Source organism: Nonomuraea sp. NPDC049750 (genome assembly GCF_040659625.1).
In the GTDB taxonomy this organism is placed as follows: domain Bacteria; phylum Actinomycetota; class Actinomycetes; order Streptosporangiales; family Streptosporangiaceae; genus Nonomuraea.
On record NZ_JBFANB010000006.1, the window covers coordinates 340,372 to 397,500 of the forward strand.

Genomic DNA, 57,129 nt, shown 5'->3' on the forward strand with positions numbered 1-57,129 from the left:
CCGCCTCGCCGGACGACTACCGCGTCATCGCGCGCAGGTTCGCCGCCCGCTATGACCGCGGGGCCTACTTCACCCCCGGCTGGGAGGGCCACGCGCCGGTGTCGCCGTACATGGACGAGCAGTTCGCCCCGTACGTGATCCGCGACGTCTATGGCAGCGTCGTCGTCCCGGAGACCCTCGGCATGGTGGAGCGGGACCCGGTCATGGAGGACGAGGGGACCCCAGAGGCGATCGTGGAACACGCCCAGGCGCAGCTCGTGGTACGCGACAACGTCGCGGGGTTCTTCTACCACCCCTTCCTCGGCGCCGACCGACTGGAGGACATCGTCGGCCGGCTCAAGTCGATGGGATACCGCTTCGTGGCGCCCTGTCAGCTATGAGAGTGGCCCCCTTCAGCTAAGAGGGGCCCCCTGTCAGCTAGGAGAGAGGAAAGGCAAGCACCATGACTGAGCTCCTCGCGCGGGCCGTGGACGTCGGGGCGACGGCGTTCGGCGTGGCCCGCCTCGCCCTGGCGGTCGCCGGACTGCTGTTCGCGCTGTACGTCGTCGTCCTCGGCACGCTCGTGCTGGCCGCCCACAGGAGGCGCCGATGATCACCGTGCTGGTCCTGTGCGCGCTGTCGGCCGTGCTGCTGGGGTTCACCTACACGCTGGGGATGTACCTGGAATCGGCGGGCATCGCCGAGCACCCCGCCGGCGACGACGGCGACTTCTCCGTCGTCTTCCTGGTGCCCTGCCTGAACGAGGAGCGGGTCATCGCCGCCACCCTGAGCGCCCTGCACGGCGGCCAGGTCCTGGTCGTGGACGACGGCTCCGACGACGGGACGGCCGAAGTCGTCCGGCGGGTCGCCGGCCCGCTGGTCCGCCTGCTCAGGCGCGAGCCGCCGGACGCCCGCCAGGGCAAGGGCCGGGCGCTCAACCACGCCCTTCGCCACTTTCCGGAGGAACTGCTGGACGACGCCGACCGTGTCCTCGTCTGCCTGATGGACGCCGACGGCAGGCTCGACCCGCGGGCCCTGGACACGGCGCTGCCGTACTTCGCCGACCCCCGGGTCGGCGCCGTCCAGATGGGGGTGCGGATCGGCAACCGGACGCAGAGCCTCCTGACGCGGATGCAGGACATGGAGTTCGTCGTCTACACCTGGATGTTCCAGCGCACCCGCACCCGCATCGGCTCTGCGGGGCTCGGCGGCAACGGCCAGATCATGCGACTGAGCGCCCTCCTGGACCTGGGTGACGACCCGTGGTCGCCCAGCCTGACCGAAGACCTGGACCTGGGCGTGCGGATGGTGCTGTCCGGCTGGCGTACCGCCTGCGTCCCGGACGCGACCGTGAGCCAGCAGGGGCTCGTCAGCGTGCGCGCCCTGGCGCGGCAGCGCTCACGCTGGTTCCAGGGGCACCTTCAGGCGCTGCGGCTCGTGCCGTCGGTGGTCGGGCAGGCGTCCGGCCGGATGGCGACCGACCTGCTGAACGTGCTGCTCAGCCCGTTGCTGATCTTCGTGGGCGCCTTCATGACGATCTCGCTGGTCGCGTCCCTGGTGGGGGTGGCGTTCTCGCCGGTGGCGCGCGAGCAGCTCATCCAGCCGGTGCCGATCGCGTCGTGGTACGCGCTGACGTTCGGCGCGGCCTTCCTGCTGGGGCCGCTCTACGCGCGCATCAGCGGTGACATGGGGCGGTTGCGCGGGCTCTGCTACGGTCACCTGTTCATCGTCTACAACCTGGTCTGGCTCGTGGCGGCCTGCCGGGGGCTGTGGCGGGCGGCGCGCGGCCGGCGGGTCTGGATGAAGACCGAACGGCTGGCCGATCCGTCACCGGGACCCGCGTGAGAGCGCCCGCAGGCCCGGCGCTGGCCGCCGTCGCGCTGCTCGCCCTCCCGGTGGCGCCCGCCGCGCCCGCCCCGTGCGTCCCGTGGCCGGAGGGGACCGTCCGGGCGGGGCTGTTCCTGGCCTACGACGGGTACGGCAGGGCGTGCACGTACCAGGCCGGCGACCGGTGGGTGTGGCGGCTGTCACCGCGGCCCGCGCGAGCCCCGGCCGAGACGCACGCCGCGCTGGCCCTGACCACCGGCCGCTACACGGACGTCCGGATCCGCGTACGGGCCAGGACCCTGCACCAGCTACGGCGCCCCACGCCCAACGCCTGGGAGGTCGCCTGGGTCGTGTGGCACTACACGGACGACGACCACTTCTACTACCTCGTGCCCAAACCCAACGGCTGGGAGCTCGGCAAGGTCACCCCCGGCTACCCGGGCAACCAGCGTTACCTCGCCACGGGCGCCCGGTCCTACGCGCTCGGCGTGTGGCACACGATCGAGATCCACCAGGTGGGCGCCACGATCACGGCCAAGGTGGACGGCCGTCACCTGGTCCGCTTCCACGACCGTGAACGGCCCTATCGGGGCGGCCACGCCGGCCTCTACAACGAGGACGCCACGACCTGCTTCACCGACCTGCGCGTCGCATCTGCGGCACGGCGGTTTCGCGGCGGCTCGCTGCGGTAAGTGAGGCCTTGAACGGGGGAGGGATCGCCGGGTCACGGTCGTGCGACCGCGCCGCCACCGCGCTCGCCGGCGATCGGTGGCTGACTCGAGGTGATGGCGTGGTGGAACGGCCGGGGGCACTGGTCATCGAGGACACCGCAGAGATGCGCAGGCTGTTGTGCGAGGTCCTGCGGATGGCCGGTTTCGAGGTGTCGGAGGCGGCCACCGGGGCCGAGGGGCTGGACCTGGTCGCGCAGAGGCGGCCCGACCTGGTGACGCTCGACCTCATGCTGCCGGACATGGACGGCATCGAGGTGTGCCGGCGGCTGCGGGGGATGACGAGCGCGTACGTGATCATGGTGTCGGGCCGTACGGAGGAGGCCGACCGGCTCATCGGCCTGGAGGTGGGCGCCGACGACTACATGACCAAGCCGTTCTCGCCGCGGGAGCTGGCGGCGCGCGTCGCGGCGATGTTCCGGCGGCCCCGCCGCGAGCCGGAGAGCGCCTTCCCCGAACGGGCGGGGGTCCACGAGTTCGGCGACCTGGTCGTGGACGAGGAGAGCCGCGAGGTGCACCTGGCGGGCCGGCCCGTGCCGCTGACCCGCATCGAGTTCGACCTGCTGGCGCTGTTCGCCTCCAACCCGAGGCGGGTATGGCCTCGCGAGACGTTGACCCGGGCGATCTGGCACACCGACTGGCCGGGCAACGCCCACGTGATAGACGTCCACATCGCCAACCTGCGGCGCAAACTCGGTGACGACGCCCGGTCCGGCCACTGGGTGCGCACGGTGCACGGTGTGGGCTACAGGTTCGGAGACGGAGGGGACATGCGCGATGGTCCCGATTCACGTTCTGCTGTGCGGGAGCGGTGACGACACGGCGCCGCGCGACGCGCTCCGGCTGCTGCGCGAGGCCGGTCCGGACGCTCGCTGCCAGTGAGCGGGCGTTGGGCGCCGACCACCCCTTTGACGAGGTTGTGCGGGACAACCTGTCGACGGTCGGTGACCGTCCTGAGGTGTGACCGCTTCTACGCTAGTGATCTTTGATCGGATCCTGTGCCCTTCGGCGTACGACCGGGCACGCAACTCTCATCGAAGCGGTGTCGCCTGGTCGAAGGCCGCCGTGCGCGCGATCCTGCTCAACCCCCGCTACACGGGGATGCAGGTGTGGAACCGCCAGCACAAGGACGAGGTCCTCATCGACATCAACGATGTTGCGCTCGGCCACACCACGAAGCTCCGATGGAACGATCAGGAGAGCTGGATCTGGTCGGAGAACGCAACGCATGAGGCGCTCGTAAGCGATGAGGTCTATGCACAGGCTCAGGCCCTGCTGGTGGCATCTAGAACCGCCGCAGAAGGGCGCAAGCCTCGCCGGACACCACGTCCCTACATCTTCAGAGGCCTGCTCTTCTGCGGCATCCGTTCCGCTTTACGAGCAGGCTCAGGGCCGGTGGGCGCGGACGATGAGGTCGGCGGCTTCGGCGGCGATGGCGTGCCGTCGTGCGGGGGGCAGGGGCAGCATCCCGTACGCCGTCTCGACCCGCGCGTCAGTGATCACCAGGTGCAGGAACTGGCGAGCCGCCCTGGCCGGGTCCGGCACCCGCAGCCTGCCGTCACCGTCGCAGGCGCGCAGGTAGTCCACGACCTCGCTGTCCAGCGACGAGGAACTCGCCCGCCAGGTGCGCTGGAGCTCCGGATGGTGACCCACCTCCGCGATGGTCAGCCGGTGCAGCGCCGCCACCCGTGGCGACAGCGCGATGTCGAGCGTCCGCTCCCCGAGCACGGTCAGGTCAGCGCCTGGATCACCGGTGAAGGCGACGGCGGCCTGCGCCGACGCGTCGCGGCCCGTGGGGTTGTCGCTCGCGGACGCGCCACGGCGGGTGGGGCTGCCTCCCGTAGCACTGCCCGGTGCGCCTCCCACCACTGCCCTGGCTTCCTGGACGGCGGCGAGGAAGAGCTGTTGCTTGTCGCCGAAGTGGCCGTAGACGGTCTGTTTGCCCACCCCCGCCGCCGCGGCGATCGCGTCGACGCTCGCGCGGGCGTAGCCCAGGTCGGTGAAGACCTGGATGGCGGCGCCGAGGATGGCCCGGCGCTTGGCCGGTGAGCGTCGCGGGCCGTGGTCGGCCATGGCTTGTCCCCACTTTCTCCGAATGGGTATTAGTCTACGAGACTAGACGGTCTAGTCTAGTTTGGAGGGCGTATGGACGCCGATGTTGTGGTGGTCGGAGCCGGACCTGTGGGTTTGCTGCTCGCCGCCGAGTTACGGCTGGCCGGGGTCACGCCGCTGGTGCTGGACCGGCTCGCCCGGCCGACGAGCGAGCCGAAGGCGCGCGGGATCGGGCCGCTGGCCGCGGAGGCGCTGCGTCGCCGCGGGCTGGGGGACGACCTGGCGAAGTTCCAGGAGCAGGGTCTTGCCGACAAGGCGCGCGACCACGGAAGTGAGAAGGGGCACTTCGCCCAGATCCACAAGATCGACCCCGACCTCCAGGAGGAACCCGGGCGGACCGGCGCGCTGATCTGGCAGCCGGACCTGGAACGGATCCTGGCCGAGCACCTGGCCTCGCTCGGCGTCGCGGTCCGGCGCGAACACGAGGTGACGGCCCTGGCCCAGGACGATTCCGGCGTCACCTTGACCGTACGGACGCCGGAGGGGGAGCGGCGGGTCCGCGCGGCGTACGTGGCGGGCTGCGACGGCGGCCGATCGACGGTACGGAAGCTGGCCGGGTTCGACTTCCCCGGCACCGCCCCCACGAGTGTCGTACGACGCCTGATCGGCGACATTTCGGGCATGGAGCGGCTGCCCGCGCCGGGCTGGCAGCCGACAGGGATGTTCATGAGCGCGCCCGGCATGGTGGCGACGGTCGAGCACGACGGCTTCCCCGAGGACCGCGAGGCGCCGCTGACCGGGGAGGAGATGCGCGACAGCCTGCTCAGGGTGACGGGCGTGGAGGTCGAGGTGACAGCGGTCCGCGACACGCTGCGCTTCACCGACGTCGCCCGTCAGGCGGCCACCTACCTGCTCGGCCGCGTCCTGCTCGCGGGCGACGCCGCCCACGTCCACTCTCCCAACGGCGGCCAAGGGCTGAACCTGGGGCTGATGGACGCGGTCAACCTGGGCTGGAAGCTGGCCGCCACGGTCGCCGGGCACGCGCCGGACGGCCTGCTCGACACCTACACCGCCGAACGCCACCCCGTAGGCGCCGCCGTCCTGCACAACACCCGCGCCCAGTCGGCGCTGCTGAGACCCGGCGCGCACGCGGCGGCCATGCGCGACATCGTGTCGGACCTGCTCGACCTGCCGGAGGTCAACCGCTACTTCGGGCGGCTGCTGAACGGGCTCGGCACCCGCTACGACCTCCCGTATCCGGCAACCCACCCCCTGGCCGGCCGCCCCTGCCCCGACCTGCGGCTCACGCTGCCTTCCTGCGACACCCGGACCCTCGCCGAGCTTGCCACGTCGGGTCGGCCGCTGCTCGTCCACGCGCCGTCGCAGCCCGAGATCGCGCAGGCGGCGGCACCCTGGCGAGGCGTACTGGATATCGTCGAGGCGACCGTCGAGGACCGTGACGGCCTGTCGGCCGCCTTCGTCCGCCCCGACGGCACGGTCGCCTGGGCATCCGGCCCTGGCCCGGCCGACATCACCACCCTGACGGCGGCCTTCCACGCTTGGCTGCCGCCCGCCTGACGCTTCAAGAGGCGTGACGTCCTCCGCTCGGCGGTCGGCATGGTCGACCGCCGAGCAACCAGAATTTCTTGACAACAACTTTTTTCGGTGTCATCGTCTCACCATGTACGAAGTGGCGGTGATCGAAGACCCCGCGGCGGCCGAGGCGTCGCTCGACCCGATGCGGTCGAAGCTGCTGGCCGAGCTGGTCGAGCCCGGCTCGGCCACGTCGCTGGCGGCCAGGGTCGGCCTGGCCAGGCAGAAGGTCAACTACCATCTGCGCACGCTGGAGCGGCACGGGCTGGTCGAGCTGGTGGAGGAGCGCAAGAAGGGCAACGTCACCGAGCGGGTGATGCAGGCCACGGCCGCCTCCTTCGTGATCTCCCCGGTCGCGCTGGCCGCGGTGCAGCCCGATCCCGAGAAGGCGCCCGATCGGCTGTCGGCCCGCTGGCTGCTCGCCGTCGCCGCTCAACTCGTCCGCGACGTCGGGACGCTGATCACCGGCGCCACCGAGGCCCGCAAGCGGGTGGCGACGTTCGCGATCGACGGCGAGGTACGGTTCGCCTCGGCGGCCGACCGCGCGGCCTTCGCCGAGGAACTGGCCGACGCCGTGACCGCGCTGGTGAGCAAATACCACGACGAGACGGCCGAGAGCGGTCGCGACCACCGGTTGGTCGTCGCCGTGCACCCGTCGCTGAAGGAGCGGTGAAGTGGGACATTCCTTCGAGCTTCCCCAGGAGGCCGAGGTCGGGGCGACCCCCGAGGAGGTGTGGGCGGCCATCGCGACCGGCCCCGGCATCGACTCGTGGTTCATGGGCCGCAACGAGGTGGCCGACGGCGTGGTGCGCACCGCCTTCGGCCAGTACATGCCCGAATCCACCGTGACCGCCGAGGAGCCGCCCGCCCGGTTCGCGCACACCAGCGCGACGGCGGAGGACGGCCGGGTCGTCGCCTACGAGTTCCTCGTCGAAGGCCGTGACCAGGGCAGCACCACGTTGCGCATGGTGACCAGCGGCTTCCTGCCGGGCGACGACTGGGAGGCCGAGTTCGAGGCCATGTCCAGGGGGCTGGAGATGTTCTTCGCCACCCTGGTCGCCTACCTGACGCACTTCCGCGGCCGGACCGCCACGCCCGTCACCGAATTCGGGCCGCCCGTCGCCGACTGGCCGCGCGCCTGGGAGATCCTGTACGACGCGCTCGGCCTCCGGGCCATGCCAAGCCGGGCGACACCGTACGGTTCGCGCCCCCCGGGCTTGCCCCGATCGAAGGCGTCGTCTACTACGCCAACGCCCAGACGCTCGGTGTACGGACCCCGGACGCGCTCTACCGGTTCCTGCAGGGGTTCGGCGGCTCGATGGTCGCCGCGCACCACCTTTTCGCCGGCCCCGGCGACCAGGGTCCGGCCTGGCACGCCTGGCTCGATCATCTTTTCGCCGAGTGAAAGCCTGAACAAGGTCACGGCCCACGTATGGGACCTGCCGCCGGGCGCCGCATTGACCCTGCGCCCGGCGAGCGGAGTTCAGTCCATCTACTGCGCTCGCGTGGCGCTCAGTCCAGTGCGGCCACGTGCTCGCCCAGCGCGGCCGCCAGGCTCCGCTCGCAGGTGGCGGCGTCGTCGGCGGCCCAGCACGCGTAGCCGTCGGGCCGCAGCAGCAGGGCCGCCGCGCCCAGGTCGTCCGCGCACTTGGCCCGTACGAGATCGACCCGCGCGGGCAGCCGGAACTCGGCGGGGACGATCCCGGCCAGGTCGAGCAGGACCGCGTGCCCGGCGCCGAACAGCCCGGACAGCCGGGTCGACGTCGAGCCGACGAGCAGGTCGGCGTCCGGCACCCGCTGCCCGGCCAGCGGATGCTCGCCGCCGAGGTCGTAGGCCAGCGACAGGCCGGACATCAGGCCGGCCATGTGGCGGTTGGCGTCCGGCAGCCGCAGCAGGTCGCTGAAGATCTCGCGCAGCGCGGCCACGTCCGGGCTGGGCCGAGGCGCGCTCAGTACGCGCTGCGCGGACGTGTGGTGCAGCACCTGGGCGGCCACCGGATGCCGTTCGGCCTGGTAGCGGTCCAGGAGGCCCTCGGGTGCCCGGCCCTGGAGGGTCGCGGCCAGCCGCCAGCCGAGGTTGATCGCGTCCTGCACGCCGAGGTTCAGGCCCTGCCCGCCGAACGGCGGGTGGATGTGCGCGGCGTCGCCCGCGAACAGCACGCGGCCCGCCCGGTAGTCCGCCAGCTGCCGTGTCGCGTCGGTGAAGCGCGAGGAGTTGTCCACCGCGCGCAGCACGGTCTCCTCGCCATAGACGGCCCGTAGCGCGGTGGCGACCTCCTCCTCCGTGACCGGCGCGTCGCGGTCGAAGCCCGCCTGCTCCTCGCTGCCGAACGTCAGCCGGTAACGCTCGCCGCCGATGGGAACCAGCATGGACCAGTAGCCGCCACCCTCCCGGACCAGGCCGCTCATGTGGCCGAGCGCCCGGGGGACCGACGCCGAGGTGGCGGACAGCCGGACGTCGGCCAGCACCGCCACGAACGTCCCGTCCCGGCCGGGGAACGGCAGGCCCAGCAGCTTGCGTATGGTGCTCCGCCCGCCGTCGCACGCCACCAGGTAGTCGGCCCGGAACCGGCGCTCACCCACGCTCACCGTCACCCCGTCGGCGTCCTGCTCGACCGCGGTGACCCCGGCGTCGCGCAGGACGCGCGCGCCTTGGGCGGTCGCGGCCTCCTCCAGAACCTCCTCGATCTCCCACTGCGGAACCGCGATCGGGTACGGATGCCGGGTCCGCCACGGCTCGCAGTCCAGCGGCACCGGCAGAGCCGCGAAATGGCCGCCGACCGGTTCGCGTACCAGAGCCCGGCTCAGCAGCGGCTCCACCAGCCCGCGCAGCTCCAGCAGCTCCAGCGTGCGGGGCTGGACGGCGCCGCCCTTCATCTGCTCGATGCGCTGGGGCAGCTTCTCCAGCACCAGTGTGTCGACCCCGGCCAGCGCCAGCTCATACGCCAGCATCAGGCCGGTCGGTCCGGCACCCGCGATGACCACCTCGAAGTCCTTCATGACCCGCCCTCTTCCCATGGTTCGATCGTCTGAGTGCGAATATATACCCAGTGCAGAAAAAGTCCAAGTGCAGATTTCTGGTAAGGTGACGAGCGTGACGAACGAGCCCGGACTGCGCGAGCGTAAGAAGCAGCGGACACACGCCGCGATCTCCGAGGCGGCGATCGAGCTGTTCCTGCGGTACGGGTATGACCAGGTGTCGGTGGCCCAGGTGGCGGAGGCGGCCGAGGTGTCCAGGCGCACGCTGTTCGCGTACTTCCCGGCCAAGGAAGATCTCGTGGTGCAGCGGTTCGCCGACCACGAGACCGAAAGCGCCCGGGTGGTCGAGTCCCGCGCGGCGGACGTCACGCCGCTGGAGGCGCTGCGGGTGCACTACCTCGACGCGCTGGCCAGGCGTGATCCGGCCAGCGGGCTCAACGACATACCCGCGATCGTGGCGCTCTACCGGATGGTCTTCGAGACCTCGTCGCTGGCGGCCCGGATGCACCGCTTCCAGGCGGCGGCCGAGCACGCACTCGCCGGCGCGCTACGGGAGACGGCCGGCGTCGATGAGCTCAGCGCCCGCGTGGCGGCCGTCCAGATCCAGGCGGTCCACTGGACGCTGACGATTGACAACGCCATGCGGCTGGCGGGCGGCGAGAGCGCGGACGAGCGCTACCCGGGCGCGGTGAGCGACGCCGAGCGGGCATACGCCCTGCTGGCCAACGGGCTGGGCCACCTGGGCGCGCCGGACTCTCGGTGAATGGGGTGGCCGCTGTTCGGTGAACTGGGTGGCGGTGTGGGGGTGGCTGCCGTTCGATGAACGGCAGCCACCGTTGTTCGACTACGCCGTGAGGGCGTTCTCCAGGAGTGGCCGGTGGCGTAGCATCCACGCCGCCGCCCGCGCCTGCCAGGCCAGGGCCCACAGCGGGCCCGGGTCCGTACTCTCGGGCGTGATCCGCGACCTGACCGCCACGGACGCGCAGTCACGGATGGCGAACTCGATCATCCGCGTGACGAAGCCGTCGCGTTCGGCGGCGGACAGCCCGTAGCCGTCGAGGAAGCGGCGCAGCTGACCGGCGCGCGTCTCCGCGTCGGGCAGGCTCTGCCGTTCGGCGACGTCGTCGTCGTGCAACTGGGCGTTCCACCACGCGGCACCCGCCACGTCGTCCAGCCGGTCGATCGGACCGGCGGTGGTCCAGTCGATGTACGCGACTGGCAGGCCGTCGCGGGCCACGGTGTTCCACGGCCCCGTGTCCCGATGGCTGATGATCGCATCCGGCCCGGAACCCTCGAACGGCCACGGGTGCCACACCGCGTCCGGCGGCGGCCGGAACCCGGCCGTCGCGTCGTGCAGCTCGCGCAGCAGGCGGCCCGCCTGCCACACGCCCTCATCGGACCAGGCGTGCGGGTGGACGAAGTCGCCGTCGATGTAGGTCACGGCGTCTCGTCCCTCCTCGTCGTAACCGTCGCCGACCAGGCGTTGGCTCCCGGTGAAGCCCGCGTTCTCCAGATGCAGCAGCAGCGCGTGGACGCTGTCCGTCCACGGCCCGGACGGGCGCAGCACGACGTCGCCGTGCCGGACCACCTGCGTGGGATTGCCCTCGGCGCCCAGCAGGGGCTCGAAGGATGGTTGGGAAGACACTCTTGCTCCTCGTGATCGTGATGGAAGATCACTCCAACGCGAGGAGCCCGGTACGCGTCAGGCGACCTCTCGCGTCGAAGTGTGAGCCGAGTCTTCGCCGAGGACCTTGGTGGCCATGTGCCACACCTCCTACTGGATCGCGGGATACCGTCCCGGCCGACGCTGCCACAGCCCGGGAAGGCTGAGCAACGTATTTGTCCGCCGGTGGGGAGAAGCCCGGCGGGCGAGGCTTTTCGGGCCGTTACCGCTTTCGGGCCGTTGTCGCTTCCGGCTGGCATCAGGTTTTGGACCGGCATCGGGTTTTAGGCTGGTATTGGGTTTTGGGCCGGTATCGTCGTCAGGCGTCGGGCCGATGATCTAGGGGGATCCGTGACCGAGCCGAGCCTGCTGTGCGTGCACGCGCATCCTGACGACGAGGCGTTGTGGACCGGCGGAACGCTCGCCCGGTTCGCCGACGCGGGCGCCAGGACGGGCGTCGTCACCTGCACGTGGACCGAGGGCACGCGCCGGGTCGCCGAGCTGGCGCGCTCGCTGGAGATCCTCGGCGCGGGCGAGCCGCGCCTGCTCGGGTACGCCGACGGCAACGCCGGGCTGTCGGCGCCGGGCGCCGCCCGCTTCGTCGACGCCCCGCTGGACGAGGCGGTCGGGCGGCTGGTCGGGCACATCCGAGACTTCCGGCCCGATGTGGTGATCACCTATGACGGATACGGCGGTTACGGCCATCCGGATCATGTCCACACGCACCGGGTGACCCTGGCGGCCGTCGAAGCCGCCGGGTACGACCAGCTCTATCCCGCCGCCGGCCCGCCGTGGCGGCCGGGTGCGCTCTATCTGGTGACCCTGCCCCGGTCGATCGTACGGTCCGCCTGGCAGGACCTCTTCGGAGCCGCGCCCGGCGGCGACCAGACGCTCCCCGGCATACCCGACGACGAGGTCACCGCCACCGTGGACGTCCAGCCGTGGGTGGAGCGCAAGTGGGCGGCGGTGCGGGCGCACGAGTCGGAGATCGAGCGCGGCGCCTCGATGGGGCTGCTGACCGCACTGCCCGAGGCGACACGCGACCGGCTGCTCGCCACCGAGTGGTACACCGGCGGCGACCCGAAGCTGAGCCTGCTGGTCTGACGTCCGTGCGGCGGGGGCCTGACGCCGCCCGGGATGCCCGAGGTCAGCCTGCTGGTCTGACGGGCGCGCGGCGGATCAGACCCCGTCCGACCTCAGCTCGCTGGTCTGACGCCCGCCCGGCGGATCAGACCCCGCCCGGGGTCAGCCTGCCGGTCTGACGCCCGCCCGGTCGATGGCCGCCTCGATCCCGTCGAGGACCACGGCGAGTCCGGCGGCGAAGGCCGGTCGTGCCTTGTCTTCCAGGTATGTCGTGGCCTGCCCGGACTGCGGGGTTTCACGGGACGGCGGGGGAGGCGGGTCGTCGGTCTCGATCCAGGAGACCATCGGGAATCGTTCGGCGAAACCGGGGGCGACCTCTTCGAGCAGGGCCGATCGGGCGTACCACCACTCCTCGTCGGACACCCCGGTCGCCGCCGGCGCCTGCCGTGACTCCGCGACCGTCCTGGCCGCGCCCCGGACGAAGTCGGTCAGCAGCGAGACGACGCCCCGGAGCGGTCCGGCGCGCAGCCCGGTGGCGCGCAGGACGCCCACCATCGTCTCCATCATCACGAACTCGTTGGGCCCCAGCACCGGCCGCGCCTGCGACACCTGCAGCACCCACGGATGGCGTACGTAGAACGCCCGGACGTCCTCGGCCCAAGACGTCACGGCCGCCCGCCAGCCCGGTTCGAGGTCGTAGCCGGTGGGCAGTTCGGCCAGGGCGCGGTCGTGCATCAGGTCGATCAGCTCGCTCTTGCTGGGCACGTAAGTGTAGAGGGCCATCGCCGTACGGCCGAGGCGTTCGCCCACCGCGCGCATGGACAGGGCCGCCATGCCCTGCTCGTCGGCGACCGCGATCGCGGCGTCCACGATCATGTCCACGCTCAGCCCCGGCTTGGGGCCGGGACCGGTGCGCGGTCCTGGTCCCGTCGCCCGCCACAGCAGGGCCATCGAGCGGCGCGCGTCTCCCTGGCCGGCGAAGACCACCACCTGACAACCCCCTGCGGACGCGATAATCCCTAACGCCATAATCTCCTTACGCCATAAGGATATCAGTGGTGATCACCGAAGCGCGGGACGGTGCCCGATGGCCGCCGGGGCAGGCTGATCAGGCGCAGGCCGGCCGACACCATGGTCCAGCCGAGCGCCGTCCCGCCGGCCGCCCACCTGGGCGGGAGCTCGCGCCGGCAGTCTCGGAGCAGGCGCCACCTGGTGGCCTCGGCTCGCAACTCGGCGGCTCTGTGGCGTTCGGTGTAGAGGTGCATGTCGGCGTGCATGTGCCGACCTCCTGGAAGTCTCGGGGGCCATGACGCTCAGGCCCGGAACGGGAATCCGAAGAACTGCAGGGCGACGTGCTCGCGCCCCTCGGTGTCGCCCGCCGCCTCGGCGGCTTTGCCGCGCGCCCACCACTTCTCGACGACCGCGTCCATCTCCTGGCCGAGCAGTCGCAACTCCTCGGCGGTGAGCGAGGTCAGGTATTCGCTGGCGAACGCGGCGCCGCGCCACTCGGCGGGCCAGGCGGGCTGCTCATCGAGGTAGCGCTGGTACATCTCGCCCTGGATCCGGGAGGCCACACGGGACAGGGCGGTGCGCGCGGCGACGATCTCCGGGCCCTCCTCCGGGGACGGGGCCCTGGCGCTGACGTGGTGCGAGGCGACCTGCCACCAGCGCTCCCTACCGTCGCCGGTCTGTGGCGCGGCCTCCTCGATGAGGCCGTGCGCGGCGAGTTTGCGCAGGTGGTAGCTGACCAGGGAGACGGCCTCGTCGACCTGGTCGGCCAACTGGGAGGCGGTCGCCGTGTCCGCCACGATCAGCGCCCGGTAGAGCTTCAACCGCAGTGGGTGCGTGAACGCCTTGAGCTCGTCGAGATCGCTGAGGCGGCGGGTCTCATGCGTGGCCATGGCTCCACCATAGAAGCAAAAGAAAAATTGCGCAAATAAAATTGTGCATATCCAAGCCATCGCCCAGAGGGCCGTCGGCGGTTCGGGGGCCCACCGCACCGTGATTGGTTCGGGGGCCGACCATCGCGGGCCGAATAGGATCGAGCGCATGAACGGCGCGCCTGAAGAGCAGGCATCTGACCAGTCACGGGACGCGATCGACGTGATTCTGGAGCAGTGGCGCCGTGAGCGGCCCGACCTGGATCTGTCGGCCATGGCGGTGTTCGGCCGGATCGCGATGGTGGCGCGGGTCGCGGAGGCGGCGGTCGAGCAGGTGTTCGCGCGTCACGGGCTGCGCCAAGGGGAGTTCGACGTGCTGTCCGCACTGCGCAGGGGCGGGCCCCCGTACACCCTGATCCCGTCGGAGCTGTCGGCGACGCTGATGATGTCGCGGGCCGGCATGACCAACCGCCTCGACCGGCTGGAGGCGGCGGGAATGGTCGAGCGGAGTCTCGACCCGGCCGACCGGCGCAGCTTCCGCATCGCGCTCACCGAGGAGGGGCGGCGGGTCAGGGAGGAGTCCGCCGCCGCCCTGGCACCGCCGGAGCCGGATCCCTCGCCCGCCGTGGACGACACGCTCACACTCCTGCTGCTCTGCTGTCATCCCGCGCTCACCACGGTCTCCCAGGTGGCGCTGACACTGCGCGCCGTCGGCGGGCTGAGCACCGCCGAGATCGCCCGCGCGCTGCTGGTGCCCGAACCGACCGTGGCGCAGCGCATCAGCCGCGCCAAGCAGCGCATCAAGAGCGGCGGCGCCGAGTTCACGCTGCCCCCGGAGGCCGAGCAGGCCGAGCGGCTGGCCGCGGTGCTGCACGTGCTGTACCTGATCTTCAACGAGGGCTACACCGCCAGCTCCGGCGGTACGTTGCACCGCGTGGAGCTGTCCAGCGAGGCCATCCGCCTGACCCGGCAGCTCCACGACCGCCTGCCCGGCGACGGCGAGGTGGCCGCGCTCCTCGCCCTGATGCTGCTCACCGACGCCCGCCGTCCGGCCCGCACCCGGCCCGACGGCGGGCTGGTGCCGCTGGCCGAGCCGGACCGCGACAAATGGGACGCCGAGGCCATCGCCGAAGGCGTCCAGCTGATCACCGAGACGCTGGCCGCCGCGCCGCTCGGCCCCTACCAGGTGCAGGCGGCCATCGCGGCCGTGCACGACGAGGCGCCGCGGGCCGAGGACACCGACTGGCGGCAGATCCTCGCCCTGTACGACCTGCTCGACGGCATCGCGCCGGGGCCCATGGTCACGCTCAACCGGATCGTCGCCGTCGCCATGGTCCATGGGCCGCAGGCTGGGCTGGACGGGCTGGCGAAGGCGGAGACCGATCCGGCGCTCGCCGGGCACCACCGGGTGCTGGCCGTACGCGCGCATCTGCTGGACCTCGCGGGCGACCGGGAGGCGGCGCGCACCCAGTACGAGCTGGCCGCCCGCCGCACCCTCAGCCTCCCCGAGCAGCGCTACCTGGAGTCGCGCGCCGCCCAGCTCTGACCGACCTCGCCTCAGCCGTCGAGGTGGCGCAGGATGGCCAGCACCCGTCTGCTGTAGGCGGGGGTCACCGGCAGGTCGAGCTTGTCGAAGATGGCGTTGACGTGCTTCTCCACTGTGCTCAGGGAGACGTGCAGGTTCGTGGCGATCGCGGCGTTGGTGAAGCCCTCGGCGAGTTGCCGCAGCACCTGCGACTCGCGTTCGCTGAGCGTACGCAGCGGGTCCACGCGGGTGGTGCGGGCGAGGAGCTGCCTGACCACTTCGGGGTCGATGACGGTGCCGCCCGCGCGGATCCGCTCCAGGGAGCCCAGGAAGTCCGCCACCTCCGACACCCGGTCCTTCAGCAGGTAGCCCATGCCCTCGGTGGCCTCGGAGAGCAGTTTGGCCGCGTACGTCTTCTCCACGTACTGCGACAGGACCAGCACACCCACCGAAGGCCAGCGCGCGCGGATCTCCAGCGCCGCGCGCAGGCCCTCGTCGGAGTGGGTGGGCGGCATCCGCACGTCCACCACCGCGACCTCCGGCCGGTGCTCGGCCACCGCCTCGATCAGGGACTCCGCGTCGCCGATCGCGGCCACGACCTCGTGCCCGGCCTCCTCCAGCAGCCTGATCAGGCCCTCACGCAGCAGTACGGCGTCGTCGGCGAGGATCAGCCGCACGATGCTCCCTTCGGGAGGGTCGCGCAGACCCTGGTGCCGCCGCCGGGCGGACTGTCGACCTCGAACCGGCCGTCGAGCGCCATCACCCGCCTGGCCAGCCCCGACAGCCCGCCGCCCGCCGGGTCGGCGCCGCCCCGGCCGTCGTCGGAGATCACCACGCGTACCGCCCGCTCGTCCTCGCTCAGCACGACCAGGATGTCCCGCGCTCGCGCGTGCTTGACCGCGTTGGTGATCGCCTCCCTGGCCACGAAGTACAGGGCGGTCTCCACCTCCGAAACGGGCCGCCCGGCCAGGCCGTAGTCGACGGTCACCGGCACGCACGAACGTTCGGCGACACCCGCCAGCGCCGTGCGCAGGCCCAGCTCGTCGAGCGCGGTCGGGTAGATCCGCCACGCCACGCTGCGCAGCTCGTCGAGCAGTTGCCGGGACTCGGCGTACGCCTGGTCCACCAGCTCGGCCGCCCCGGCGGGGCTGTGCCGGGCCCGCCCGAGCAGCATGGCCAGCGCCACGCCGCGCTGCTGCACGCCGTCGTGCAGGTCCCGCTCGATCCGGCGCCGCTCGTCGTCGACCACCCGTACGATGCCGGACCGGCTGACGGTCAGCTCGGCGATGCGCCGCCGCATCAGCTCCTGCGGCCCGGGACCGAGGAAGCGTACGGCCAGCCGCCGCTCGGTCGCCACCAGCAGGCGGCACCAGAACGCGCCCAGGGCCAGCATCAGCACCCCGCAGGCCAGGCCGACCGCCCAGCTGTGCATCGACAGCTTGATGCCCGGCAGGTCCAGCGCCACCGGCGCGTAGTCGCCGGAGAACAGCACCCACATGCTGCCACCCAGGAACAGCAGGGCCAGGAACAGCAGCGCCAGAGCGAGATAGCCCCCGAACACGCCGACCAGGGCACGCAGCGCGAGATAGCCGTGACCGGACGCGGCCCCGTCGGTCTCCTGCCCGAACCAGGCGGCCAGCCGGGCCCGTTCGAGCGCCACCATTCCCGGGGCCCACCTGCTCCGGTACGGCCAGGCGAAGGTCCACAGGGCGAGGGCGGCGGCTCCGGTGACCAGCCCGGCCAGCACTCCGGTGAGCTGCCTGAAAACAATGCCTGCCACGGTCGCGCATTCTAGGCGCTGTACCGCTCGCCCGTGGGGGCGCCGGTCGTGTGCAGACTTGTCTGTGGAGCGCCGCTCACGTGTCGACTTGTCTGTGGAGCGCCGCTCACGTGTCGACTTGTCCGTGAGGTGCGGGTCATGTGTCGACGGGCAGGCGGCGGGCGGCCACGCCCGCCCAGCCGAGGCCCAGCGCGGTGATCAGGAGCACTCCCGCGGTCCCCGCGCCCGCCGCCACCAGCCCGGCCGCGCCCGGGATGAGGATCTGCCCGGTACGGTTGCCCGCGAGCCGGAGCGACATCGCCCGCCCCCGCAGACCGGGGGGCGTGGACTCGGCGAGCCACGACATGGTCATCGGCTGTCCCACCCCGAGCCCGAACCCCAGGACGAGCAGCACGCAGACCAGCAGCCACAGCGGCATCGGCAGCGGCGTGAGGGCCATGGCCAGGGCCGCCGCGACGGTGCCGGCGACCAGGAGGCGCCGTCTGCCGAAGGCGTGCGAGAGGCGGCCGAGGAAGAAGCGCGACCCCATGGAGGCCACGCCGCGGATCGCCAGCAGGACGCCCACCACGCCTGAGGCGAGCCCTTGCTCGGTGCCCAGCGCCGGCAGGTAGACGAGCGTGATGTCGACCGCGGCCAGCACCACGCAGCTGGTCACGAGCGCGTGCGCGAGACCCGGCAGCCGCAGTAGCGAGCGCACCCCCGTGGCTTGGCCGCCGGCCCGCGCGGTGGCCCGCGGACTGCCGGTCAGGAGCGCCGACAGCACGACGAGCGCGGCGGCGAGCCCGCAGGTCCACAGGTAGATCCGGCCGGTGTCCGGGATGGCGTGGGCGCCGCCGAACGCGATGATCAGGATCGGGCCCACAGCCTGCCCGAGCGAGGCGGCGAAGGTGTAGTGCCCGAAGGCGGTGTCGTGACGCCCGCGCTCGGTCACGTTGGCCACCAGCGCCTGCTGGGCGATGACACAGCCGAGATGCCCCGTGCCGAGCAGGACGCCGCCGGCGATCAGCCCGGGGATCGTGTGGCCGAAGGCGAGGAAGGCGGCGCAGGCGGTCGTGAGCAGGATCGCGCCCGCCACGGCCATGCGCCGCTCGCCGTACCGGTCGGCCGCCTGACCGGCGGGGATGGCCAGGAGGAGCGGCGCGACGGCGAAGCTGGCGCCCAGCACGCCCAGCCACGCCGCGGAGACGTGCAGCTCGATCGCCCCGTACGACATGGTCGGCCGCAGCACGAACGTCACCACCTGCGTTCCCACGGAGTGGGCCAGCAGCAGGGCCATCTGATGACGCCGATGCCAGGTGATCACGCACTCCAGCCGGTCGCGCGCCTTCTCCACGGCCACCTGTACGTCACGGCCTCAACCTATCGCAACAACCCCAGAAGGCGGGAAAGGGCGAAATATCGGCTAAAACGCCATCGGTGGGAACAGGCCTCCCGGTGGCCCTACCTATCGGAGACCGCCGGCCGGGCCGTGGTCCACCGCTACGTCAAGGGGCGGTTCATGAGGGAGGTCAGCTGGTGAATGTCGTGGCGGGCCCGCAGGGCCGCGATCGCCTCCTGATCGGGTGGCTGGGTGGCGGCTATCAGATCGGCGAGTTCACGGAGGTAGTGCTCGTGGCCGGACGGGGAGACGAGGAAGAGCATTCGCGCAGGCTTGGGGCCGGGGTTGAAGAAGGCGTGCGGGCAGCCGGCGGGTACGAACATGACGCTCCCAGGACCGCCTCTGAACACCGGCGTGCCGGTGTCCGACTCCCATGTCCGCCAGTCGCCGTCGGCCTTCTCGCGTGGATGGAAGGCGAGCAGGTCGAGCTCCCCGTCGAGGATGTAGAAGACCTCCTCGGCCTCACGATGCAGATGCGCCCCGACGTCGAATCCCGGTGCGACGTCCGCCTCGAACATGGACCAGCTGGCCGACCGCTCCGCACCCAACTTGACCGTCATGCCGGCGGTCTGGATCCGGCGTCCGGCGCCGGGCCCGAGCAGCAGTCCATCGGTCAGGTCCGGGTCGTTCATGGCTTCCACTCGGTTGCCTCCAGCCAGTTCTCCAGCGTCATCAGGCCCGGGTGGGCGGCCCGCAGCGCTGGGAAGTCGGGTTCGTCGTCGTCGCGGTCGCCGAGCCAGGCGAACATCCTGGCCACCTGCTCGTCGAAGGCCCGCACCTGCTCGATGGGCACCTGATGGAAGCGGCTGGGCAGGCCGCCGGCCCGGCCGAAGGCCTCGGCGATCGCCTGAGCGGACAGGCAGTCCCCGGCGATCTCGAGTTTCCGGTCGATGAACTCGTCGGGCTGGTCGAACGCGATCGCGGCGAAAGCCCCGATGTCCTGCGTCGCGATCAGCCGTACCCGCGTCTCCGGTCGTACGGCGAGGTTGACCGCCAGCTCGTCGCCGTCCACGACCGGGCGGGTGAGGGAGGTGAAGTTCTCCATGAACATGACAGGCCGCAGCACGGTGGCCGGTAGCCCGAGCGAGTCGACGCGTTCCTCGATGCGGGCCTTGCTGTCGTAGTAAGGGATGCCGCTCACCAGGCCGGCGCCGCTGATCGAGCTGTAGACGAGATGCCCGACGCCGGACTTCTTGGCGATCTCCGCCACCGCCTTGCCGCGCCGTTCCTCGGCGATCACTCCTTCAGGGGTCACCTTGGGCCCGGTGAGCATGGTCAGCACCAGGAAGACGCCGTACGCGCTGTCCATCGCCGCCCGAAGCGACGCCGCGTCGTCCAGGTCGCCGGTGACGAGGGTGGCTCCCGCCGCCTGCAGCGTTTCAGCGCCCGGCGAGCCGGGATTCCGTACCAGGGCGCGCACCTCCCAGCCACGATCGAGCAGCTGGCGCGCGGCCGCGCCGCCCTGCTGGCCGGTGGCCCCGATCACCAGCACCGGTCCCTTCTGCTGTGCCATATGCCCTCCTTCGCCCGACGGTGACAATGATCAGGCTAACGACGAAGAGGCGGCCGATCCTGGTACAGATACTGCTAACCTGCCGGTCGGTTCACCGTCCACGGGAGCTGTGTGGAAAGCGGCCACGACAACGGACAGGCGGCGCGGCGCGCCGAGCTGGGTGCCTTTCTGCGCGCCAGGCGAGCCCGGCTGCGGCCGGGAGACGTGGGGCTGCCGGAAGACGGCATACCGGGGCGACGCCGGACCGCCGGCCTCAGGCGCGAAGAGGTCGCCGAGCTGTCCGGCGTCGGTGTCACCTGGTACACCTGGCTGGAGCAGGGCCGGAACATCTCCACGTCGGCTCAGGTGATCGACGCGCTGGCCCGCGCGCTCCTGCTCGGCCCGGACCACCACCGGCACCTTCGGTACCTCGCCGGTCTCGCCGCCCCGGACCGGGAAACCCCCTCCGATGACGTACGTCCGCGACTGCGACGCTTTGTCGACGCCGTGGCTCCGAACATTGCCTCCATTTATGACGGCCATTTCGACTACCTGGCGTGGAACCGGGCGTACGCGCTAGTTCGCCATGATCCAGACAGGTTTCCCGCCGATCGGCGAAACCTGGTGTGGATGATGTTCACCGACGAGGAGAACCGGGCCCGCATGACCCGATGGGAGCCGGCGGCGCGGGCCGTCCTCAGCCAATTCCGGGCCATGGTGGGGCAGCGTCCGGACGACCCACGGTTGGCCGACATCGTGGCCGGGTTGACCGCGGCGAGTTCGGAGTTCCGGGAATGGTGGAACGAATACCCGATCCGCTCCTTCAGACCCGCGACGATCGAACTCGATCACCCCGAGGCCGGGCGGATCGAACTGGAGATGTTCCAGGTCCGCTTGGTCGAGCGCCCCGACCTGGTGATGGTCGTACAGGTGCCCGCGAATCACGCGGCGCTCCAGCGGATCACCTCCATGCTCGAAGCCCCATGATCTCCGTGACGGGTGGCGAGGATCGGGATCAGCCCTTGTAGTTGAAGATCTGGCGAAGCGTGTGTTGCACGGTGACGAGGTCCTTCTGATCTTCCATGACCTGGTCGATCGACTTGTACGCTTCCGGATGCTCGTCCACCAGCGCCCCGGCGCGGTCGGCGTTCCAGACGCGGCTGCCCATCGCCTCGGCGAGCGAGGCGGCGGTGAGCTTCTTACGCGCCTCGGTGCGGGACATGCGCCGTCCCGCACCATGGGAGCAGGAGTTGTAGGAAGCGGCGCTGCCCAGGCCGGTCACGATGTAGGAGCGGGTACCCATGGAGCCGGGGATGATTCCCTCGTCCCCGCTGGCCGCCTTGATCGCACCCTTCCGGGTGATCCACATGTCGCGGCCGTGGTGGCGTTCCATCTGGGTGAAGTTGTGATGGGCGTTGATCGTGCGCAGCGCGGCACCGTGGCCGACGACCTGGAACAGGGAGGCGACCAGCACTTCGGCCATGCGGGCGCGTGAGGCCATGGCGTAGCGCTGGGCCCACAGCATGTCCTCGATGTAGGCGGTGAACTGCGGTGTGCCCTGCACGAGGTAGGCCAGATCCGGGTCGGCCAGCTCGATGAACCACTGCTTCATCAGCTTCTTCGCCTGCGTGATGTGCATGGTGGCGAGCTGGTTGCCGATGCCGCGCGAGCCGGAGTGCAGCACCGTCCACACATGGTCGCGCTCGTCCAGGCAGACCTCGACGAAGTGGTTGCCGGAGCCGAGCGTCCCGAACTGCGCGATGACCGTGTGCTCCTGCTTGCCCGTCAGTGAGGTGCCGGGCGTGCCGATCGCGTTGAGTGAGGCATCGGTGGACGGGTCGTCATGGCCCTGACCGACGCCGGCCGGGATGCGCTGCTCGATGAGCGGCATGAGCGCGGCCAGGGTGTCGGGCAGATCCGCGGCGGTCAGGTCGGTCTCGGTGGCGACCATGCCGCAGCCGATGTCCACGCCCACGGCCGAGGGGATGATGGCGCCCTGGGTCGGGATGACGGAGCCGACGGTGGCGCCCATCCCGACGTGGGCGTCCGGCATCAGCGCGACGTGGCTGGGGACGAAGGGCAGGCGGGCGGCGCGGGCGGCTTGTTCGATGGCGTCCGGCTCGATGTCGCTCGCCCAAGAGATGAGTCCGGGTGCTACCCGCTGCGGCATGAGGGGCTGCCTTTCTGGTTGATGATCTCGTAGCAGCGTATTCGACGAGAGTGCGGTGATCGCTACTGGTTTGTTGGGCGGCGAGCGACCCGGAGAGGACGGAGCTCCGCCAACCGCGCTCGGGGCGGTCGGCTGTGGCACCTTGGGCGGTGGTGGGCGAAGGTTCCCGCCATCGGAGGAGTGATCACTATGCGGCATCTCGGCATCCTCGCCCACAGCACCGAAGGGGCGGCCCTGTGCTTCCTGACCTACTGCCAGGAGGGGTTCCGCCGGGTGGGCCGGCATGAGCACCCCGACGTGACCCTCGATTACATCGCCTTCGGCTACAGCATGCCCGCGTGGGACGCGGGCGACTACGACTCGATCAGGGACACGCTGGCCGTCAGCGTGGGGCGGCTGGCTCGGGCCGGGGCCGACTTCTTCGCCTGCCCGGACAACACCGCCCACCTGGCGCTCGAACGGCCCGGCGCCGATCTCGCCCTGCCCGGCCTGCACATCGCCGAGGTGGTCGCCGACCAGGCCGTTCGCGACGGGCGGACGAAGGTCGGCGTCCTGGGTACGGCGTACACAATGGACAGCCGGCTCTATCCGGAGGCGCTCGCCGCGCGTGGGATCGCGGCGGAGGTGCCGGATCCGGACGACCGGCGGATCATCAACGAGATCATCTTCGCCGAGCTCGTGAGCGGGGTGTTCACCGAGGAGTCGCGGCGGGAGTACGTCCGTGTCATCTCGCGGCTCGCGGAGCGGGGGTGTGACGCCGTCGCGCTCGTCTGCACCGAGATCCCGCTCCTGGTGACACCCGAGGCGTCGCCGCTGCCCACGCTCGACTCCACCCGCCTCATGGCCGTCGCCGCGTACGAGGTCGCGGCCGGTCACCGGCCGCTGCCCACCTGGCGTGGCGGAGGCTTGGCCGCTGCCCGGAGCTGACCGGTCACGGCCACTTTGTCTGGGGGTTCCATTGGACGATCTTCTTGAGCTGGGCGGTGGGGGGCAGTCCTATGGCGCCGGTCAGGTCGGCGTTGTCGAAATCGGCGCCCGTCAAAGTGGCGTCCGTCAGATTGGCGCCCCTCAGGTCCGCGGTGAGAAAGACGGTGTCGGTCAGGTTGGCCCTCTCCAGGGATGCCTTGGTCAGGTCGGCGAGGTTGAAGTTGGCGCGGGAGAGGTTGGAGTTCGTCAGCCAGGCGGCGGACAGGTCGGCGAAGGGCATATCACTGTCGGACAGATCTGCTCGGAACAGCGCGGCTCCGGCGAGGAACACGCCGTACATCTTGGCTCGCCGCAGGTAGGCGTCGCTCAGGTCGGCGTCGCCGAGCCGGGCGTGTGACAGGTCGATCCAGTACTGCTTCGGGTTGGCCGGACGGACCCGGCCCAGCACCGTGAGCATGGCCCGAACATCTCTGGCCTGCCCGTAGTTCTTCTTGGTCGACGTGCGGCCGTTTCCCACAACATAGCTCGCGAGAACGTCGACGGTCGTCTGCCGGTAGTCGGGGACATCCCTGCCGATGTTCTCGAGAGCGTAGGCGGCGCCGATCCGCACCTCCATGCTCGCGCTGCCGAGTTGTTCGACGGCCTTGGTGAATCGGTCGGTGACCTGGCCCTTCTGCGCGACTTCGAGGCCCTTCCTGGCGATCAGCAACTCCTCACGGGAGGCCTCGACCGATTTCGCGGTCTGCGCCAGACCCTGCGCCGTCAGCAGCAGTCCGCCCAGCACGGCGATGGTCGCCGGGATCTGCAGCAGGGTGGTGACGAACTGGCGCCGGCTGTCTTGGGCCGCGCGGTGCAGCGCAGCGCGTTCTACGGGTTGGAGGGTGGCGAATTCCGCCCGCGATAATGGAGCGGTCGCCCGTTCTTCGGGACGCCAACGGAACCACGTCATGAGCGGATCGTGCGCTCAGGTCCGCCCGTTGGCGAGAGTAGGCCCCTACTCAAGTTGAGCGGTGACGAGGCTCGCGGGCGAATGTTGTGGCATCCCTCCATGCGTATCCCGGGACGTTGTGGTGTGAGATCGGATCCGCACCTACGAGAAGTTCCACGCGACTACGAGAAGTTCCACGCGACTGCGAGAAGTCGCGGCTGCGAGAAGTTCCGCGCACCTATGAGAAGTGGAGGCGGCGACATGCCGAGGCTCACCGGGGGAAAGGGTTTCCCCACCGGCGACATCGCCCGGATCAGCGTCTTCGCGGCGCTGATCGCCGCGCTTGGCCTGCCGGGCACCCTGAACCTGTTCGGCAACGCGGTCCCGATCACGCTGCAGACGTTCGGCGTCATGCTGGCGGGCACGATCCTGGGCTCGTGGCGGGCCGCCCTGGCCGTCGCCGTACTGCTCGTGCTGGTGGCCGTGGGCCTGCCGTTGCTGGCCGGCGGGCGTGGCGGGCTCGGCGTGTTCGCGGGGCCGTCGGCCGGTTACCTGATCGGCTGGCTGCCCGGCGCGGCCGTGACCGGCTGGATCGTCGAACGCGGCGGCCATCGGCCGGGCATCGTCCGGCTGGTGGTGGCCTGTGTGGTCGGCGGCATCGGGGTGATCTACCTGATCGGTCTGCCCGTGCAGGCGGCTGTCACCGGCGTCCCGCTGGGCCGGACGGCGCTGCTCAGCGCCACGTTGTTCCTGCCCGGCGACCTGATCAAGGCGGTGCTGGCGGCGATTGTGACGAAAGGTACTCAACGGGCATACCCTGACGCGGTCCCGGCCGTGCATCGCGAACGGCTCCGCGCCAGCAAGGAGGGCTGAACCGGTCATGCCGGTCGCCGCACAGGTATTGCGCCACGCATCCGCCCACCCGCACCGCCTCGCGGTGTGCGGCCCGGCGGGCGAACTGAGCTACGCCGAGCTCGCCCGGCGCATCCGTGACACCGCGGCGCACCTGACCGCGTCGGGCGGAACCGCGTCGGGCCTGGCCGGGCTGGGGCTGGCTCACGGGGCGCTGGTCGCGATCAGCCTGGCCGACCCGGTGGACCAGCTCATCGCCGCACTGGCGACGGACCTGGCGGGGGGTACGCCGCTCTTGTGCGACCCCACTTGGGACGAACGCGTACGGGCCGCGATCCCCGCGGACCGCCACCTCGACAGCCTCCCGCCCGCTGGGGCGAACGACGTTCTGTCACCCGCCGAGGCAGGCAGATGGCCATCCGCCGAGGCGGGCAGGCGCTCATCCGCTGAGGCGGGCACGCTGGTTCCGCACGCGGCGCGCACGCGGCCATCTGCTGAGGCGGGTGCGGGGCCATCCGTTGAGACGGGCACGCTGGTTCCTCACGCGGCGGCTTGGCCGCAGCCGGAGGACGGCGATCGGGCCTGGGCGTGTTTCAGCTCCGGGAGCACCGGCCGTCCTCGGGCCGTGGTCCGTACGCGCGCGTCCTGGACCGCGTCGTTCCCGTGGGTGAGCGAGCTGGCCGGGATCGGGCCCGGCGACGTCGTCCTGGTGCCCGGACCCTTGGGCTCGTCCCTGTACGGCTTCGCGGCCGTGCACGCGCTGGCCGTCGGCGCCACGGCTCTGGTGCCGGGCCGCTGGTCGCCCGGGTCCCTGGGCGAGCAGCTCGGCCGGGCGACCGTGGCCCACCTGGTGCCGCATTGCCTGCCGGCCGTACTGGACGCGCTGGAAGAGGGTGCCCCGCTGCGGACCGTCGTGATCGGTGGGGCGGCGCTGCCGGTCGGGCTGCGGGAGCGGGCGGCGGACGCCGGCGTGCGGGTGGTGTCCTACTACGGCGCGACCGAGCTGTCCTTCGTGGCCGCCGACGCCGACGGCGCGGGGCTGCGCCCTTTTCCGGGCGTCGAACTCCAGGTCAGGACCCTGCCTGGCCAGACGCTCGGCGAGGTGTGGGCGCGGTCGCCCTGGCTGGCCGAAGGCTATCTGGCGGGCGCGGCGGGCCCGCTGCGGGTGGACGGCGACGGGTGGATGAGCGTCGGCGACGTGGCGGAGCCGTACCTGCCGGGTGAGGTCCTGCGGCTGCGCGGCCGGGGCGACGGCGCGATCCAGACCGGCGGCGCCACGGTCGTGCCGGAGGACGTCGAAGAGGTGCTCAGGAGCGTGCGGGGGGTGGGCGACGTCGTGGTGGTCGGCTCGCCACACCCGGACCTGGGCGCGGTGGTCACGGCGATCGTCGAGGTGGGCGCCGGGACCCCGCCCTCGCGGGCCTCGCTCGAGGCCGTGGCCCGTGGCGGCCTGGCCGCGGCGCAACGGCCCCGCCGCTGGTACGCGGTGGACAGCCTGCCCCGCACCTCGGCGGGCAAGCCGGCCCGCGGCCTCCTGTCCGCCCGCTTGGCCGGCGGCGACCCTGACCTGTGGCGGCTCACCTGATGCGATCGGACATCGCGCCGGTCATCGTGGCCGCGCGCCGTACGGCGATCGGGACCGCCGGGCACGCCTTCAAGGAGGTGACCGCCGACATGCTGGCCTCGCCCGTCATCGAGGCGCTGGCCGGTGACATCGCCGGCCTCGGCGTGCCGATCGAGGACGTGGTGCTCGGCAACTGCATGGGTCCGGGCGGGAACCTGGCCCGCGTGTCAGCGCTGGGCGCGGGGCTGGGCGAGGCCGTTCCTGGTGCCACGGTGGATCGGCAGTGCGGCAGCGGGCTGGCCGCGATCCTGATGGCGGGTCAGGCCGTGGCCAGCGAGGAGATGGAGCTGGTCCTCGCCGGTGGGGTCGAGAGCGCATCCACCGCCCCGCTGCGGGCGCACCGGGGGAGCCCCGCCGTGCCGTACGAGCGGGCGCCCTTCACCCCGGCCGGCCACCCGGACCCGGACATGGGCGCCGCGGCCGAGGCGCTGGCCGCGGCGCGCGGCGTGGATCGGGCCCGCCAGGACGACTACGCGCGCGCGAGCAACGCCAAGGCGGTGGCCGCACGGGAGGCGGGACGGTTCGCGGCGGAGATCGTCGAGGTCAAGGGGCGGACGGAGGATCAGCGGCCCCGGGTGTTGCGGCCGGAGTCGATGTCGCGGTTGCCCGCGGCGTTCGTCCCCGGAGGGACGGTGACGGCCGGGAACTCCTCGCCGGTCAGCGACGGGGCGGCGGTGGCCGCCCTCACCACGGAACGCCTGCGCGCCAGGGCCGGGCTGCCGGGGCTCCGGCTGCGGGGCGGGGCCGTCGTCGGCTGTGATCCCGCCCTGCCCGGCTGGGGCCCGGTGCCCGCCGTACGACGGCTGCTCGGCCGTACCGGAGTGAGCATGGAACAGATCGCGGCGGTGGAGATCGTGGAGGCGTTCGCGGCCCAGACGCTGGCCGTCACCGACGCGCTCGGGCTCGACCCGCTCGGCGCCGACCGGGACCGGGTCTGCGCCGACGGCGGCGCGCTGGCGCTCGGCCATCCGTGGGGGGCCACCGGAGCCGTCGTCGTCACCCGGCTGTTCACACGGCTCGTACGGTCGGGCGCGCCGCCGGGGACGCTGGGGCTGGCGACGGCGGCGGTCGGGGGCGGTCTCGGCGTCGCCGCCCTGTTCGAGGTGGTGTGAGCCCAATGAGCGAGCGGGTCAAGTGCGTGCGTGGTGTGAGCCGATGAGCAAGCCGGTTGAAGGTGAGATGCGTAGGTGGTGCGGGTGATCGAGCTGGACGACGTGCGGGTCCGGCTCGGGCAGCGTGAGGTGCTGTGCGGCGTCACGGCCCGCCTGCCCGAGCGGCGGATCGGCGTGATCGGGGCCAACGGGTCGGGCAAGAGCACGCTGGCCCGGCTGCTGAACGGCCTGGTCCTGCCGACTTCCGGCACCGTCACCGTCCTCGGCGAGGACACCCGCCGCCACGCGGCCAGGATCAGGCGGCGCGTCGGGTTCCTGTTCACCGACCCGGACGCGCAGATCGTGATGCCGACCGTGGCCGAGGACGTCGCGTTCTCCCTGCGCCGGCACAAGCTGCCGCGCGAGGAGGTCCAGCGCCGGGTCATGGACGTGCTGGACAGGTACGGCCTGGCGGGCCACGCCGACCACCCCGCCCACCAGCTGTCCGGCGGCCAGAAACAGCTGCTCGCCCTCTGCTCGGTCCTGGTGCTCGAACCCGAGATCCTCGTCATGGACGAACCCACGACCCTGCTGGACCTGCGCCACTCCCGGCTGGTCGCCGACGTGCTGCGCGAACTGCCGCAGCAGGTGGTCGTGATCAGCCACGACCTGGCGCTGCTGGCGGACTTCGACCGCCTGCTGGTGATGGACGAGGGACGGATCGTAGCCGACGCCGCGCCGCCGGCGGCCATCGATCACTACCGGAAGCTCATGTCGTGAACGGTCTCACCGGCGCCTACGTCCCAGGCGGCTCGCCGCTGCACCGCCTGCCCGCGGGAGCCAAGCTCGCGGGCCTGGCGGCCTGCTGCACGGTGCTCGTCCTGCTGCGCGCGCCGGTGTCGATGGCGGTCGCCGCGCTGGTGGTGGGGGTGCTGTTCGCCGTCTCGGGGGTGGGCGCGGCGGCGGCCTGGGCGCAGGTGCGGCCGGTCCGCTGGTTCGCGGTGGCGCTGTTCGCCGTGCAGGCGGTGTTCGCGGACCTGCCGTCGGCGATCACCTCGGTGTCCCGGGTCGTCCTGGCCGTCGCCCTGGCCGGGCTGGTCACCCTGACGACGCGGACGGAGGCCATGATGGCGTTCCTGGAACGCTGCCTGTCGCCGGCGCGCTGGGTGGGGCTGGATCCGTTCCGGCTGTCGTTGCTGCTGTCCCTCACGATCCGCAGCGTGCCCGTCATGGCCGACCTGGCGACCCGCGTACGGGAGGCGCAGCGCGCCAGGGGAGTGCAGTGGAGCGTGCGGGCCTTCGCCGTGCCGCTGGTGGTGAGCGCGCTGCGGCACGCGGACGCGCTGGGCGAGGCCCTCAGCGCCCGCGGCCTGGACGACTGATGGGGCTCACACGGGCCCGCAGGTCCATAGGTGAGAAGATCAGCAACAAGCTGTTCTTGGCGAAGGCCGAACGATTGGAAGCGAAAATCCCCCGGCTGGCCAGTGAACGTGAAAGCCACTCAGCGTGAACGGCCCAGCGCGTATATGGCAGAACGTTCTGACTATGTCACCAGGGGGTCGTTATAGTATCGCTTCCCCATCGGTTAAGATCTGACGTATCGATGACCTCTCCGCGATAGTCAACCCACGCAAGGATCAGAAGGCTGAGCCAGTGCGAGGTCAGCAGCCATGCCTCTCTCAGAAGTCCCGCTTGAGCATACAAGGCGTGTGGGTCTTTGGGATGTGTTAGAGCATGGCGAAGTTCTGTCACCGCTTTTGCGGAATCCATATTTGTAGTGGCAGCATATGCCTTCAGCGTTGGTAGGTGGGCTGGGGGTGTCGTAGGAATCTGGAAATCTGTCAGCATCCTTCGAATTCGCCATTCAGCGCCCTTGCTATCGATCTTCTGTGGATTCTTTCCCTGCTCATGTACTAGCCTGATCCAGGCTAGGTGCTCTATTGCTGCGAAGGCTAGCAGGAGCCGTTGCTCCAATAGAGCAGAACCATTCGCTCCAAGGTGGGCCTGAATGAGAAACGCCAGAGTAGGGCGACGGGCGGCATTAAGGAAGGCTTTGATGAGAGGGGCGGCCATGAGTTCGATCGACTGTCCTCTATGTCCACTCCACAGCTCTTGATGTCCATGGGTGAGCTGATCCACTTTAGGGGTAGCCCATTCTTGCCATGCTCTTTCTCCGTTTGCTCGGATGCCTTCGAATTGGGGAGCGGTAAAGCGTCCGGCGAGGAATGAAAGCGCGAGATGTATTGCTTCCATCGCCGCTTCAGCATCGACCGCCATGAACTGCGCCCCGTCGACCTTAGATATGCGTAGAGCGTGTGTGCGGGAATATCCTCCATTGTCACGAATGCGCCTGAGGGTGGAGCCTGCTCCTGGATGGGCATCGAGAATGATTTCCCAGCCCTCAACGACCCATCTGTTCCGGCCGAGCCAATCCCACTCAACGCCCTCTATTGCCCCTTTGAGGGGAGATCCATTGGCCTCGATGAAGTTTACGAGGGATCCCGAAACCAATTTAACGGGAGCGGCTGCGTCTCCGGTTAGGGTTCTTTCCGCAAGCCATGCCGTCGCCTTGTCCCAAGATGACTTGCGATGATAAGCTTCGACCAAGTTATTCGGTCCAGCTAGGTTGTCAAGATGGACATGAAATGGCTTATGCTTGTTTAGGTGTAGCCAATTAACTGGAGTGTCTACGGTCGATGACAGAAGGAGGCGGACTTCATGGCGAGGTAGCCATTGTAGATCAACGGTTACTTCGCAGGGAACATCCATTTCTATAATGCGCCCTCTCCCTTGGTAGAGGATTGTTTCGGCCGTCTCCCAATCGGGTTCTAGTAGGCTTGGGAGTGGCTCCATTGTATCCATGCTGCAAGTATCGCCAATATGCGAATAGGCTGCTACGTGGGATGACGAGTAGTGATGCAATCGAGACGATCGCGTTTTGAGGGCTACCCTATATGCATCCTCGCCTATGGGCATATAACGAAGGCGCGAGGCGGGACTTCCCGTGTAAGACCGACATGCAAGTAGCGCAGGACCTGCGTGGCCTGAGCGCTTCTGGCGCCATCAGAGCATCAGAAGAACCGCCAGGGCCCCGGCAAAGTGGCACCGATGGCCGTGATGTCCAGTTCAGGCGCATGAGGGCGGTGCAGCCGGGGCGAAGCGGCGGGGCGGGCGATCAGCTAAACGAACAGGCACGACCTTCGAGATCATGAGGTTCTCGACGCCAAATGATCAGAGAAGACCGTGCCTGCCCCCATATCATTGCCGATCACCCCTGCCCTGGACCACTTGACGACCGTGACCTGCGGCTCGGCGCCTGTAGCCGCCCCCGAGTACGCCAGCCTGCTCGATCATCTGCGGCAGGTTCCCGATCCGCGGCGGCGACGCGGCGTCCGCCACGCGCTGGCCTCGCTCCTGACGATCACGGCAGCTGCCGTACTGGCCGGGGCGCGGTCCTTCACCGCTGTCGCCGAATGGATCGCCGATGCCCCTGTCCAGGTCCAGGCCGCATTGGAAGTCCGGCACGACCCCATCGCCGGCGTTGCCCAACCGCCGCACGAGGCGACGCTTCGCCGCGTGCTGGCACGTGTCGACGCCGACGCCCTGGACGCCGTCTTCACCGCCTGGCTGGCCGCACGCAGTCGTGCCCACCTCAAAGCAAATCCCAAACCCCAGATGAGCGACCCCGACGCCGGGCGGTCGCGGTGGATGGCAAAGCGCTGCGCGGCGCCCGCCTGGACGAGCACCGGACAGTGCACCTGCTGTCGGCGTTCGACCACGCCTCCGGTCTGGTCCTGGCACAGACCGACGTGGACGGCAAAACGAACGAGATCACCCGCTTCCAGCCTCTGCTGGCAGACCTTGACCTGGACGGATACGTTCTCCCAACTCAAGCGGCTGTTATGGAAACAGGTCCCCGTCGCCGACCGCCAACGCGACCGCGGGCACGGCCGCGAGGAGCGCCGCACGCTGAAGGTGCTCACCGTCAAAGCCGGGCTGCTCTTCCCGCACGCGCTCCAGGCCATGCAGATCAAACGCCAGGTCAGGGACCTGAAGAAGGGCAAATGGCGGACCGTGACCCTCTACGCCGTCACCAGCCTCCCACCAGGACGCATCACCCACGCCCAGCTCGCCGCCCTGATCCGCGGACACTGGAGCATCGAAAACCGGCTCCACCACGTCCGCGACGTCACCTACCGCGAAGACGTCTCCAAAGTCCGCACCGGCACCGCACCCCGGATCATGGCCAGCCTCCGCAACCTGGCCATCGGCCTGGCCCGCCTGATCGGCTGGACCAACATCGCCGCCGCCACCGACCACTACCGCAGCCACCCCGCCGACGGCCTCCAGCTACTCGGTCTTACAACATGAGAACGTTTCGACCCTGGGCTGAAAGCGATCGGTGAGCGATCTGTAAGCGCCGTTTCCTACGGTTGCGGCATTCCCAACTTCGAGGAGAGTCGATGCGAGTATCCAAGCTGGCCGCCGGTGCGCTGATGGCCGCCGCGCTCGTCACCCCCGCCCTGGCGGCCACCCCCGCCCTGGCGGCCACCGCAGCGCAGGCGGCGCCGCCGCCGACCACGACGGACTGGACCCAGGAGGGGCCGTTCTCCACGTTCGACGCCTGCGATCACCGCAGGCGCTTCTGGGACCAGCTCGACGGGCGTTCGCACTACTGCCAATGGGCCGACGGCACCCACGAGAACCGCGGCTGGTGGATCCGCACCCGTGGCTGAGCCGCGCTAGCGCCGCCGCAGCAGGTACGTGTCCATGGTCCAGCCCTTGCGCGCGCGGGCCCGCGCACGCACCTGTTCGAGGTGGCCGGCCACCTCGGACAGCGGGCCGGCGATCAGGATCTCGTCGGGCGTGCCGGGGTAGGCACCCAGTCAGGGGCGAAGCGTTCTCGGCTGGTAGGACCTACGCGGGCTCGACGAGGCCGGGTGGTTGAGGGCACCCCCGGGGTGTGAATGACAAACGCGGCCCCTGATGATCGTTGGTTGTCTACGCCAGTCGATCAAGAACAGGGGCCGCGTTCGCGTGCCATCATCCCCGATCGACGTGCTCGCCCGCCACCTGGAGCACGTCTCCCTCACCGACCCACTGACCGACCTGCTCGATCTGCCGGCCCTGGCCGAAGTGCTGGACACGGTGCCCGACCCGCGCAGCCGCCGGGGACGCCGCTACCGGCTCGGCCCGCTGCTAGCGTTATCCCTGCTCGCCGTGCTCGGCGGCGCAACTTCCCTGGCGAAGATCACCCGGGTCATCGCCGGATACGACCCACACCTTCGCGCCCGCGCCGGGCTGCCTGGCACGGCCAAGCTGGCCGCCAGCACCCTGGGGCGGCTGCCGTCCCGGCTGGACGGCGACGCCTTCGACACTGCCACCTGCGGCTACCTGGCCTCACTCGCCGCCTGCGGCCCACCCTCGGACCGAACCCCGCTCATCGGCCTGGCCGTGGACGGCAAGACCCTGCGCGGCAGCCGCACCCCCGACACCACGGTGCACCTGCTGGCCGCCACCCGCCACGACACTCAGACCGTCGTAGCTCAGCGGCAGGTCGAAGCCCACAGCAACGAGATCCCCGCGTTCACACCCCTGCTGTCCGGACTCGACCTCACCCACACGGTGATCACCGCCGACGCCCTGCACACCCAGCACGAACACGCCCGCCACATCATCGCCGCCGGCGGCCACCACCTGTTCATCGTCAAGGGCAACCAGCCCACCTTGCACCGCCGACTCAAGGCCCTGCCCTGGCGCGAAGCGATCCTCAACGACCGCACCGACGAGACCGGACACGGCCGCCGCGAGATCCGCCGCATGAAGATCTGCACCGTCCGCCCCGGGCTGCCCTTCCCCCACGCCGCCCAGGCGATCCAGGTCAAACGCCGCCGCACCGACCACCGCACCGGCAAGACCACCATCGTCACGATCTACGCCGTCACCAGCCTCCCACCAGGACGCATCACCCACGCCCAGCTCGCCGCCCTGATCCGCGGACACTGGAGCATCGAAAACCGGCTCCACCACGTCCGCGACGTCACCTACGGCGAACACCACTCCCAAGCCCGCACCGGCAACGCACCCCGCAACATGGCCGCCCTGCGCAACCTCGCCATCGGCGCGCTACGCCTGACCGGCGCGACCAACCTCGCCCAAGCCATCCGGCACCTCTCCCGCGACGCCACCCGCCCCCTGACCATCCTCGGACTCACATGATCAACTAACTTTGCCGGGGCCCTGGAAGAACCGCGAAGCGGTGAGGGCTGGCGGCACCACAGCCGCGAGTCGCTACACCCCCGCGAGGACGTAGAGCAGAGCGTTCATGCTGGTGCCGCTGATGATGTCGCGCTTGTCGATCAGGCGGCGGATGTCCGTCAGGGGGACCCATTCGATGCGCTCCGCCTCCCATCCTTCGGTGGGCGGCCCGATGTGCTGGGCGCTGTCGGCGCGGAAGATGTGGTGCTCGGAGTCGGAGATGCCGTTGGTCGGCTGGGTGTAGAGCAGTGGCGACAAGGGGCCAGGTCGCCAGCCGGTCTCTTCTTCGACCTCGCGGGCGGCGGCGGCGATCGGTTCCTCGCCCTCCTCGATCTTGCCGATCGGGATCTCCCAACCCCAGGTGTCGGTGATGAAGCGGTGCCGCCAGATGAGCAACACACGGTTCTGCTCGTCAGTGACGACTGCACCGGCTCCGGGCGCGGTGCGGATGAGCCGATGATCAAGATGCCGTCCGTCTGGCAGTTCCACATCGGCCACGCGGACGTCGAGCCAGCGGTCAGTGTAGAGCGGTTCTTCCGAGTGGACCTGCCAGCGCATGCGACTGCTCCCCTGCGTGGACGCCTGGACCGGCACCACGCTACAAGGGGATGCCAGCCTGCTGCCTCGCGCGGGCGACAAACACCTTGACCGGTTGCGTGTCGTAGGCACTCAGGGCCGTCGTCACCGATTCGATGCGCTCGGCAAGGCGCTCGGACTCCATGCCCTCGGTACAGTCGAGCATGCTTTCCGTGGTGGAGGCGGCTTGTTCCAGTTCTCCGCGTTCGGCCAGGATCAAGGCGAGAGTCGCCTGCCGGTGAGCCTGCCCCCGTAGATGGCAGGTGCTGGCCGAACGCAGAGCCTCCTCTGCGTACTCTTGGGCAGGTGTCAGGTCGCCGAGACGGCGCAGGGCCTCGGCGTGCTGGCACTCAAGCAGACCTGGTTGTACATAGCCGGTCTCCGGAGGCTCCTCTCCTTGCCGGATCTGCCCTGCCGTGGCCTCCGACAGGCGCATGTGCGCGTGGCAGCTCGCCCGGTCGCCGACACGTGCGTACGCCTTCGCTTGGAGAATGTGCAGGTCCGTCGCGAGGGCGGGACTCAGGTGACCCCGCGCTGCGCGCAGAGCTGTCTCGCAATACTGGATGACGCGCCGGTACTTCGCCTGGGCCATCGCCTGGTTCGCCAGCAACGCGATCACGTAGCCGCCGAAGGCCAGGTTGCTCGACGCTTTGGCCATCCTGAGCGCGTGGAACAGGTAGCGCTGCGACAGCGCCTGCCTGTCGGAGTCGTACGCACATATGCCCGCGAGCGCGATCAGCCCACCAGCCGCCCGGAACAGTCGCCTGCCGATCTCGTCGTCATGGCTACCTCTGAGCAACGGCGTCACGCCGGTGTTGAGGAAGGCCACGAGGCGCGGCCGTACCGGGATGCCGCCTACCCTGCGGTACATCTGCTCATAGCGGCCACGCGCGTCCTTGAGCACCTGGACGTCGTCCATCGACACTGGGCGCGGACCTCGCTGCGAGACGTCGATCTCGTACGGCGGGTTCTCCCACTCGAAGACCGGTGCGATGGCGGCCGAGCCCTCGATCAACGATGCGCCCACCGGAAAGACCTTGTTCCCCAGGTCTCCTCGCCACAGGGCGACGGCCTGGTCAACAACCTTGGGCAACTCCATCTCACAGGCGTCACCCGCCGTTCTCGCCATCCCGATATCTGACAGTGCGAGGACCCGCCCGACCTTGGGCCCGATGATCTCGCAGATGATCTCCGGAACGTCACCCCTTGAGATGGCGTGATCTCTGACCCATCGCGCTACGGCCGTGTGGTCGTAGCGCGTGGGGCGACGGGCGGTCGCGGTGGCCTTGTTGATTCGTGCGGCCATTCCCGCGTGCGAGATGCCCGCCTCCGCAAGCAAGGCATCCAGCAGGATGTTCGGCTCACTCACTTCAGCCCCTCCGTCGAGCGACGCCATATCCGGAGTGTAAGCAGAAAGTTACAGAACGAACAGGCAGGTTGACAGGCGAGCGCATCACAGCTTTATCGCATTCACACAGGGTGTGAACCGACTCCCACCACCCGTCGCGATCACGCGCTTATGAGAGCGATCCCGCGCCGAGTCCACTGGCTCCATGACCCGGAACCAACCAGAAATCACTCGCCCACCTCACCCCTTGCATGCCGCCCGCGACATAGGCCAAGCCTCGGCGTCCCTGCCGACATCCACGATGGATACGGGCTGGCCCTGGTGTCGGTTTGGGTGGGCCTGGTGGTCTGGTGCGATGGCGACCGCTACTGGTGGCGTACCGGCTGGGACCCGCACCGCAAACGGGTCATCTACGCCTACCATCCCGCGCTCGATCCCGAGCGGGCTGCCCGTCGCGTCGCCTCCCGCTACGCGGACCTCCGCAGAAGCCATCCCCTACCCCAGCCGATATACGTGCAGGCGGCAGCTTCGGGGCCAGTCAGTTGAGCATCGATACGCGACAAGTGGGAAGCCGCGTCACGATCACGGAACTCCTGCACAGCCACGCACGAACCCGCGCTCACCGTGCCAGGCTCATCGGGCGTAGCGGCACAGTGATCAGCATCCTCACCCACGGTACCAACGCCTTGATCCGGCTTGACGGGGATCACTTCGACCTGCCCGCCGGCATTCGCCGTTGGCCTGTCCATTGGGATGACCTCACCATCGAACCCGTTGCCGATGCGGGAACAGCACCCCCGCGCGAGTACCGGACGGGCGTCTTGGGAAGCGGGCAGGACGCCGTACTACACGCCGTGCTCCCCGGCACATCCACCGGCCTGTGCGCGGAGCCGGTCGGCCCTCTGCCGATCTGCGGCTGGTCTCTGCCGTTCGCGCCGACCTCGCGCCGCGCCTGCGTCCGATGCGTGGCCTTGCAGGCATCTCCATCTTGACCGCCGCACATGGCCGTGCCCCAACCGCCTCACCGGGCCAGTAGGCGCGCCACCGCCGTGCTGAGCATCCGTACGCCGAGGGTCGACCCGGGCTCGAGGCCGGTCACCTTGCGGGCGCGCTGCAGCCGGTAGTCCAGGGTGCGCGGATGGATGCGCAACGCTGCCGACGCCGCCGCGCGGTTCATGTCGTGGCTGTAGTAGGCGTGCAGGGTCGCCACGAGGTCCGGCCCCTTGGACAGCCGCCGGGCGAAGGCGCGCAGCCATGCGTCGATTTCCGGCGTGTTCGCCACGGCCATCTCCACGAACAGGTCGGCGAGGACGTACAGGCGGGCCGGCCGGTCCTCCGTCGGCGCCACCCGGCTGGCCTCCCGCGCCCAGGTGAGGGATTCGGCGAGCTGACCGGTCACGCCCTCCACGGAGGCGACCTGGCAGGCCCGCCCGAGCAGCGCCACCGCCGACCGCACTTGGTGCAGCGCCACCGTACGATCCACGGTGCCGGGAGTCAGGAGGACCAGCTCGCCACAGCTCAGCCAGGCGACCAGCGAGCCGGTGGCGAGCGCGCTCACCACGGTGGAGCGGTCCCGCTCGGGTACGGCGGGGGCGGGGACGCGCACCACTGACACCGCGTAGCGGGAGGCCACCAAGGGCCGCAGCGGGTCGGTCAGTCGCGGCTCCACCGGCTCGTCCGCGAGCAATGTGCGCGCGAGCAGCTCGTTGCGGGTCGCCAGCGACCGTGACCGGCCCACCCCGTCGGTGTACCCGTGCAGGTACGCGCTTCTGGCCCGGACGCTCTGCGAGCCGACCCAGCCGAGCATCCGCAGCAGGTCGTCGCCGTCCTCCGGGCCGGCCACCTGGTGGATCTCCTGAAGTGTGAGATGCGTGTGCAGCCCGAGTACCCGCTGCTGCGACAGTACGGACAGCCCCAGCTCGGCACGCTGGCGGCCCACCGACGAGATCGTCGACAGGTCATCGTCGTTGAGCGGCAGCCGCGCCGGTGCCAGGTCGAGCCTGCGGGACCGGATGAAGACGGCGAAACCGTACATGCTCGCCTGGTGGTCGCGCTCGCCGCCGATGCTCGGGATGTCTCGATACTCGGGGATCTCGCGCTGATACGCCGACACGGCGTTGCGCGCGTTGTCCTCCACCTGCTCACGTAACGACTCGAACAGTCCGCCCACGTTCCGTTCCCCCTCAACGGTCAGGTTCGGTGCTTGCCCCCCGGCGTATTCGTCGTCCCGCTCGTCGTGGATCAATGCTCCTTACGCGAACGCGCAACAGCGCGTGTGACCTTGTGTCGCCGCCACGAAGACCTGCTCGCCGGGCGAATTTGATACTTGGCAGGCCGCAGCGTGGTTCGGCTGCGGCGCCATCCACCCTCCGACGAAGGGATCGGTATGCGACTGCGTCATCTCATCCTGACCGTGCTGCTGGCGTGCCTGGGCGCGACCTGGCTGGGCGCCTCACCCGCCCAAGCCGCACCGCTCATAGTCCAATCGGTCGACGCCTACCTGGGCGGCGTCGACCTCAACGGCTACTGCAGGTCGATCGGGTACGACCATGCCAAATTGGCGGGCAGCCATTTCGATGGCTGGCGGTGCGTCAGCGGCAACGACGAAGTCGGCCTCTCGGTGGCCAGCGCCTGCCAGTGGCAGTTCAGCCCGCTCGTGGCCGCCGGCTATCCGGTCACCGCGTCGACCAACGGCACCAGCGCCGGCGAGTGGAAGTGCCATGCCACGCCGGGAGCGACCGAGTTCTACAAGGGCATGAACCTCGCCGGTTTCTGCCAGTCGATCGGCTACAACGGCGCGAAGCACTTGGGCGACAATGTGACCGGCTGGGTCTGCACCAGGAACGACGGTGCTCAGATCCGCCTCGACCTGCATGCGGCCTGCACCTGGCAGCACGCTGACAAGGTCGCCCAGGGATGGACCTTGGTAGGGGTCTGGGAAGGCTACGGCGACTCGTTCAAGATCAATTGTCGGGGCTTGCACGCCTGACGCTCACCTGATCAGCGCGCCGGTGGTCCCGATACGGATGCCACCGGCGCGCGCTCATGCGTTGAGCGGGCCGCTCGGCGTCACCGTTATAAGCCTGGAAAAGCTGAAATTTCGGATAAACGCTATAGGTGGGAACGCGCCTCACGGCGAGCTGCTGGTGTGGGAGCATTTGGGCACCATGCGAGCCATGCTGCCGTTGCGATTAGCGCGGTCGGCCCTCTTCGCGGCCGTCTGTGTGACGCTGGCCGCCCTGGCCCACTGGTTCGCCGACGGCACTCTGCCGGGCCCCGGCCATCTCGCGCTCGGCGCCGGACTCGTGACGGCGAGCGCCGCCGCGCTGGCCGGCCGGGAGCGCGAACCGGTCCCGATCGCCGTTCTGCTCGGCTCGGCACAAGTCCTCCTGCACGGGCTGTTCTCCTGGCACGACGCCCCCGTACCCATGCCGCCCGGACACGGACCGGCAACCGACGCGGGCATGGTGCTCTGCCACCTCACCGCCACTCTGGTGAGCGGATGGTGGGTGGCCAGGGGCGAGACCGCGCTGTGGGCGGTGCTGCGGCGGCTGGCCGTACGCCTGCTCCTGGTCCTGGCGCCGTGCCCCGCATCCCCACGCACTCCACCGGCGCCCGCCTATCGCTCACCCGGCGGACCGTACGAAAGCGTCCTGCGTCACGCGGTCGTCCGGCGTGGACCACCGCTCCCGGCTGCCTTCTGACCCCCCGTCCCGCAGCCACGTGGAGATCACCATGCCGTCAACCCCCCGATGCCGTCGACCCCTGCCCATCGGCACCTGAGCAGCCGTGTCCACCTTCCGAGGCGGGGCGACGCCGGCCCGCCGATACGCCGTCGTCGCCGTGGCCGCCGGAGTCCTGGTGCTGGTCACGGCCCTGCTGTTCGGCGGAAGCGTGCCGCAGCCGTCGATCCCGGGCCTGCCCAAGGCGGGACCGTTCACCGACTGGGGGATGCCCCTGGCCCGGTTCGCCTACGACCTGTGCGCCTTCGCCACCGTCGGAACGCTGGTGGCCGCCGTGCTCCTGGCGCCGCGCGGCACGCCGCAGGCCGCCGCCTGCCTGCGCGCCGCCGGCCGCTGGGGGCTGGGCTGGGCCGCCGCCGCGGTGGCGACGTACCTGCTGACGATCTCGGAGGTCGTCGGCCTGCCGCTCACCGACCTGTTCGAGAGCCCGTCGATCCTGTCGTTCGGCACGACCGTCCCGCAGACCCAGGCGCTGCTCATCGTGGCCGCGGCGGCGGGGGTGGTGGCGATCGGCACCAGCTTGTGGCGTTCGCCCTGGTGGAACGCCTTCCTGCTGGCGGTCGCCGTCTTCGCGATCCTGCCGCCCGCCTACGTCGGGCACGCCGCCTCGGCGGGTGACCACGACATCGCGATCTCCGCGCTGATGGCGCACCTGGCGGCGGTGGCGGTGTGGGTGGGCGGCCTGGCCGCGGTCCTGGTCCACTTCCGGCGGTCGGACCGGCTCACGGACGTGGTGCCCAGGTTCAGCACGCTGGCCCTGGCCTGCTTCGGCGCGGTGGCCGTGTCGGGCGTGGCCAGCGCGTGGGTGCGCCTCGACGCCGTCGCACAGCTGTGGCAGACCCGTTACGGCCTGCTCATCCTGGCCAAGGCGGCCGCGCTGGTGGCCCTGGGCGTCTTCGGCCAGAACCATCGCCGCCGTACCGTCGCGGGCCTGGCCGAACGCCCGGTGCGACGCACGTTCGTCCGCCTGGCCACCGGTGAGGCGATCGTCATGGCGGCGGCCGTCGGGCTCGCGGTCGCCCTGTCACGCACCCCGCCGCCGCCTTCAGAGGGCGGCGGCGGCCACGACCACCTCCTGCTGGAGTACAACCTGCCGCCCTTCTCGATCGGCGGCCTGCTCACCGAGATCAGGCTGGACCCGCTGATCCTGCTCGTGCTGGCCGGCCTCGCGATCGGCTACCTCGTCGGGCTGCGCCGCCTGGCCCGCGACGGGATCGTGTGGCCGCCGGGCCGTACCGCCGCGTGGCTCGCCGGGCTCGCGGTGCTGGCGTTCGCCCTGCTCAGCGGCGTGGGCGGCTACGCCCGCGCGATGCTGTCCGCGCAGGCGCTGCAGTACGGACTGGTCGCGCTCGTGGCGCCCCTACTCCTGGCGCTGGGCGCGCCGCTGACGCTCGCCGCCCAGACCACCACGGACCGGTCCCAGTACGGCGACGTGACCCGCGCGATCCTGGACAGTCGCCTCGCCTCGCGGCTCACCCATCCGGTGATCGTCGCCGCCGCGCAGATCGTGCCGATCGCGGTGCTGTACGGGACCGGCTGGCTGGGGCAGTCCTTGTACAGCTACGCGCTCCATCTGCTCACCCTGACGGTGCTCTTCTGCACCGGGGCGTTGTGCTTCTGGGTGCTGGCCGGGGTGGATCCGCTGCCGCGCCCGATCACCTGGGTGGCGCGGGTGCGGCTGCTCGCGGTGGTCGCCGTGGCGCAGCTCGCGCTCGGGCTGGCCCTGCGGTTCGGGCCGGGGGTGGGCGTGGACTGGTTCACGCTGGTGTCGCCGCCGGGGGTGTCGGACCTGTCCGCCGACCAGCGGACCGCCGGGCTGACGGTGCTGGTCGTCGCGGTCGTGGTGCTCGTGGCGCCGGTGGTACGACTGGCGTCGTGGCGGCGGGCCGCTCAGCGGAGAAGGACACTCGTCTGAACGACTGTGGTCAGCCGCCGTTCAGTGGAGGAGGACGCTTGTCTGATTGACCGTGGTCAGCCGCCGTTCGGCGCCGGTGATCTCGTACACCGGCCCGGTCAGCGTCACCGACCGCTCGGCGACGACGTCGGTGACGGAGCGGCGGACGCTCACCGTCACCTCGCCGGGCTCGACGACCCGCCGGCCGTCGCGCCCGGTGAAGGCCAGCAGCCGCGTCGGCACCTCGAAGCCGACCGAGGCCCGCTCGCCGGGCGCGAGCTCGACGCGCGCGTATCCGACCAGCTGGGCGACGGGCCGGGTCACCGAGGCGACCACGTCTGACGCGTAGACTTGCACGATCTCCGCGCCCACCCGCTCACCCGCGTTGCGGACGACGATCGAGCAGTGGATCGACCCGTCCGCCGCCGGAGCGGTCGCGGCCACGGACACCTCGTCGTAGGCGAAGCTCGTGTAGCTCAGCCCGTGACCGAACCCCAGCTCCGGAGCGGGGTCGATGTTGCTCACCGAACCGGCCGCGCCGAGCCGGGGATGCAGATAGCTGTACGGCTGACCGGCGGGCGAGCCGGGCATGCTCATCGGCAGCCGCCCCGACGGGTTGACGGCTCCGCTGATCACCCGGGCGATGGCCCCCGCGCCCTCCTCGCCGGGGAAGAACGCCTGCACCACGGCGGCGGCCTCGCGCAGGATGCCCGGCACGGCGTAGGCCCGGCCGGTCAGCAGGACCGCCACGACCGGAGTGCCCGTGGCGAGGACCGCGTCGGCGAGTGCCTGCTGGGCGCCAGGCAGGTCGAGGGTGTCCACGTCGCAGCCCTCGCCGGAGGTGCCCCGGCCGAACAGGCCGGACCGGTCGCCGAGCACGAGGATCACCACGTCGGAGGCGGCCGCCAGGTCCACGGCCTCGCCGAACCCCGCGCGGTCACCGTCGTCGACACCCGTGCCGTGCGCGACCCGCAGCACCGCGTCCGGGAACTCCGCCCGCAGGGCGTCGAGCGGCGTGGGCGACTCGATGCCCGGCTCGACCTCGGGAAAGTGCGGCAGGACGTGGTTGACGAAGGAGTAGCAGCCGAACAGCGCGGTGACGCTGTCCGCGTTCGGGCCTATGACGGCGATGCGCTGTCCCGCGCCGTCGCCGAGGGGGAGCAGGCCGTTGTTGGTCAGCAGCACGATGGACTCTTCCGCCAGCCGCCGCGCCAGCGCCCGGGACTCGGCACCGTCCAGGTCGACGGGCCCCGAAGGAACCGGCTCGTAGTCGTCGTCGAGCAGGCCGAGCTTCGCCTTCTGCAGCAGCACCCGGCTCAACGCCCGGTCGATCAGCGATTCGGCGATCCGCCCGCTCGACACGGCCTGCTTCAACGGCGCCAGATAGGCGACCCCGGTGGGGAGCTCGACGTCGATCCCCGCCGTGAGCGCCTGCACGGCGGCGTCCTCGGCGTCGGTGGCGACGGCGTGCAGCGTGTGCAGGAAGGCGACCGCGAAGTAGTCCGCGACGACGGTGCCGTCGAAACCCCACTCGTCACGCAGGATCCGGGTGAGGTAGTGGTCGTCCGCGGCGATCGGGATCCCGTCGATCTCGGCGTAGGAGTTCATCACCGAACCCGCCCCCGCGTCCCGGATCGCCACCTCGAACGGGAACAGCAGCACGTCGGCCACCTCACGCGGCCCCGCGTGCACCGGGGCCAGGTTTCGTCCGGCGCGGGAGTTCGAATAGCCGACGAAATGCTTCAACGTGGCGATCACGCCCGCGGACTGGAGCCCCCGCACGTACGCCGCTCCGATCGTCGCGACCTCGTACGGATCCTCGGACACGCACTCCTCGACCCGCCCCCACCGCTGGTCGCGAATCACGTCAAGCACGGGAGCGAGCCCTTGGTGAACGCCGAGCGCGGCCATGCTCGACCCGATCCGTTGACCCATCCGCTCGACCAGCTCGGGGTCGAACGACGCGCCCCAGGCCGGCGGGACGGGGTAGGTCGTCGCCTGCCAGGCCGCCAGCCCGGTGAGGCATTCCTCGTGCGCCAGTGCCGGGATGCCGAGGCGGGTGTGGTCGAGCAGCCATCGCTGCCGCGCGGCCAGCAGGGTGCTCGCCCACTCAGGATCGACGGGCCGGGTCCCGTAGTGCCGGGTGATCTGCCCGAGTCCGTGGCGGGCGAACTCCTCGAACGCGACGTCCTCGCCCTGCATCGAATCCTGCAGCGGCGCGACGACACCCTCTTCGCGATTGACGTTCAGCCACACGCCCACGAGCTGCGCGAGCTTCTCGTCGAGCGACATGTCGGCCAGCAGGTCGCCGACACGTCGCGCTCGACGCTCATCGATCGTCATGCACGCACCCTCACTGTTGATCCGGTACGCCCGGGTGGGCGCGGGCTTCCGTCATCGCATCGGAAAGTTTCCGGATAGTTTTCCGAAAAGATGCCGTGACATTGCCGTTTCGTTACGGTAGATTCAGGCTTGCAGTCGTGTCAACACTTGCCGCACGCGCCTGATCAGCCCAGTTGGATAAGTGCCTGCGGGCCAGACAATTTTCCGAAAGTCGACAAACGGGAGGTACTGTGCCCCGACCCACGCTCTCCGATGTCGCGGCGGCGGCCGGGGTGTCGGTCCCCACGGTCTCGAAAGTGCTGAGCGGCAAGAAGCACGTCTCCGCCGCCACCCGCGGCAAGGTGCTCGAAGCGGTCCGCGCCTCCGGGTACGAAGCGCTCCGCCCGCCCAGCGCTCCGCAAGTCGGGCTGGTCGACCTGCTCATCGACGGGCTCGGCTCGCCCTGGGCCGAGGTTCTGGTCAAGGGTGCGGAGCAGGCGGCCGCGCGCTGGGGATTCTCGCTCGTCGTGACCTCCTCCGCGCGCGCCGACTTCGACCTGCGGCGCTGGATCGGGATGGTGCGCAAGCGCGGCACCGACGGCATCGTCCTGGTGCTCTCCCGCGCCAACCAGGAGGAGATCGCGGCCGTCGAAGAGCTGCTGCGGGTCCCGCTGGTGCTCCTGGATCCGGTCGGCAAGCGCGACCCCCGGCTCTCGACCGTGGGCGCGACCAACTGGTCGGGCGGGGTGATGGCCACGACCCATCTCCTGGAGCTGGGGCACGAGCGGATCGGCTTCATCGGCGGGCCGCTCGACACGCAGTGCACCCTCGACCGCTACGAGGGCTATCTGGCCGCGCACCGCACCTTCGGCGTCGAGCCGTCGGCGGACCTGACGCGGTTCGCCGACTTCCAGGTCTCCGGCGGCAAGACGTTCGGCGCCGAATTGCTCGACCACCCCGACCGGCCCACAGCCATCTTCGCGGGCTCCGACCTGCAGGCCGCAGGCGTCTACCAGGCGGCGACCGAGCGCGGCATCCGCATCCCCGAAGAGGTGTCCGTGGTCGGCTTCGACGACTCCCCGCTGTGCGAGATGCTGTCCCCGCCGCTCACCACGGTCCGTCAGCCGCTCGACGACATGGCCAACGAGGCGGTCCGGCTGATCACCGAAGAGCTGGCCCATCGCAGAGGTTCGGCCGGCACCCGGATCGAGCTCGCCACGAGCCTCATCGTCAGAGGCAGCGCGACACGCCGACCCGGGTGACGCCGGGGTGCAGAGGCAGCACGACGCGCCGACCCGGGTGACGTCGTCGGGTCCAGAGGCAGCACGACGCGCTGACTCGAATGACGTCGGGGTCGATCAGCGAGCGAAGCTGGGGAAGTGCTCGTCGGGCAGCGGCAGGCCGGGGGTGAGGCCGAGGGGGTCGGTCAGCACGTGCGCCGGTTCGGCGGCGAAGACCGCGTCGGCGTCCATGTAGATGACCACGTGCGCGATGCGCGGGTCGTCGGTGAAGTTGGGCGTGGCGCAGTGCGCCAGGTACGAGTTGTGGAAGGTGCAGTCCCCCGCCCTCAACGGGACGGTCACCCGCTGCCGCCACCGCAGCTCGGGCGCGATCCGGAAGAGGTCCTGGCCGTCCGACAAGTCCTGGGCGCGCAGGTCCTGGAGGTCCTGCGAGCCGGGCACGAACGTCATGCAGCCCCGCTCGACCGGCACGTCGACCAGCGCGATCCAGGCCGACAGGGCGTGCCGCGAGCCGGTGTGCGGCCAGTACGGCTGGTCCTGGTGGAACTCGGTGGCCGCGCCGTTGTGCGGCTTCTTGATCAGCAGCTGGTCGTGCCACAGCCGCAGCGGCACGCCCGCCAGCTGGGTCGCGAGCGCGGCGAGCCCCGGGTGCAGGGTGAGCTCGCGCAGCGTCTCGTCCTGCTGCCAGAGCTGCAGCAACTGGACGAAGATGTCACCTTCCCGATTGTCCCGTACGGTCTCTTGTGCGGCCAGCGCCGCCTTGGCGTACCGGGCGGCCTCCTCGCGCGAGATCACCTGGGGCAGGTGGATGAAACCGTCACGTCGGTACGCGGACACCTGAGCGTCGTCAAGCATGTTCTTCTCCCTTGTCGGTGGTGCCTCCACTCTTGCCGGGCGGTGCCGGGACGGGCTAGGACGGGGGTTGCTCGCATGTAGCACAATCCTGATGTGCACCATGTACGACGCGACGACGTCTTCACCCCCGACCGGCTGCCCGTGGTGGCGGAGCGGCACGCGCTGGCCGCCGACAACAGCGCGCACAGCCACGACTTCCTGGAGCTGGCCGTGGTCACCAAGGGGACGGCCACGCACGTCTCGGCCATCGGGGAGCAGGAGCTGAGCCGTGGCTCGGTCGCGCTGCTGCGACCGGGCGACTGGCACGGCTACCGCGACTGCCGCGGGCTGGTGGTGCACAACGTGTATGTCGGTCCGGAGATGTTCCAGCGGGAGCTGGCCTGGCTGCGGGCCGAACCGCACGTCGGCAGGCTGCTGCACCGCTCGGGGCATGTGTCGCGGCTGGACGACGGGGCGCTCGCGGTGGTCGAGGCCGCGCTTCCGGCGGCGGTGGGCGGGCACATCACGCAGGTGGGAGCGCTGCTGTGCCTGCTGGGCGGGGCGGCGGCCTCACTGGCCTCGCTGACTTCGCTCGGTGAGCCCGCCGCCGGGAGCGCGGGGACGCATCCCGCGGTGCTGCTGGCCGTACGGGAGCTGGAGGGCGACCCGCGGCGGGACTGGTCGGTGGACGACCTGGCGGTGCTCGCGCGCGTCTCGGCCGCCCATCTGGCCAGGACGTTCACCGCCCAGCTCGGCATCGCGCCGATGGCCTACCTGAACCGGCTGCGCGCCGAGCGGGCGGCGGCGTTGCTCATCGAGACGGATCTGCCGGTCGCGGCGATCGGCAGGCAGGTGGGGTGGAGCGACCCCAACTACGCCAGCCGCCGCTTCCGGCAGTTCTTCGCGATGAGCCCATCCGGTTACCGAGCCAGGTTCAGCGCATCCGCGCCAGAGGCGTGACCAGCGCCATGACGAGCGCGGTGGCGGGCGAGGGTCAGCGCACCTCCTCCAGCTCGAAGACCAGCGCGGTGGCGGGCTTCAGCGCCGGGGACGGCAGACCGATCTCGGCCAGGACCGAGCCCTGCAGGCGTACCGGGGCCGCCGTCCACTCCGGCAGCCCGACACCCGTGGGCAGGCGGCCGGCCACCCGCACCTCATAGACGGCCTCGGGGTCCAGTCCGGGCAGGCGCAGTGGGGCCGGGCCCATGGCCACCCGGGAGGCGAGCTGGACGCAGGCGAACACCGCGTGCCCGTCCCGGACCACGCCGTGCAGCAGCACCGCCGGGTCGGGATGGTCGGCGCGGACCACCGTCCCGCCGTGCAGCGTCGGCCGCAGCCGCTTGTGCAGGGCGATCCATTCCGCGAGCTCCTCGCGTTCGGCCTCGCTCGCCGACGTCAGGTCCCACTCGACGCCCATGTGACCGAACAGCGCGGTGGCGCAGCGGAACGACAGCGCCAGCGACCGGCCGGTGACGTGGTCGCGGGGCGCGCCGACGTGGCTGCCCATCAGCTCCGGCGGCACGAGCAGGCCGGTCCAGCGCTGAATCGCCTGCCGGTCGAGCGCGTCGTTGCTGTCGGAGGTCCAGACCCGGTCGGTACGGGCCAGGATGCCGTAGTCGATCCGCGCGCCGCCGGACGAGCACGACTCGATCTCCAGCCCGGGATGGCGGCGGCGCAGCTCGTCGATCAGCCGGTAGGCGGCCACGGTCTGCGCGTGCACACCCGCCACGCCGTCATGCACGGGCTCGGCGATGTCGCGGTTGTGGTCCCACTTGATGTAGTCCAGCTCGTACTCGCTCACCAGCGTGCCGATCCGGTCCAGCAGGTAGTCGAAGACCTCCGGCCGGGCCAGGTCGAGCACGTGCTGGTTGCGCTGCGGGGGCGGGAGCCGATCGGCGCGGCCGAGGACCCATTCGGGGTGCTCGCGGGCGAGGTCGGAGTCGAGATTGATCATCTCCGGCTCGAACCAGAGCCCGAACTGCATGCCGAGCTTGCGCACGTGCTCGGCCAGCGGGTGCAGGCCGTCGGGCCACACCCCCTCGTCCACGTACCAGTCGCCGAGCCCGGCCTTGTCGTCGCGGCGGTGCCGGAACCAGCCGTCGTCCAGGACGAACCGCTCGATTCCCACCTCCGCGGCCCGGTCGGCCAGCGCCAGCAGCCGGTCGAGGCCGTGGTCGAAGTAGGTGGCCTCCCAGTTGTTCAGGGTGACCGGGCGGGCCGGGCGCGGGCCGCGCGAGCGCAGGTGACCGTGCAGCCGCCCGGCCGCCGGGTCCAGCCCGGAATCCGACCAGGTGAAATAGACCAGCGGCGTCTCGTACGTCTCGCCCTGGCCCAGGATGATCTCGCCGGGCGCGAGCAGTTCACCGGCCGCCAGCAGCGTCACGCCCTCCGGCAGCCGCTCGACGTAGTGGACGTGGTCACCGCTCCATCCGGCGTGCGCCGCCCACACCTCGCCGTGCCGGAACCCGAACCCGCCCGTTCCCGCCACGAGCAGGCCCGTGCCGTCGTGACCGGTGCGCCCGCGCCGGTTCTCCCGCGACCAGACGCCGTAGGCCAGCGGCCGGCGCTGCGGCACCTTCTCCAGCGCCCACCGCCCGGTGAAGTCGAGCAGTTCATCCGCCCGCGCTGGCAGCGGCAACGCGCAGGTCAGCTCCTCCACGCGGTACGGGTCGGCGGCGGTGTTGGTCAGCGCGTGCCGCATCGTGACCACGCCGTTGGCGTCCATGGCCAGCTCGCTCACCAGCCGGAGCCCCGCCTGTTCGTCGCTCGCGGTCACGGTCACGCTGCCACCCGCTCCGGGCACGGCCCGCGTCTCGACCGGGCCGTAGAGGCTCCACCTGACCGGCCGATGCGCGGACGTACGGGCTCCTGACAGGCCCGGCCGGCCGTACCAGCTGTCGCCCTGGAGCGGCACCAGCGGCGGCGCGGGCGTCAGAGAGGCCAGCGCGGGCAGGAGGTGCTCCTCGGCGACCGCACCGATGTCTGCGCCGAAATGGCGCACTCGCGGCAGGCCGGAGCCCGCGACGTCAAGGACGAGACAGGTGCCTGCGGCGGAAAGGATCACGGGGGACACGTCGGGCTCCTCACACTCGGACGGGCGCCGGGCCCGCTTTCGTGTAAGAGGTTCGCACGGTGCGCTGAGCGACCGGCGAGCAGGTGCCGCAATCGGCGCGCCGGGCGACAAATCGCAGCTTCTCGCTCGCGGAGCCGGAACGGAAGAAGAGCGGAAGAAAAACGGAAGATCATTCTCTTAACGTCGGCCTCGACCTGGTAGACGAAGCGATGACCGAGTGCCGGTGCCGCATGACGGCACCGGATGAAGATGGAAATCGGGCGCATGGCCATCGCGGCCGGCCAGGACGGGACGGCGACCCTCCGGCTCACCCCGCGTCACGACGGCGTGCTGAACCCCCCACAGATTTTCCCAATAGCCGCACACCAGTCCCGACTCGTTCCGCAGATTGGGTGAGCTCAATGGATGAACCGTCCGAGTTAGACCTGCCCGAATCTCACTGGAATCGGTTTCAACAACCAGCACGTCCGTCGCCGTGGCCGCGGCGGCTGGCGACCATCCTGGCCGTCATCATGGTCGTGCCGCTGACGCACGCGATGCCCGCGAGCGCCGCGCCGCGCTCGGCCCCGGCCACGCAGAGCGACACCCCGGTCCGCGGGCGGGCGGTCCCGGTGCGGCCCATGGCGCCCGATCAGGCGGCGAAACAGGCGTGGCAGGCCCCGCCCGGCGTCTCCTGGCCGAAACCGCAGGCCGTCGAGCTGGACGCGACCGGCAAGACGCAGACCCTGACCGCCGGCTTCCCGGTGCGGCTCGCCCTGCCGAAGTCGGCGGCCAAGACGACTGAGGCCAAGACGACCACGGACAAGACGACCACGGACAAGACGGCCAAGACGACTGAGGCCAACACGACCGCGGACAAGACGACCACGGACAAGACGGCCAAGACGACTGAGGCCAACACGACCGCGGACAAGACGGCCAAGACGGCTGAGGTCGAGGCGGCCACTCCTGATCGGGTCCGCGTCGAACTGCTCGACACCGCGCCGACGGGTCTGCTCGGGCTCGCACTGCGGGTCTCGCCAGGGCAGGGCCTTGCGGCCAAGAACGGGAAGACCCGTCTGGAGATCGACTACTCCGGGTTCCGCTACGCGTTCGGCGGCGACTACGGCGCCAGGCTGCGCATGGTGCGGCTGCCGGAATGCGCGCTGACCGCCGCGGCCGGGTGTCCCCGGCCGGAGCCGGTACCCAGCGACAACGACACGAAGACCGGCAAGCTGTCCGCCGACGTCGACCTGCCGGCACTGTACGCGGTGACGGCCGCGCCGTCGGGCTCGTCCGGCGACCACTCCGCCACCTCGCTGGCCCCCTCCGCAGACTGGAGCGTCGGCACCCAGTCGGGCGACTTCAGCTGGAGTTACGAGCTGCGCGCGCCGCCGGCGCTGGGTGGTGACGAGCCGGAGATGTCGATCGCCTACTCCTCGCAGAGCGTGGACGGCCGCACCGCCGCCACCAACAACCAGCCGTCGTGGGTGGGCGAGGGCTTCGAGCTGACCCCGGGCGGCTACATCGAGCGGCGCTACAAGTCGTGCATGCTCGACGGCAAGAAGACCGGCGACCTGTGCTGGGACCAGGAGAACGCCACGCTGTCTCTTGGCAACTCGTCCGTGGAACTGGTCAAGGACGCCACGACCAAGCAGTGGCGGCCCAAGCGCGACGACGGCACCCGGATCGAATACCTCACCGGAGCGGTGAACGGCGACAACAACGGTGAGTACTGGCGCGTCACCACCGCCGACGGCACCCAGTACAGCTTTGGGCTCAACCGCCTGCCCGGCTGGGCGTCGGGCAAGCCGGAGACGAAGTCCACCTGGACGAATCCGGTGTTCGGCAACAACAGCGGCGAGCCCTGCTACTCCAGCACCCCGGCCAACGCCTGGTGCCAGCAGGCGTACCGGTGGAACCTCGACCTGGAGGTCGACACCCACGGAAACGCCATCACCTACTGGTACGAGGCGGAGAAGAACTTCTACGGCCGCAACATGAAGCCAGAGCTGGGCACGGAGTACGTGCGCGGCGGCTATCTCACCCGGATCGACTACGGCTACCTGCGCAACGAGCTGTTCACCAAGGCGCCCGCGGCCCGCGTGGCCTTCGACGTGGCCGAGCGGTGCGTCCCCGGCGGGACCGTCACCTGCGCCGCCGACCAGCTCAAGAAGGAGACGGCGAGCCACTGGCCGGACGTCCCCTTCGACCAGATCTGCGGCTCAGGCCAGAAGTGTACCGACCGGCTCGCGCCGACGTTCTTCAGCCGCAAGCGGCTGGCGAAGGTCACCACGCAGGTGGTCAACACCGACGCCGCCAAGTGCTCGGGCGCGCAGTACTGTGCGGTGGACTCCTGGGTGCTGGCGCACCAGTTCCCCGCCACCGGTGACGGCCTCAGCCCGTCGCTGTGGCTGGCCTCGATCCAGCAGAGCGGCCACGTGGGCGGCACGATCACGCTGCCGAAGATCACGTTCATCGGTGTCCAGCTGCCCAACAGGGTGGACGCCACCGAGGGCCGCGCGCCGCTGGTCAAGTGGCGGGTCCAGGCGGTGAACAACGAGAGCGGCGGCGAGCTCCGGATCAACTACGCCCCAGCCGACTGCAAGCCGGGCGACCTGCCGGCCGCCGACAAGAACACCCGGCTCTGCTTCCCGCAACGGTGGGCACCGCCGGACGAGGGCGAAGTCACCGACTGGTTCCACAAGTACGTCGTCAAGCAGACCCTCGAGGTGGACCGGGTCGCTGGTTCGCCGCCGGTGGTCACCGACTACGAGTACCTCGACGGGGCCGCCTGGCGCTACGCCGACAACATCCTGGTCAAGCCCGCGCACCGCACCTGGTCGGACTGGCGCGGGTTCGGCCGGGTGCGCGTCCGCGAGGGCGACGGCCAGGACGGCAAGCGCACACTCACCGAGCTCAGGTACTTCCGTGGCATGGACGGCGACCGCCTGGCCGACGGGTCCAAGCGCGACGTGCAGGTGGTGGACTCCGAGGGCGGCAAGCTGGACGACCTCGACCAGTACGCCGCCATCCAACGGGAGGAGATCCTCTACGACGGCGACGGCGGCGCGATCCTTTCGGCGACGGCGGAGGAGCCGTGGTCGCTGAAGACCGCCCAGTCCAGCCAGGACGGTGTCACCAAGACCGCGTACATCGTCGAGAAGAAGTCGATGGTCAACCGCGAGACACTGGCGGGCGGCAAGTGGCGGCGCGTCGGCGAGACCCGCGCCTTCGACGAGCACGGCCTGCTCACCCAGGTGGACGAACAGGGCGACCTGGACACCTCCGACGACGACCAGTGCACACGCTTCACCTACGCCCGCAACAGCGCGGCCTGGATGCTCGACTACACCAGCAGGATCCAGAAGGTCGCCGCCGGCTGCGGCGCCGCAGTGGCCAAGCTGGCCGCCGGTGACGTGATCTCCGACGAGCGGGTGCAGTACGACGGCAAGCCCTACGGCCAGGGGCCGGTCAAGGGCGACGTCACCACCATCCAGCAGACGTCCGGAGATGGCACGACCATCACCAACTCCGTCCTGACCTACGACACCTACGGGCGCACGACCAGCGAGACCGACGCGGTCGGCACCAAGGTCACCACCACCTACTCGCCGGCCTCCGGCGCCCCGGCGACCGAGGTCAGGGAGACCAACCCGCTCGGGCACATGGAGCGTACCTTCCTCGAACCGGCCTGGGGCGAGCCGGTGGCCGAGATCGACGCCAACGACCGGCGCACCGACATGGAGCACGACGCGCTGGGCCGCCTGGTCAAGGTGTGGCAGGCCGACCGGAGCAAGGCGGCGGGCCAGTCGCCCAACACCGAGTACTCCTACCTGACCCGCACCGACGGCCCGAACGTCGTCACCACCAAGACGCTGCGCGGCGACGGCGGCTACACCACCAGCTACGAGCTGTACGACGGCCTGCTGCGCGACCGGCAGACCCAGGAGCCCGCCCCGCGCGACGACCAGACGCAGGACCCGGCGCTGCGCGACGGGCGCACGATCACCGACACCTTCTACAACTCCTTCGGTGAGGTGGCCAAGAACAACAGCGGCTACTTCAGTCCGGGCGAGCCGTCCACCGACCTGCTCGGGGTGGCCGACACGGACGTGCCCACCCAGATGGGCTACCTGTACGACGGCGCCGGTGACGTGCGCGCCCAGGTCCTGCGGGCCAAGGGCGTGGAGAAGTGGCGGGCCGGTGTCACGCAGGAGGGCGACCGGGTGCACATCACGCCTCCGCCCGGCGGCACCGCCGTCACCCGCATCGGCGACGCCGACGACCGGCTCATCGAGCTGCGGCAGTACAAGGGCGGCACGCCGACCGGCGAGTACGACGCCACCAAGTACGCCTACGACAACGCGGGCCGGCTGTCCACCGTGACCGACGCCGCCGGCAACGTCTGGCGCCACACCTACGACCTGCGCGGACGGGAGATCAAGACCGAGGATCCGGACAAGGGCGTCACCACCTTCACCTACAACGACGCCGACGAGATGCTCACCTCCACCGACGCGCGCGGCAAGACCCTGGCCTACGACTACGACGTGCTGGGCCGCAAGGTGGCCACCCACGAGGGCTCCAGGGACGGCCCGCTGCTCGCGGAGTGGAAGTACGACGAACTGGCCAAGGGGCACCAGAACGCCGGCATCCGTTACGTCGGCGGGCAGGCGTACAAGGCGGAGATCAACGCGATCGACGCCGAGTACCGCGCTCTGCGGGAGACCGTCACCGTCCCGGAGCGGGAAGGGAAGCTGGCCGGTTCGTACGTGCTCAACACCCGCTACACCCTCGACGACCAGGTCCAGTCGGTCAGCTTCCCGGCCGCGGGCGGGCTGGACGAGGAGTCGGTCGTCTACACCTACGACGAGCTGAGCCAGCCGACCAAGGTCGCCGGTCTGTCGTCGTACGTCACGGCCGCCCGTTACTCCAAGATGGGCGAGACTCTTCAGTACGAGCTGAGCGCCGGCGGCAAGAAGAGCTGGCTCACCTTCACCCACGACGAGGTCACCCAGCGGCTGACCCGGACGCGACTCGACCGCGAGAACGCCCCGGAGAGCGATCTGGATCTCAACTACACCTACGACCCGGCCGGCAACATCACCAAGATCGCCGACAGGGCGGGCGGGCAGTCGCCGGACACCCAGTGCTTCACCTACGACTACCTGCGCCGCCTGACCTCGGCGTGGACGGCCACCGACGACTGCGCGAGCGGCACCCCGCAGTCGGACAAGATCGGCGGCGTGGCCCCGTACGCGACCAGCTACGCCTACGACGTCACGGGCAACCGGATCAAGGAGACCAAGCACGCCTGGGGCGGCGCGCCCGAGTCGGTCCGCACCTCCACCTACCCCAAGCCGGGTGAGAAGCAGCCGCACGCCCTCCAGTCGGTGGGAGCCGACACCTTCGCCTACGACGAGACGGGCAACACCACCAGGCGCAAGGTCGGAACCGCCGACCAGACCCTCGTCTGGGACGCCGAGGGCAACCTCGAGTCGGTGACGGAGGCGGGCAAGACCACCTCGTTCGTCTACGACGCCGACGGCGACCGGCTCCTGCGCAAGACGCCGACGGACTCGACGCTCTACATCGACGACATGGAGCTGCGCCTGGACAACGCCAAGGACGTTGTCGAGTGCACCCGCTACTACACCATCAACGGCGAGCCGGTGGCGGTGCGCACCCCCGACGACAATGTCTACTTCCTGGCCTCCGACCACCAGGGCACCGCGCAGGCCGCCGTCAACGCCGCCAACGGTGAGGTCGCCGTCCGGAGGATGACGCCGTTCGGCGAGGACCGCGGCAGCCCGCCACCGTGGTGGCCAGGCCAGCGCGGATTCGTCGGCGGCGTCCAGGATCACTCGATCGGGCTGGTCCAGCTCGGAGCCCGCGAGTACGACGCCAGGAACGGGCGGTTCCTGTCCGTCGACCCCGTCATCGACGAGGAGGACCCGCAGCAGTTCAACGCCTACGCCTACGCCAACAACAGCCCCGTCACCATGAGCGACCCCGACGGGCAGTGGGTCTGGATCGCCGCCGCCGTCATCGCCAGGCTCGCGGCGCGGGCGCTGGCCAGAAAGCTTGCCCAGCAGGCGCTGAGACGGGCGATCGCCGCCCGCCGGGCCCTGATGCGGGCCCTTGCCAAAGCGGCCAGGAAGTTGAAGGAGGCACTGGCCAAGAAGAGAAAGGCGCTGAAGGAAGCGAGAGAGGCCGCGGCGAAGGCCAAGAAGAAGGCGAAGGAACTGCAAAGGCGGAAGAAGGCGGAGGAGGCCAAGAAGAAGGCGGAGGAGATGCGCAAGAAGGCCGCCGAACAGGCCCGCAAGCGCAGAGCCGCGAAGGCCGCACGGCAGGCCAAGAAGGTCGCGAGACAGACCAGGAGACACGTGAAGAAGGTGACCAACGGGCGGGTGACCAGGCTCCCGGTCAGACAATCGACACGCCCACGTCCCGCCAGGAGACCGACCAGCCACCGGGCGGCGCAGCGGCAGTCGCCGCCCAAGGCGACCCGCTCGGCCGCCGTGCGGCCGGGACAGGTCTACGGCAACAACGGCGTGGCGCAGCCGACCCAGTCCGTCTCGGTGTTCCGCAACGGGAAGATGTATCCGGACGGGGAACCGCCGCCCAACCTGGTCCCGCCCTCGAATTCGGGCCAGGGCATGAGACAGGACTACAAGCCGCTGGAGCAGGAGCCGCCCCAGACGAAGACGGGCACCATCAGCGACACCACGGGTCGTTTCATCCGTTACTTCGACCAGAGCGGCCTTGACGACTTCTTCGGAGGACTGTTCTGATCCGACCGGCGCGTCTGATCTGACCGGCGCGGGGCCCGGGGCCCCGCGCCGACTTAGCGCGCTGAGCGCACATAGCCGTCTTCAGAGCGTGGCTTCAGAGCGTGGCTTCAGAGCGTGGCTTCAGAGCGTGGCTTCAGAGCGTGGCTTCAGAGCGTGGCTTCAGGGCGTGGCGAGGGCGAGGTCGAGGACGTGCCGGGCCGTGGCGTCCAGAAGCTCGGGGCCGGGCGGGCCGCCGTGGACGAGCGCCTGATAGTAGAGCGGGCCGAGCAGCACGCTCAACAGGGTGTCCACGGCGGGCTCGGCCATCGCGCGGCCGGTGTGACGTTCGAGCACGGCGCGCAGCCCCCGCAGGTCGCGTTCGCGCTGCTCACGCAGGAACTTCTCGCGCAGCGCCTCAGCGGTGGCCTGGTCGGTCTGGGCGTGGCCGAGCAGCGCCCGCAGGACCTGGCCCGCCGGCTCCTGGAAGAACCCGGCGATCCGGTGGAGCTGCGCTTTCAGCTCCTCCTCGGCGTCCTCCTCAGCGTCCACCTCGCCACCCGGCCAGGCCAGCGCGTCGCGGGCGTCGTCGGCCAGGGTGTCGAGGAGGATGTCGACTTTTGACTTCCACCATCGGTAGACGGTCTGCTTGGCGACCCCGGCCCGGGCGGCGATGCCCTCGATGGTCACCCCGTTGAACCCCCGCTCGACCAGGAGATCGTCGGCGGCGTTGAGCACCGCGAGCCGGATGCTCTCGCTGCGCTTGGGGCCCGTCCGGCTCACCACGGCCGTCCGTCCGGCGGCGGGCTCGGCGTTTCGGTCGGCGGGGATGGTCATTCGTCCTCTCGGGTACGTCTCGGCACCTCGATTCTGGCATGCCCCCGGTCCGTGGAACGCGATGGAACGCCCCTCGGAGAGACCACTACTCAATTAACCGGAGTGAATCCATGTCCGAGTCAGTGTGGCGCGACGGCCCGCCCTACGGCCATCTCGCGCAGGAGCTGATCGCGGGACGCTGGCGGCGGCTACTCGCCGGTCTCTTCGATGCCGTCCTCCTGGTCTTGCTTACCCGGCCCCTCCTGGCGCGGGCCGGGGTCTTCGAGCCGATGGACCCGGCGAAGGACTTCGCCGACTTCGTCTTCCACCTGGACTGGCGCTGGCTGATCGCCGGGGCGCTCGCGTGGTACGCCTATCACTGGCTGCTGGTCGGCTACTGGAACGGGCAGACCGTCGGCAAGAAGGCGTTCGCCATCCGCGTGGTGCGGGAGAACGGTGCCCGGCTCACCCCGGCCATGGCGGCGGGGCGCGCGCTGATGTCCGGGTTCTTCGTCGCGGTGGGCCTGACCGTGATCGACCTCGTCTGGATCATGTTCACCCGGCGCAAGCACGCCCTGCACGACCTGGCCGCCAACACGGTGGTCATGATCGACTGATCAGGAAGTCCAGGACCGCCGGGCCCGCGACCTCGCGGAACTCCTCGAAGTAGGCGTGCCTGGCGCCGGGGATGAGACGGAGCGTCGCGCCGGGGATGCGGCCC

General features: G+C 70.4%; 51 protein-coding genes and 1 pseudogene (2 of these 52 cut by a window edge). 29 read left to right on the forward strand and 23 right to left on the reverse strand.

From position 1 onward, the window contains the following. The 6 genes and pseudogenes from AB0J16_RS19625 to AB0J16_RS19650 all read left to right on the forward strand — a co-directional run. Positions 1 to 380, forward strand: partial view of a DUF2334 domain-containing protein gene (locus AB0J16_RS19625; RefSeq protein WP_358541050.1) — the 3' end only. It extends 1,453 nt beyond the left edge of the window; 380 of the gene's 1,833 nt are visible here — the last part of the coding sequence; its start codon lies beyond the left edge, outside the window; it ends in the stop codon at positions 378 to 380. A 62-nt stretch (positions 381 to 442) separates the two neighbouring features. Beyond that, positions 443 to 592: a hypothetical protein gene (locus tag AB0J16_RS19630; RefSeq protein WP_225302465.1), complete on the forward strand. Its 150-nt coding sequence runs from the start codon at positions 443 to 445 to the stop codon at positions 590 to 592. Beyond that, complete coding sequence (locus AB0J16_RS19635; protein WP_358541053.1) at positions 589 to 1,824, forward strand: glycosyltransferase family 2 protein; 1,236 nt, start codon at positions 589 to 591, stop codon at positions 1,822 to 1,824. Before AB0J16_RS19630 ends, AB0J16_RS19635 begins: the two co-directional genes overlap by 4 nt. Beyond that, complete coding sequence (locus AB0J16_RS19640; RefSeq protein ID WP_358541056.1) at positions 1,821 to 2,498, forward strand: hypothetical protein; 678 nt, start codon at positions 1,821 to 1,823, stop codon at positions 2,496 to 2,498. The genes AB0J16_RS19635 and AB0J16_RS19640 overlap by 4 nt, the downstream gene beginning before the upstream one ends. Before the next feature lie 98 nt (positions 2,499 to 2,596). After that, positions 2,597 to 3,349 carry a response regulator transcription factor gene (locus tag AB0J16_RS19645; protein ID WP_357961094.1) on the forward strand — a complete coding sequence of 251 codons (753 nt, stop codon included), beginning with the start codon at positions 2,597 to 2,599 and terminating at the stop codon, positions 3,347 to 3,349. Between the two features lie 163 nt (positions 3,350 to 3,512). Continuing rightward, a pseudogene (locus AB0J16_RS19650) lies at positions 3,513 to 3,800 on the forward strand (recombinase family protein); the annotation flags it as partial. A gap of 120 nt (positions 3,801 to 3,920) precedes the next feature. Here the strand turns inward: AB0J16_RS19650 and AB0J16_RS19655 are convergent. Further along, complete coding sequence (locus tag AB0J16_RS19655) at positions 3,921 to 4,607, reverse strand: TetR/AcrR family transcriptional regulator (protein ID WP_358541059.1); 687 nt, start codon at positions 4,605 to 4,607, stop codon at positions 3,921 to 3,923. 72 nt (positions 4,608 to 4,679) lie between these two features. Between AB0J16_RS19655 and AB0J16_RS19660 the strand changes: the two genes are divergently transcribed. Continuing rightward, a complete protein-coding gene (locus AB0J16_RS19660) occupies positions 4,680 to 6,164 on the forward strand; it encodes an FAD-dependent monooxygenase (RefSeq protein ID WP_358541062.1) in 1,485 nt (494 codons plus the stop codon). A gap of 103 nt (positions 6,165 to 6,267) precedes the next feature. Further along, entirely contained in the window at positions 6,268 to 6,852 is a 585-nt protein-coding gene (locus AB0J16_RS19665; protein WP_358541065.1) for a helix-turn-helix domain-containing protein, read from the forward strand. Positions 6,853 to 7,095: 243 nt separating this feature from the next. Here AB0J16_RS19665 and AB0J16_RS19670 read toward each other — a convergent pair whose 3' ends face one another. After that, positions 7,096 to 7,230: a hypothetical protein gene (locus AB0J16_RS19670; RefSeq protein ID WP_358541067.1), complete on the reverse strand. Its 135-nt coding sequence runs from the start codon at positions 7,228 to 7,230 to the stop codon at positions 7,096 to 7,098. 461 nt (positions 7,231 to 7,691) lie between these two features. Then, positions 7,692 to 9,197 (reverse strand): FAD-dependent monooxygenase, encoded by a 1,506-nt coding sequence (locus AB0J16_RS19675; RefSeq protein ID WP_358541070.1) that lies wholly within the window; start codon positions 9,195 to 9,197, stop codon positions 7,692 to 7,694. A gap of 76 nt (positions 9,198 to 9,273) precedes the next feature. On the opposite strand from AB0J16_RS19675, the gene AB0J16_RS19680 reads away from it, so the two are divergent. Continuing rightward, entirely contained in the window at positions 9,274 to 9,921 is a 648-nt protein-coding gene (locus tag AB0J16_RS19680; RefSeq protein WP_358541074.1) for a TetR family transcriptional regulator, read from the forward strand. Between the two features lie 81 nt (positions 9,922 to 10,002). On the opposite strand, the gene AB0J16_RS19685 is transcribed toward AB0J16_RS19680, so the two are convergent. Continuing rightward, entirely contained in the window at positions 10,003 to 10,803 is an 801-nt protein-coding gene (locus AB0J16_RS19685; RefSeq protein ID WP_358541076.1) for an aminoglycoside phosphotransferase family protein, read from the reverse strand. A 369-nt stretch (positions 10,804 to 11,172) separates the two neighbouring features. On the opposite strand from AB0J16_RS19685, the gene AB0J16_RS19690 reads away from it, so the two are divergent. Further along, positions 11,173 to 11,925 (forward strand): PIG-L family deacetylase, encoded by a 753-nt coding sequence (locus tag AB0J16_RS19690; protein WP_358541079.1) that lies wholly within the window; start codon positions 11,173 to 11,175, stop codon positions 11,923 to 11,925. Positions 11,926 to 12,066: 141 nt separating this feature from the next. Here AB0J16_RS19690 and AB0J16_RS19695 read toward each other — a convergent pair whose 3' ends face one another. The 3 genes from AB0J16_RS19695 to AB0J16_RS19705 all read right to left on the reverse strand — a co-directional run bounded on the left by AB0J16_RS19695 (position 12,067) and on the right by AB0J16_RS19705 (position 13,805). After that, the gene (locus AB0J16_RS19695; RefSeq protein WP_358541082.1) at positions 12,067 to 12,894 is read right to left on the reverse strand and encodes a TetR/AcrR family transcriptional regulator; all 828 of its coding nucleotides are present in this window, start codon (positions 12,892 to 12,894) and stop codon (positions 12,067 to 12,069) included. Between the two features lie 62 nt (positions 12,895 to 12,956). Next, the gene (locus AB0J16_RS19700; protein WP_358541086.1) at positions 12,957 to 13,181 is read right to left on the reverse strand and encodes a hypothetical protein; all 225 of its coding nucleotides are present in this window, start codon (positions 13,179 to 13,181) and stop codon (positions 12,957 to 12,959) included. Between the two features lie 36 nt (positions 13,182 to 13,217). Beyond that, positions 13,218 to 13,805 (reverse strand): helix-turn-helix domain-containing protein, encoded by a 588-nt coding sequence (locus AB0J16_RS19705; RefSeq protein WP_358541089.1) that lies wholly within the window; start codon positions 13,803 to 13,805, stop codon positions 13,218 to 13,220. 148 nt (positions 13,806 to 13,953) lie between these two features. Here AB0J16_RS19705 and AB0J16_RS19710 point away from each other — a divergent pair, with 148 nt between their 5' ends. After that, the gene (locus AB0J16_RS19710; protein WP_358541092.1) at positions 13,954 to 15,330 is read left to right on the forward strand and encodes a DUF6596 domain-containing protein; all 1,377 of its coding nucleotides are present in this window, start codon (positions 13,954 to 13,956) and stop codon (positions 15,328 to 15,330) included. 11 nt (positions 15,331 to 15,341) lie between these two features. Here the strand turns inward: AB0J16_RS19710 and AB0J16_RS19715 are convergent, their stop codons facing one another. From AB0J16_RS19715 to AB0J16_RS19735, 5 genes are all read right to left on the reverse strand, one after another. Further along, positions 15,342 to 15,986: a response regulator transcription factor gene (locus AB0J16_RS19715; protein ID WP_358541094.1), complete on the reverse strand. Its 645-nt coding sequence runs from the start codon at positions 15,984 to 15,986 to the stop codon at positions 15,342 to 15,344. Beyond that, positions 15,977 to 17,089: a sensor histidine kinase gene (locus AB0J16_RS19720; protein ID WP_358541097.1), complete on the reverse strand. Its 1,113-nt coding sequence runs from the start codon at positions 17,087 to 17,089 to the stop codon at positions 15,977 to 15,979. Before AB0J16_RS19720 ends, AB0J16_RS19715 begins: the two co-directional genes overlap by 10 nt. A 136-nt stretch (positions 17,090 to 17,225) precedes the next feature. After that, positions 17,226 to 18,422 carry an MFS transporter gene (locus tag AB0J16_RS19725; protein ID WP_358541099.1) on the reverse strand — a complete coding sequence of 399 codons (1,197 nt, stop codon included), beginning with the start codon at positions 18,420 to 18,422 and terminating at the stop codon, positions 17,226 to 17,228. A 146-nt stretch (positions 18,423 to 18,568) separates the two neighbouring features. Continuing rightward, a complete protein-coding gene (locus tag AB0J16_RS19730) occupies positions 18,569 to 19,099 on the reverse strand; it encodes a cupin domain-containing protein (RefSeq protein ID WP_358541102.1) in 531 nt (176 codons plus the stop codon). Further along, complete coding sequence (locus AB0J16_RS19735; RefSeq protein WP_358541105.1) at positions 19,096 to 19,980, reverse strand: NmrA/HSCARG family protein; 885 nt, start codon at positions 19,978 to 19,980, stop codon at positions 19,096 to 19,098. The genes AB0J16_RS19730 and AB0J16_RS19735 overlap by 4 nt, the downstream gene beginning before the upstream one ends. A 111-nt stretch (positions 19,981 to 20,091) precedes the next feature. Between AB0J16_RS19735 and AB0J16_RS19740 the strand changes: the two genes are divergently transcribed. Beyond that, positions 20,092 to 20,946, forward strand: coding sequence for a helix-turn-helix transcriptional regulator (locus tag AB0J16_RS19740; RefSeq protein ID WP_358541107.1), 855 nt, complete (start codon positions 20,092 to 20,094; stop codon positions 20,944 to 20,946). Between the two features lie 28 nt (positions 20,947 to 20,974). Here AB0J16_RS19740 and AB0J16_RS19745 read toward each other — a convergent pair whose 3' ends face one another. Then, positions 20,975 to 22,129 carry an RtcB family protein gene (locus AB0J16_RS19745; RefSeq protein WP_358442849.1) on the reverse strand — a complete coding sequence of 385 codons (1,155 nt, stop codon included), beginning with the start codon at positions 22,127 to 22,129 and terminating at the stop codon, positions 20,975 to 20,977. A gap of 189 nt (positions 22,130 to 22,318) precedes the next feature. Between AB0J16_RS19745 and AB0J16_RS19750 the strand changes: the two genes are divergently transcribed. Further along, positions 22,319 to 23,056: an amino acid racemase gene (locus AB0J16_RS19750; RefSeq protein WP_358541109.1), complete on the forward strand. Its 738-nt coding sequence runs from the start codon at positions 22,319 to 22,321 to the stop codon at positions 23,054 to 23,056. A gap of 4 nt (positions 23,057 to 23,060) precedes the next feature. Here AB0J16_RS19750 and AB0J16_RS19755 read toward each other — a convergent pair whose 3' ends face one another. Continuing rightward, complete coding sequence (locus AB0J16_RS19755) at positions 23,061 to 24,005, reverse strand: pentapeptide repeat-containing protein (RefSeq protein WP_358541112.1); 945 nt, start codon at positions 24,003 to 24,005, stop codon at positions 23,061 to 23,063. A gap of 240 nt (positions 24,006 to 24,245) precedes the next feature. Between AB0J16_RS19755 and AB0J16_RS19760 the strand changes: the two genes are divergently transcribed. The 5 genes from AB0J16_RS19760 (at position 24,246) to AB0J16_RS19780 (ending at position 28,933) form a co-directional block, all read left to right on the forward strand. After that, complete coding sequence (locus tag AB0J16_RS19760) at positions 24,246 to 24,857, forward strand: biotin transporter BioY (protein ID WP_358541115.1); 612 nt, start codon at positions 24,246 to 24,248, stop codon at positions 24,855 to 24,857. 7 nt (positions 24,858 to 24,864) lie between these two features. Continuing rightward, positions 24,865 to 26,421, forward strand: coding sequence for a class I adenylate-forming enzyme family protein (locus AB0J16_RS19765; RefSeq protein ID WP_358541118.1), 1,557 nt, complete (start codon positions 24,865 to 24,867; stop codon positions 26,419 to 26,421). Beyond that, positions 26,421 to 27,572 (forward strand): thiolase family protein, encoded by a 1,152-nt coding sequence (locus AB0J16_RS19770; protein ID WP_358541120.1) that lies wholly within the window; start codon positions 26,421 to 26,423, stop codon positions 27,570 to 27,572. Before AB0J16_RS19765 ends, AB0J16_RS19770 begins: the two co-directional genes overlap by 1 nt. 84 nt (positions 27,573 to 27,656) lie before the next feature. Continuing rightward, the gene (locus AB0J16_RS19775; protein WP_358541123.1) at positions 27,657 to 28,331 is read left to right on the forward strand and encodes an ABC transporter ATP-binding protein; all 675 of its coding nucleotides are present in this window, start codon (positions 27,657 to 27,659) and stop codon (positions 28,329 to 28,331) included. Then, positions 28,328 to 28,933, forward strand: coding sequence for an energy-coupling factor transporter transmembrane protein EcfT (locus tag AB0J16_RS19780; RefSeq protein WP_358541126.1), 606 nt, complete (start codon positions 28,328 to 28,330; stop codon positions 28,931 to 28,933). The genes AB0J16_RS19775 and AB0J16_RS19780 overlap by 4 nt, the downstream gene beginning before the upstream one ends. Before the next feature lie 166 nt (positions 28,934 to 29,099). Here AB0J16_RS19780 and AB0J16_RS19785 read toward each other — a convergent pair whose 3' ends face one another. After that, positions 29,100 to 30,413, reverse strand: coding sequence for a hypothetical protein (locus AB0J16_RS19785; protein ID WP_358541128.1), 1,314 nt, complete (start codon positions 30,411 to 30,413; stop codon positions 29,100 to 29,102). Between the two features lie 435 nt (positions 30,414 to 30,848). Here AB0J16_RS19785 and AB0J16_RS19790 point away from each other — a divergent pair, with 435 nt between their 5' ends. From AB0J16_RS19790 to AB0J16_RS19800, 3 genes are all read left to right on the forward strand, one after another. Then, entirely contained in the window at positions 30,849 to 31,922 is a 1,074-nt protein-coding gene (locus tag AB0J16_RS19790) for an ISAs1 family transposase (RefSeq protein WP_358541422.1), read from the forward strand. 92 nt (positions 31,923 to 32,014) lie between these two features. Next, entirely contained in the window at positions 32,015 to 32,287 is a 273-nt protein-coding gene (locus AB0J16_RS19795; RefSeq protein WP_358443838.1) for a hypothetical protein, read from the forward strand. A 301-nt stretch (positions 32,288 to 32,588) separates the two neighbouring features. Continuing rightward, complete coding sequence (locus AB0J16_RS19800) at positions 32,589 to 33,770, forward strand: ISAs1 family transposase (protein ID WP_358541130.1); 1,182 nt, start codon at positions 32,589 to 32,591, stop codon at positions 33,768 to 33,770. Positions 33,771 to 33,842: 72 nt separating this feature from the next. Here AB0J16_RS19800 and AB0J16_RS19805 read toward each other — a convergent pair whose 3' ends face one another. Both AB0J16_RS19805 and AB0J16_RS19810 read right to left on the reverse strand, forming a co-directional pair. After that, complete coding sequence (locus tag AB0J16_RS19805; protein ID WP_358541132.1) at positions 33,843 to 34,367, reverse strand: NUDIX domain-containing protein; 525 nt, start codon at positions 34,365 to 34,367, stop codon at positions 33,843 to 33,845. A gap of 40 nt (positions 34,368 to 34,407) precedes the next feature. After that, the gene (locus AB0J16_RS19810) at positions 34,408 to 35,781 is read right to left on the reverse strand and encodes a transcriptional regulator (RefSeq protein WP_358541135.1); all 1,374 of its coding nucleotides are present in this window, start codon (positions 35,779 to 35,781) and stop codon (positions 34,408 to 34,410) included. Between the two features lie 273 nt (positions 35,782 to 36,054). Here AB0J16_RS19810 and AB0J16_RS19815 point away from each other — a divergent pair, with 273 nt between their 5' ends. After that, positions 36,055 to 36,279 carry a hypothetical protein gene (locus AB0J16_RS19815; protein WP_358541137.1) on the forward strand — a complete coding sequence of 75 codons (225 nt, stop codon included), beginning with the start codon at positions 36,055 to 36,057 and terminating at the stop codon, positions 36,277 to 36,279. Between the two features lie 475 nt (positions 36,280 to 36,754). Here the strand turns inward: AB0J16_RS19815 and AB0J16_RS19820 are convergent, their stop codons facing one another. Further along, positions 36,755 to 37,978 carry a helix-turn-helix domain-containing protein gene (locus tag AB0J16_RS19820; RefSeq protein ID WP_358541140.1) on the reverse strand — a complete coding sequence of 408 codons (1,224 nt, stop codon included), beginning with the start codon at positions 37,976 to 37,978 and terminating at the stop codon, positions 36,755 to 36,757. 141 nt (positions 37,979 to 38,119) lie between these two features. Between AB0J16_RS19820 and AB0J16_RS19825 the strand changes: the two genes are divergently transcribed. From AB0J16_RS19825 to AB0J16_RS19835, 3 genes are all read left to right on the forward strand, one after another. Next, positions 38,120 to 38,722, forward strand: a complete 603-nt coding sequence (locus AB0J16_RS19825) for a hypothetical protein (RefSeq protein WP_358541142.1) — start codon at positions 38,120 to 38,122, stop codon at positions 38,720 to 38,722. A 187-nt stretch (positions 38,723 to 38,909) separates the two neighbouring features. Further along, positions 38,910 to 39,437 (forward strand): MFS transporter, encoded by a 528-nt coding sequence (locus AB0J16_RS19830; RefSeq protein WP_358541144.1) that lies wholly within the window; start codon positions 38,910 to 38,912, stop codon positions 39,435 to 39,437. A gap of 85 nt (positions 39,438 to 39,522) precedes the next feature. Continuing rightward, positions 39,523 to 41,391, forward strand: coding sequence for a cytochrome c oxidase assembly protein (locus tag AB0J16_RS19835; RefSeq protein WP_358541146.1), 1,869 nt, complete (start codon positions 39,523 to 39,525; stop codon positions 41,389 to 41,391). A gap of 21 nt (positions 41,392 to 41,412) precedes the next feature. Here the strand turns inward: AB0J16_RS19835 and AB0J16_RS19840 are convergent, their stop codons facing one another. After that, complete coding sequence (locus AB0J16_RS19840; RefSeq protein WP_358541148.1) at positions 41,413 to 43,713, reverse strand: glycoside hydrolase family 3 N-terminal domain-containing protein; 2,301 nt, start codon at positions 43,711 to 43,713, stop codon at positions 41,413 to 41,415. Positions 43,714 to 43,943: 230 nt separating this feature from the next. Between AB0J16_RS19840 and AB0J16_RS19845 the strand changes: the two genes are divergently transcribed. Further along, a complete protein-coding gene (locus tag AB0J16_RS19845) occupies positions 43,944 to 44,954 on the forward strand; it encodes a substrate-binding domain-containing protein (protein ID WP_358541150.1) in 1,011 nt (336 codons plus the stop codon). Positions 44,955 to 45,050: 96 nt separating this feature from the next. On the opposite strand, the gene AB0J16_RS19850 is transcribed toward AB0J16_RS19845, so the two are convergent. After that, the gene (locus AB0J16_RS19850; protein ID WP_358541152.1) at positions 45,051 to 45,788 is read right to left on the reverse strand and encodes a phytanoyl-CoA dioxygenase family protein; all 738 of its coding nucleotides are present in this window, start codon (positions 45,786 to 45,788) and stop codon (positions 45,051 to 45,053) included. A 93-nt stretch (positions 45,789 to 45,881) separates the two neighbouring features. On the opposite strand from AB0J16_RS19850, the gene AB0J16_RS19855 reads away from it, so the two are divergent. Continuing rightward, positions 45,882 to 46,727, forward strand: coding sequence for an AraC family transcriptional regulator (locus AB0J16_RS19855; protein ID WP_358541154.1), 846 nt, complete (start codon positions 45,882 to 45,884; stop codon positions 46,725 to 46,727). 34 nt (positions 46,728 to 46,761) lie between these two features. On the opposite strand, the gene AB0J16_RS19860 is transcribed toward AB0J16_RS19855, so the two are convergent. Beyond that, a complete protein-coding gene (locus AB0J16_RS19860; RefSeq protein ID WP_358541157.1) occupies positions 46,762 to 48,840 on the reverse strand; it encodes an alpha-galactosidase in 2,079 nt (692 codons plus the stop codon). A gap of 512 nt (positions 48,841 to 49,352) precedes the next feature. Here AB0J16_RS19860 and AB0J16_RS19865 point away from each other — a divergent pair. After that, entirely contained in the window at positions 49,353 to 55,616 is a 6,264-nt protein-coding gene (locus tag AB0J16_RS19865; protein ID WP_358541160.1) for an RHS repeat-associated core domain-containing protein, read from the forward strand. Positions 55,617 to 55,775: 159 nt separating this feature from the next. On the opposite strand, the gene AB0J16_RS19870 is transcribed toward AB0J16_RS19865, so the two are convergent. Continuing rightward, entirely contained in the window at positions 55,776 to 56,429 is a 654-nt protein-coding gene (locus AB0J16_RS19870; RefSeq protein WP_358541163.1) for a TetR/AcrR family transcriptional regulator, read from the reverse strand. Between the two features lie 110 nt (positions 56,430 to 56,539). Between AB0J16_RS19870 and AB0J16_RS19875 the strand changes: the two genes are divergently transcribed. After that, entirely contained in the window at positions 56,540 to 57,025 is a 486-nt protein-coding gene (locus tag AB0J16_RS19875; protein ID WP_358541165.1) for an RDD family protein, read from the forward strand. Here the strand turns inward: AB0J16_RS19875 and AB0J16_RS19880 are convergent. Further along, positions 57,012 to 57,129, reverse strand: the 3' portion of a protein-coding gene (locus AB0J16_RS19880; protein ID WP_358541168.1) for an alpha/beta fold hydrolase. Its footprint extends 665 nt past the window's final position; only the last 118 of its 783 coding nucleotides appear in the window; its start codon lies beyond the right edge, outside the window; its stop codon occupies positions 57,012 to 57,014. The two genes, AB0J16_RS19875 and AB0J16_RS19880, sit on opposite strands and share 14 nt — an antisense overlap.

Bases quoted from the DNA above. Each gene is read 5' to 3' on its own strand.
- AB0J16_RS19630 (WP_225302465.1), top strand. From the start codon at position 443: ATGACTGAGCTCCTCGCGCGGGCCGTGGACGTCGGGGCGACGGCGTTC.
- AB0J16_RS19635 (WP_358541053.1), top strand. From the start codon at position 589: ATGATCACCGTGCTGGTCCTGTGCGCGCTGTCGGCCGTGCTGCTGGGG.
- AB0J16_RS19655 (WP_358541059.1), bottom strand. From the start codon at position 4,607: ATGGCCGACCACGGCCCGCGACGCTCACCGGCCAAGCGCCGGGCCATC.
- AB0J16_RS19660 (WP_358541062.1), top strand. From the start codon at position 4,680: ATGGACGCCGATGTTGTGGTGGTCGGAGCCGGACCTGTGGGTTTGCTG.
- AB0J16_RS19665 (WP_358541065.1), top strand. From the start codon at position 6,268: ATGTACGAAGTGGCGGTGATCGAAGACCCCGCGGCGGCCGAGGCGTCG.
- AB0J16_RS19675 (WP_358541070.1), bottom strand. From the start codon at position 9,197: ATGGGAAGAGGGCGGGTCATGAAGGACTTCGAGGTGGTCATCGCGGGT.
- AB0J16_RS19700 (WP_358541086.1), bottom strand. From the start codon at position 13,181: ATGCACGCCGACATGCACCTCTACACCGAACGCCACAGAGCCGCCGAG.
- AB0J16_RS19705 (WP_358541089.1), bottom strand. From the start codon at position 13,805: ATGGCCACGCATGAGACCCGCCGCCTCAGCGATCTCGACGAGCTCAAG.
- AB0J16_RS19710 (WP_358541092.1), top strand. From the start codon at position 13,954: ATGAACGGCGCGCCTGAAGAGCAGGCATCTGACCAGTCACGGGACGCG.
- AB0J16_RS19730 (WP_358541102.1), bottom strand. From the start codon at position 19,099: ATGAACGACCCGGACCTGACCGATGGACTGCTGCTCGGGCCCGGCGCC.
- AB0J16_RS19735 (WP_358541105.1), bottom strand. From the start codon at position 19,980: ATGGCACAGCAGAAGGGACCGGTGCTGGTGATCGGGGCCACCGGCCAG.
- AB0J16_RS19745 (WP_358442849.1), bottom strand. From the start codon at position 22,129: ATGCCGCAGCGGGTAGCACCCGGACTCATCTCTTGGGCGAGCGACATC.
- AB0J16_RS19750 (WP_358541109.1), top strand. From the start codon at position 22,319: ATGCGGCATCTCGGCATCCTCGCCCACAGCACCGAAGGGGCGGCCCTG.
- AB0J16_RS19755 (WP_358541112.1), bottom strand. From the start codon at position 24,005: ATGACGTGGTTCCGTTGGCGTCCCGAAGAACGGGCGACCGCTCCATTA.
- AB0J16_RS19760 (WP_358541115.1), top strand. From the start codon at position 24,246: ATGCCGAGGCTCACCGGGGGAAAGGGTTTCCCCACCGGCGACATCGCC.
- AB0J16_RS19765 (WP_358541118.1), top strand. From the start codon at position 24,865: ATGCCGGTCGCCGCACAGGTATTGCGCCACGCATCCGCCCACCCGCAC.
- AB0J16_RS19770 (WP_358541120.1), top strand. From the start codon at position 26,421: ATGCGATCGGACATCGCGCCGGTCATCGTGGCCGCGCGCCGTACGGCG.
- AB0J16_RS19785 (WP_358541128.1), bottom strand. From the start codon at position 30,413: ATGGATACAATGGAGCCACTCCCAAGCCTACTAGAACCCGATTGGGAG.
- AB0J16_RS19795 (WP_358443838.1), top strand. From the start codon at position 32,015: ATGCGAGTATCCAAGCTGGCCGCCGGTGCGCTGATGGCCGCCGCGCTC.
- AB0J16_RS19805 (WP_358541132.1), bottom strand. From the start codon at position 34,367: ATGCGCTGGCAGGTCCACTCGGAAGAACCGCTCTACACTGACCGCTGG.
- AB0J16_RS19810 (WP_358541135.1), bottom strand. From the start codon at position 35,781: ATGGCGTCGCTCGACGGAGGGGCTGAAGTGAGTGAGCCGAACATCCTG.
- AB0J16_RS19825 (WP_358541142.1), top strand. From the start codon at position 38,120: ATGCGACTGCGTCATCTCATCCTGACCGTGCTGCTGGCGTGCCTGGGC.
- AB0J16_RS19830 (WP_358541144.1), top strand. From the start codon at position 38,910: ATGCTGCCGTTGCGATTAGCGCGGTCGGCCCTCTTCGCGGCCGTCTGT.
- AB0J16_RS19840 (WP_358541148.1), bottom strand. From the start codon at position 43,713: ATGACGATCGATGAGCGTCGAGCGCGACGTGTCGGCGACCTGCTGGCC.
- AB0J16_RS19850 (WP_358541152.1), bottom strand. From the start codon at position 45,788: ATGCTTGACGACGCTCAGGTGTCCGCGTACCGACGTGACGGTTTCATC.
- AB0J16_RS19865 (WP_358541160.1), top strand. From the start codon at position 49,353: ATGGTCGTGCCGCTGACGCACGCGATGCCCGCGAGCGCCGCGCCGCGC.
- AB0J16_RS19870 (WP_358541163.1), bottom strand. From the start codon at position 56,429: ATGACCATCCCCGCCGACCGAAACGCCGAGCCCGCCGCCGGACGGACG.
- AB0J16_RS19875 (WP_358541165.1), top strand. From the start codon at position 56,540: ATGTCCGAGTCAGTGTGGCGCGACGGCCCGCCCTACGGCCATCTCGCG.